50 protein-coding genes (2 of these 50 only partly in view) are annotated in these 56,149 nt (G+C 66.3%); 24 read left to right on the forward strand and 26 right to left on the reverse strand.

Annotated elements, in window-relative coordinates; genetic code table 11:
- The 4 genes from FBY21_RS02380 to FBY21_RS02395 all read right to left on the reverse strand — a co-directional run.
- Positions 1-28, reverse strand: partial view of a methyl-accepting chemotaxis protein gene (locus tag FBY21_RS02380; RefSeq protein WP_142008381.1) — the start only. The gene continues 1,598 nt to the left of window position 1, outside the view; 28 of the gene's 1,626 nt are visible here — the first part of the coding sequence; its start codon is at positions 26-28; its stop codon lies off the left edge, out of view.
- Positions 29-198: 170 nt separating this feature from the next.
- Positions 199-1,416, reverse strand: a complete 1,218-nt coding sequence (gene fabB, locus FBY21_RS02385; protein ID WP_142008383.1) for a beta-ketoacyl-ACP synthase I — start codon at positions 1,414-1,416, stop codon at positions 199-201.
- An 11-nt stretch (positions 1,417-1,427) separates the two neighbouring features.
- A complete protein-coding gene (gene fabA / locus FBY21_RS02390; RefSeq protein ID WP_044413996.1) occupies positions 1,428-1,943 on the reverse strand; it encodes a 3-hydroxyacyl-[acyl-carrier-protein] dehydratase FabA in 516 nt (171 codons plus the stop codon).
- Between the two features lie 208 nt (positions 1,944-2,151).
- Positions 2,152-4,074, reverse strand: coding sequence for an ATP-binding protein (locus FBY21_RS02395; RefSeq protein WP_142008385.1), 1,923 nt, complete (start codon positions 4,072-4,074; stop codon positions 2,152-2,154).
- A gap of 364 nt (positions 4,075-4,438) precedes the next feature.
- Here FBY21_RS02395 and FBY21_RS02400 point away from each other — a divergent pair, with 364 nt between their 5' ends.
- From FBY21_RS02400 to FBY21_RS02415, 4 genes are read left to right on the forward strand one after another with little or no spacing between them, the layout of a single operon-like run.
- The gene (locus FBY21_RS02400) at positions 4,439-5,461 is read left to right on the forward strand and encodes an NAD(P)H-dependent glycerol-3-phosphate dehydrogenase (protein ID WP_069560232.1); all 1,023 of its coding nucleotides are present in this window, start codon (positions 4,439-4,441) and stop codon (positions 5,459-5,461) included.
- A gap of 29 nt (positions 5,462-5,490) precedes the next feature.
- Positions 5,491-5,838: a DUF4389 domain-containing protein gene (locus FBY21_RS02405; RefSeq protein ID WP_044413989.1), complete on the forward strand. Its 348-nt coding sequence runs from the start codon at positions 5,491-5,493 to the stop codon at positions 5,836-5,838.
- Positions 5,835-6,299 carry a phosphohistidine phosphatase SixA gene (gene sixA / locus FBY21_RS02410; RefSeq protein ID WP_142008387.1) on the forward strand — a complete coding sequence of 155 codons (465 nt, stop codon included), beginning with the start codon at positions 5,835-5,837 and terminating at the stop codon, positions 6,297-6,299. Before FBY21_RS02405 ends, sixA begins: the two co-directional genes overlap by 4 nt.
- A 27-nt stretch (positions 6,300-6,326) precedes the next feature.
- A complete protein-coding gene (locus FBY21_RS02415; RefSeq protein WP_074972511.1) occupies positions 6,327-6,764 on the forward strand; it encodes a hypothetical protein in 438 nt (145 codons plus the stop codon).
- Between the two features lie 36 nt (positions 6,765-6,800).
- On the opposite strand, the gene FBY21_RS02420 is transcribed toward FBY21_RS02415, so the two are convergent.
- Positions 6,801-7,787 (reverse strand): TerC family protein, encoded by a 987-nt coding sequence (locus tag FBY21_RS02420; RefSeq protein WP_142008389.1) that lies wholly within the window; start codon positions 7,785-7,787, stop codon positions 6,801-6,803.
- Between the two features lie 264 nt (positions 7,788-8,051).
- Here FBY21_RS02420 and FBY21_RS02425 point away from each other — a divergent pair, with 264 nt between their 5' ends.
- A complete protein-coding gene (locus FBY21_RS02425) occupies positions 8,052-9,719 on the forward strand; it encodes an AMP-binding protein (RefSeq protein WP_142008391.1) in 1,668 nt (555 codons plus the stop codon).
- A gap of 44 nt (positions 9,720-9,763) precedes the next feature.
- Entirely contained in the window at positions 9,764-10,207 is a 444-nt protein-coding gene (locus FBY21_RS02430) for a hotdog fold thioesterase (RefSeq protein WP_074972519.1), read from the forward strand.
- Between the two features lie 40 nt (positions 10,208-10,247).
- Here FBY21_RS02430 and xthA read toward each other — a convergent pair whose 3' ends face one another.
- Positions 10,248-11,060, reverse strand: coding sequence for an exodeoxyribonuclease III (gene xthA / locus FBY21_RS02435; protein ID WP_044413974.1), 813 nt, complete (start codon positions 11,058-11,060; stop codon positions 10,248-10,250).
- Positions 11,061-11,216: 156 nt separating this feature from the next.
- Here xthA and FBY21_RS02440 point away from each other — a divergent pair, with 156 nt between their 5' ends.
- The 4 genes from FBY21_RS02440 to FBY21_RS02455 all read left to right on the forward strand — a co-directional run bounded on the left by FBY21_RS02440 (position 11,217) and on the right by FBY21_RS02455 (position 17,719).
- Positions 11,217-11,879: a GNAT family N-acetyltransferase gene (locus tag FBY21_RS02440; protein WP_074972525.1), complete on the forward strand. Its 663-nt coding sequence runs from the start codon at positions 11,217-11,219 to the stop codon at positions 11,877-11,879.
- Positions 11,880-11,983: 104 nt separating this feature from the next.
- The gene (locus FBY21_RS02445) at positions 11,984-13,714 is read left to right on the forward strand and encodes an autotransporter assembly complex protein TamA (RefSeq protein ID WP_142008393.1); all 1,731 of its coding nucleotides are present in this window, start codon (positions 11,984-11,986) and stop codon (positions 13,712-13,714) included.
- Positions 13,711-17,358: a translocation/assembly module TamB domain-containing protein gene (locus FBY21_RS02450; RefSeq protein ID WP_142008394.1), complete on the forward strand. Its 3,648-nt coding sequence runs from the start codon at positions 13,711-13,713 to the stop codon at positions 17,356-17,358. Before FBY21_RS02445 ends, FBY21_RS02450 begins: the two co-directional genes overlap by 4 nt.
- A 169-nt stretch (positions 17,359-17,527) precedes the next feature.
- Positions 17,528-17,719, forward strand: a complete 192-nt coding sequence (locus tag FBY21_RS02455) for a YjfB family protein (protein ID WP_222119512.1) — start codon at positions 17,528-17,530, stop codon at positions 17,717-17,719.
- Between the two features lie 21 nt (positions 17,720-17,740).
- Here the strand turns inward: FBY21_RS02455 and FBY21_RS02460 are convergent, their stop codons facing one another.
- The 4 genes from FBY21_RS02460 to FBY21_RS02475 form a co-directional block, all read right to left on the reverse strand.
- Positions 17,741-19,225 carry a sensor domain-containing diguanylate cyclase gene (locus tag FBY21_RS02460; protein WP_107330201.1) on the reverse strand — a complete coding sequence of 495 codons (1,485 nt, stop codon included), beginning with the start codon at positions 19,223-19,225 and terminating at the stop codon, positions 17,741-17,743.
- A 64-nt stretch (positions 19,226-19,289) separates the two neighbouring features.
- Positions 19,290-20,087, reverse strand: coding sequence for a DUF4824 family protein (locus tag FBY21_RS02465; RefSeq protein ID WP_142008398.1), 798 nt, complete (start codon positions 20,085-20,087; stop codon positions 19,290-19,292).
- On the reverse strand, positions 20,087-21,157 hold the full coding sequence (locus FBY21_RS02470) for a DUF2157 domain-containing protein (RefSeq protein ID WP_142008399.1): 1,071 nt from the start codon (positions 21,155-21,157) through the stop codon (positions 20,087-20,089). The genes FBY21_RS02465 and FBY21_RS02470 overlap by 1 nt, the downstream gene beginning before the upstream one ends.
- A gap of 258 nt (positions 21,158-21,415) precedes the next feature.
- Positions 21,416-21,829, reverse strand: a complete 414-nt coding sequence (locus tag FBY21_RS02475) for a hypothetical protein (protein ID WP_142008401.1) — start codon at positions 21,827-21,829, stop codon at positions 21,416-21,418.
- A 429-nt stretch (positions 21,830-22,258) separates the two neighbouring features.
- Here FBY21_RS02475 and FBY21_RS02480 point away from each other — a divergent pair, with 429 nt between their 5' ends.
- The 6 genes from FBY21_RS02480 to FBY21_RS02505 all read left to right on the forward strand — a co-directional run bounded on the left by FBY21_RS02480 (position 22,259) and on the right by FBY21_RS02505 (position 27,092).
- Positions 22,259-22,912 carry a YceH family protein gene (locus tag FBY21_RS02480; RefSeq protein ID WP_044403674.1) on the forward strand — a complete coding sequence of 218 codons (654 nt, stop codon included), beginning with the start codon at positions 22,259-22,261 and terminating at the stop codon, positions 22,910-22,912.
- A gap of 98 nt (positions 22,913-23,010) precedes the next feature.
- The gene (locus tag FBY21_RS02485; protein ID WP_142008403.1) at positions 23,011-24,141 is read left to right on the forward strand and encodes a M14-type cytosolic carboxypeptidase; all 1,131 of its coding nucleotides are present in this window, start codon (positions 23,011-23,013) and stop codon (positions 24,139-24,141) included.
- A gap of 143 nt (positions 24,142-24,284) precedes the next feature.
- On the forward strand, positions 24,285-25,328 hold the full coding sequence (locus FBY21_RS02490) for a hypothetical protein (protein WP_142008405.1): 1,044 nt from the start codon (positions 24,285-24,287) through the stop codon (positions 25,326-25,328).
- A 199-nt stretch (positions 25,329-25,527) separates the two neighbouring features.
- On the forward strand, positions 25,528-25,902 hold the full coding sequence (locus tag FBY21_RS02495) for a cupin domain-containing protein (RefSeq protein WP_074967896.1): 375 nt from the start codon (positions 25,528-25,530) through the stop codon (positions 25,900-25,902).
- A 151-nt stretch (positions 25,903-26,053) separates the two neighbouring features.
- Positions 26,054-26,449, forward strand: coding sequence for a GFA family protein (locus FBY21_RS02500; RefSeq protein ID WP_142008407.1), 396 nt, complete (start codon positions 26,054-26,056; stop codon positions 26,447-26,449).
- Positions 26,450-26,501: 52 nt separating this feature from the next.
- Positions 26,502-27,092: a hypothetical protein gene (locus FBY21_RS02505; RefSeq protein WP_142008409.1), complete on the forward strand. Its 591-nt coding sequence runs from the start codon at positions 26,502-26,504 to the stop codon at positions 27,090-27,092.
- A 392-nt stretch (positions 27,093-27,484) separates the two neighbouring features.
- Here the strand turns inward: FBY21_RS02505 and FBY21_RS02510 are convergent, their stop codons facing one another.
- The 5 genes from FBY21_RS02510 to FBY21_RS02530 all read right to left on the reverse strand — a co-directional run bounded on the left by FBY21_RS02510 (position 27,485) and on the right by FBY21_RS02530 (position 35,552).
- Entirely contained in the window at positions 27,485-27,985 is a 501-nt protein-coding gene (locus FBY21_RS02510) for a BRO family protein (protein ID WP_044407080.1), read from the reverse strand.
- Between the two features lie 331 nt (positions 27,986-28,316).
- Positions 28,317-29,861, reverse strand: coding sequence for a hypothetical protein (locus tag FBY21_RS02515; protein ID WP_142008411.1), 1,545 nt, complete (start codon positions 29,859-29,861; stop codon positions 28,317-28,319).
- Entirely contained in the window at positions 29,854-32,403 is a 2,550-nt protein-coding gene (locus FBY21_RS02520) for a cold shock domain-containing protein (RefSeq protein WP_142008413.1), read from the reverse strand. Before FBY21_RS02520 ends, FBY21_RS02515 begins: the two co-directional genes overlap by 8 nt.
- Before the next feature lie 44 nt (positions 32,404-32,447).
- Positions 32,448-33,596: a catalase family protein gene (locus FBY21_RS02525; RefSeq protein ID WP_142008415.1), complete on the reverse strand. Its 1,149-nt coding sequence runs from the start codon at positions 33,594-33,596 to the stop codon at positions 32,448-32,450.
- An 81-nt stretch (positions 33,597-33,677) separates the two neighbouring features.
- On the reverse strand, positions 33,678-35,552 hold the full coding sequence (locus tag FBY21_RS02530; RefSeq protein WP_142008417.1) for a di-heme-cytochrome C peroxidase: 1,875 nt from the start codon (positions 35,550-35,552) through the stop codon (positions 33,678-33,680).
- 256 nt (positions 35,553-35,808) lie between these two features.
- Here FBY21_RS02530 and FBY21_RS02535 point away from each other — a divergent pair, with 256 nt between their 5' ends.
- Positions 35,809-37,092 (forward strand): sigma-54-dependent transcriptional regulator, encoded by a 1,284-nt coding sequence (locus tag FBY21_RS02535; RefSeq protein WP_074967911.1) that lies wholly within the window; start codon positions 35,809-35,811, stop codon positions 37,090-37,092.
- Positions 37,093-37,098: 6 nt separating this feature from the next.
- Here the strand turns inward: FBY21_RS02535 and FBY21_RS02540 are convergent, their stop codons facing one another.
- On the reverse strand, positions 37,099-37,986 hold the full coding sequence (locus tag FBY21_RS02540) for a pseudouridine synthase (RefSeq protein ID WP_142008419.1): 888 nt from the start codon (positions 37,984-37,986) through the stop codon (positions 37,099-37,101).
- Between the two features lie 285 nt (positions 37,987-38,271).
- Between FBY21_RS02540 and FBY21_RS02545 the strand changes: the two genes are divergently transcribed.
- A complete protein-coding gene (locus FBY21_RS02545) occupies positions 38,272-38,616 on the forward strand; it encodes an I78 family peptidase inhibitor (RefSeq protein WP_044407066.1) in 345 nt (114 codons plus the stop codon).
- 28 nt (positions 38,617-38,644) lie between these two features.
- Here FBY21_RS02545 and FBY21_RS02550 read toward each other — a convergent pair whose 3' ends face one another.
- The gene (locus FBY21_RS02550) at positions 38,645-39,490 is read right to left on the reverse strand and encodes an EamA family transporter (RefSeq protein ID WP_142008421.1); all 846 of its coding nucleotides are present in this window, start codon (positions 39,488-39,490) and stop codon (positions 38,645-38,647) included.
- Positions 39,491-39,833: 343 nt separating this feature from the next.
- Entirely contained in the window at positions 39,834-40,820 is a 987-nt protein-coding gene (locus FBY21_RS02555; protein WP_044407060.1) for a cyclase family protein, read from the reverse strand.
- A gap of 100 nt (positions 40,821-40,920) precedes the next feature.
- Here FBY21_RS02555 and FBY21_RS02560 point away from each other — a divergent pair, with 100 nt between their 5' ends.
- Positions 40,921-41,811, forward strand: coding sequence for a LysR family transcriptional regulator (locus FBY21_RS02560; protein ID WP_142008423.1), 891 nt, complete (start codon positions 40,921-40,923; stop codon positions 41,809-41,811).
- 279 nt (positions 41,812-42,090) lie between these two features.
- On the opposite strand, the gene FBY21_RS02565 is transcribed toward FBY21_RS02560, so the two are convergent.
- Both FBY21_RS02565 and FBY21_RS02570 read right to left on the reverse strand, forming a co-directional pair.
- Positions 42,091-42,462, reverse strand: a complete 372-nt coding sequence (locus FBY21_RS02565; protein WP_074967919.1) for a YidH family protein — start codon at positions 42,460-42,462, stop codon at positions 42,091-42,093.
- Positions 42,463-42,532: 70 nt separating this feature from the next.
- Positions 42,533-43,960, reverse strand: a complete 1,428-nt coding sequence (locus tag FBY21_RS02570) for a mechanosensitive ion channel family protein (protein WP_142008425.1) — start codon at positions 43,958-43,960, stop codon at positions 42,533-42,535.
- Positions 43,961-44,096: 136 nt separating this feature from the next.
- On the opposite strand from FBY21_RS02570, the gene FBY21_RS02575 reads away from it, so the two are divergent.
- On the forward strand, positions 44,097-45,242 hold the full coding sequence (locus FBY21_RS02575) for a murein transglycosylase A (protein WP_253543622.1): 1,146 nt from the start codon (positions 44,097-44,099) through the stop codon (positions 45,240-45,242).
- Positions 45,243-45,296: 54 nt separating this feature from the next.
- Here FBY21_RS02575 and fahA read toward each other — a convergent pair whose 3' ends face one another.
- A complete protein-coding gene (gene fahA, locus FBY21_RS02580; protein ID WP_142008427.1) occupies positions 45,297-46,592 on the reverse strand; it encodes a fumarylacetoacetase in 1,296 nt (431 codons plus the stop codon).
- Positions 46,593-46,595: 3 nt separating this feature from the next.
- Positions 46,596-47,900: a homogentisate 1,2-dioxygenase gene (hmgA, locus tag FBY21_RS02585; protein WP_142008429.1), complete on the reverse strand. Its 1,305-nt coding sequence runs from the start codon at positions 47,898-47,900 to the stop codon at positions 46,596-46,598.
- A 102-nt stretch (positions 47,901-48,002) separates the two neighbouring features.
- On the opposite strand from hmgA, the gene FBY21_RS02590 reads away from it, so the two are divergent.
- Positions 48,003-48,791 carry an IclR family transcriptional regulator gene (locus FBY21_RS02590; protein WP_074967925.1) on the forward strand — a complete coding sequence of 263 codons (789 nt, stop codon included), beginning with the start codon at positions 48,003-48,005 and terminating at the stop codon, positions 48,789-48,791.
- 133 nt (positions 48,792-48,924) lie between these two features.
- Here the strand turns inward: FBY21_RS02590 and hppD are convergent, their stop codons facing one another.
- The 3 genes from hppD to FBY21_RS02605 form a co-directional block, all read right to left on the reverse strand.
- Positions 48,925-50,001 carry a 4-hydroxyphenylpyruvate dioxygenase gene (gene hppD, locus FBY21_RS02595; RefSeq protein ID WP_142008431.1) on the reverse strand — a complete coding sequence of 359 codons (1,077 nt, stop codon included), beginning with the start codon at positions 49,999-50,001 and terminating at the stop codon, positions 48,925-48,927.
- A gap of 164 nt (positions 50,002-50,165) precedes the next feature.
- The gene (gene maiA, locus FBY21_RS02600; RefSeq protein ID WP_074967929.1) at positions 50,166-50,801 is read right to left on the reverse strand and encodes a maleylacetoacetate isomerase; all 636 of its coding nucleotides are present in this window, start codon (positions 50,799-50,801) and stop codon (positions 50,166-50,168) included.
- Positions 50,802-50,940: 139 nt separating this feature from the next.
- Positions 50,941-52,299, reverse strand: coding sequence for an MBL fold metallo-hydrolase RNA specificity domain-containing protein (locus FBY21_RS02605; protein ID WP_142008433.1), 1,359 nt, complete (start codon positions 52,297-52,299; stop codon positions 50,941-50,943).
- Positions 52,300-52,460: 161 nt separating this feature from the next.
- Here FBY21_RS02605 and FBY21_RS02610 point away from each other — a divergent pair, with 161 nt between their 5' ends.
- The 3 genes from FBY21_RS02610 to lapD all read left to right on the forward strand — a co-directional run bounded on the left by FBY21_RS02610 (position 52,461) and on the right by lapD (position 56,015).
- Positions 52,461-53,291, forward strand: a complete 831-nt coding sequence (locus tag FBY21_RS02610; protein WP_142008435.1) for a TlpA disulfide reductase family protein — start codon at positions 52,461-52,463, stop codon at positions 53,289-53,291.
- A gap of 77 nt (positions 53,292-53,368) precedes the next feature.
- Entirely contained in the window at positions 53,369-54,067 is a 699-nt protein-coding gene (lapG, locus tag FBY21_RS02615) for a cysteine protease LapG (RefSeq protein WP_142016218.1), read from the forward strand.
- A 10-nt stretch (positions 54,068-54,077) separates the two neighbouring features.
- Entirely contained in the window at positions 54,078-56,015 is a 1,938-nt protein-coding gene (gene lapD / locus FBY21_RS02620; RefSeq protein WP_142008437.1) for a cyclic di-GMP receptor LapD, read from the forward strand.
- A 6-nt stretch (positions 56,016-56,021) separates the two neighbouring features.
- Here the strand turns inward: lapD and flgA are convergent, their stop codons facing one another.
- Positions 56,022-56,149, reverse strand: partial view of a flagellar basal body P-ring formation chaperone FlgA gene (flgA, locus tag FBY21_RS02625; protein ID WP_160158554.1) — the 3' end only. It continues 544 nt past the right edge of the window; only the last 128 of its 672 coding nucleotides appear in the window; its start codon lies off the right edge, out of view; its stop codon occupies positions 56,022-56,024.

The following is a 56,149-nucleotide window of genomic DNA, read 5'->3' on the forward strand; positions in this document are numbered from 1 at the left end:
TAGAAATGCTCAGGTTGCGCAGGGACATGGGAGGCTCCTCCGGGGATGCGCGTGGGCGTACGGGCATTAAGAGCGGAGGCGTTGCGCGGGACTTAAATGCGGCGGCAGGGTTTGGGAAAGGTCTGATGCGGTTTTACGTGGGGCACGAAAAAGGCCCGTATCCGGGGATACGGGCCTTCAGGTGTCGCTGGGGGCCGGTCAGGCCTTAAAGCGCTGCAGCACCAAGGTGGCGTTGGTGCCGCCGAAGCCGAAGCTGTTGGACATGACGGTGTCCAGCTTGGCGTCTTCGCGAACCTGGCGAAGGATCGGCATGTCGGCCACTTCCGGGTCCAGCTCGTCGATGTTGGCCGAGGCAGCGATGAAGTTGCCTTCCATCATCAGCAGGCAGTAGATCGCCTCGTGGACGCCAGCGGCACCCAGGCTGTGGCCGGACAGGCTCTTGGTGGAGCTGATCACCGGGGCCTTGTCGCCGAAGACTTCGCGTACGCCGCGGATCTCCGCCACGTCGCCCACCGGGGTGGAGGTGCCGTGGGTGTTGAGGTAGTCGATCGGGGCCTGGACGGTGGACAGGGCCTGCTGCATGCAGCGGACCGCGCCTTCGCCGCTCGGGGCGACCATGTCGTAGCCGTCGGAGGTGGCGCCGTAGCCGACGATCTCGGCGTAGATCTTGGCGCCGCGCTTGAGGGCGTGCTCCAGTTCCTCGACCACCACCATGCCGCCGCCACCGGCGATGACGAAGCCGTCACGCTTGGCGTCGTAGGCGCGGGAGGCCTTCTCGGGGGTTTCGTTGTACTGGGTGGAGAGGGCGCCCATGGCGTCGAACAGGCAGCTCTGGCTCCAGTGCTCTTCCTCGCCGCCGCCGGCGAAGACCACGTCCTGCTTGCCGAGCTGGATCTGCTCCATGGCCTGGCCGATGCAGTGCGCGCTGGTGGCGCAGGCGGAGGAGATGGAGAAGTTCACGCCCTTGATCTGGAAGGGGGTGGCCAGGCACGCGGAAACGGTGCTGCCCATGGTGCGGGTCACGCGGTATGGGCCGATGCGCTTGACGCCCTTCTCGCGGAGGGTGTCGATGGCTTCCATCTGGTTGACGGTGGAGGCGCCACCAGAACCGGCGATGAGGCCGGTGCGGGGATTGGAGATCTGCTCGGGCGTCAGGCCGGAGTCCTTGATCGCCTGTTCCATCGCCAGGTAGGCGTAGGCGGCGGCGTCACCCATGAAGCGGAAGATCTTGCGATCGATCAGCTCTTCCAGGTTCAGGTCGACGGAACCGGAAACGTGGCTGCGCAGGCCCATCTCGGCGTAGGCCGGGTTGTGGCGGATACCGGCACGGCCGGCACGCAGGTTGGCGGAAACGGTTTCCTTGTCATTGCCCAGGCAGGAAACGATGCCCAGGCCGGTGATCACGACGCGACGCATGCGGATAACCCTTAGAAGCTGTCAGTTGAAGTGAAGAGGCCGACGCGGAGGCCTTCCGCGCTGTAGATCTCGCGCCCGTCGACGCTGACGGTGCCATCGGCGATGCCGAGGATCAGCGAGCGGTTGATGGTGCGCTTGATCTGGATGTTGTAGGTGATCTTCTTGGCGGTCGGCAGGATCTGACCGAAGAATTTCACCTCGCCCGAGCCCAGTGCACGGCCGCGGCCGGGGTTGCCCTGCCAGCCGAGGTAGAAGCCCACCAGCTGCCACATGGCATCGAGGCCCAGGCAGCCCGGCATCACCGGGTCGCCCTCGAAGTGGCAGGCGAAGAACCACAGGTCGGGGTTGATATCGAGCTCGGCGACGATTTCGCCCTTGCCGTACTTCCCGCCGGTTTCGCTGATGTGAACGATCCGGTCGATCATCAGCATGTTGGGGGCGGGCAGTTGCGCATTACCAGGTCCGAACAGCTCACCGCGACTGCAGCGCAGCAGGTCTTCCCGGGAATAGGCGTTTTGTCTTGTCATGCGAGCTCCTAAATGATCCCCGTACTGCAGGGCTTGGCATTTCGTCCACTGCCGTGCGCATAGCGCCGAATCGGCAGACTAGTCATAGACTGTTGCGTTGCAGTGAAAGTCACAGAGTACACTCGTACACCTGCATTCCGATCGTCCCGGGTCGCGCAAGGTGGGGTTCGAGGGCACAGCCTGCCGCACTTTATCACCCGTTGCCCACTCACCGAAGGTCGGGGGGGCAATCGGTCGCGCCGCCCAGCCAGCGCTGCAGCACACGCTGCAGGTCTGCCCGTTTGAACGGCTTGGCGAGGTAATCGTTCATACCCGCTTCCAGGCACGCCTCGCGGTCGCCCTGCAGGGCGTTGGCGGTGAGGGCGATGATGGGGACCCGGGTGCCTCCATTCATGCCGCGAATCTGACGGGTGGCTTCATAGCCATCGAGCACCGGCAGCCGGCAGTCCATGAGGATGGCGGCGAACCCCGTGCGAGAAGCCGCCTGCACGGCCTGGGCACCGTCGCTGACCAGGCTGACGCGGTAGCCGAGGCTGCGCAGCATGGCTTCTATCACGGTCTGGTTGACCGGGTTGTCCTCCACCAGCAGCACGTCCTGGCCGTTGCCCGCCGCGGCTTGGTCCGGGTAGGGGCCGTCCGTGCGGTTCACCTGCTGGCGGAAGGGCAGGGGGATTTCCAGGGTGAACACCGAGCCCTGGCCCTGGTGGCTTTCGGCGCGCAGGGTGCCGCCCATGCGTTCGGCCAGGGTGCGGGCGATGGGCAGGCCGAGGCCGGTGCCGCCGTAGCGCCGGGAAATGGAGCTGTCGGCCTGCTGGAAGGCGTCGAACATGTGCTCCAGCCGTTCCGGGGGTATGCCGATGCCGCTGTCGTGCACGGCGCAGGTGAGCCAGAGCACCTGGTCGTCCAGCGCCTGCCACTGGGTGACCACGCGGATGCTGCCCTCTTCGGTGAACTTCAGGGCGTTGCCGACCAGGTTCACCAGGATCTGCCGGATGCGCGTCGGGTCGCCCTGGACTTCCACCTGTTCCAGGCCGGGCTGAGTCTCCACGATCAACGCCAGGCCGCGCTGCTGGGCGCTGTGCTGGAACACCTGCACCGAACCGTTGACCAGCTCCAGCAGGTTGAAGGCGATGCGCTCCAGTTCCAGCGCGCCCCGCTCGATGCGGGAGAAGTCGAGGATGTCGTTGATCACCTTCAGCAGGTGCTCGGTGGACTCGGTGGCCAGGGCGGCGTACTCGGCCTGCTCCTGGGTCATTTCGGTTGTTTCAAGAAGTTGCAGCATGCCCAGCACGCCGTTCATCGGTGTGCGCAGCTCGTGGCTCATCATCGCCAGGAAGTCGGACTTGGCGCGGTTGGCCTGCTCGGCTTCTTCCCGCGCGGCAATCAGCTGGTCGATAGCCTGGCGCTGTTCCCGGCTGGCGCGGTCGAGGCCGCTGGCGAGGTTGTTGATGTGCCGGGCCAGGTCACCCAGTTCGCCTTCCTCCATCACCGGCAGGCTGGCCTGGTAGTTGCCGGCCTGGATGGCCTCCACTGCCTGGCCCATGGCGCTGATGGGCTGTGACAGGCGGATGGCCAGGCGGCGCGCCACCAGGAAGGTGAGGATCAGGGCGAACAGTGCCAGCAGCGTGGCCTTGAGCAGGATCTCCTGCTGGCGACTGCTGAACGCATCGTTGGACATGCCGACCACCACGCGCCCGAGGTAGCCGGTGGCCAGCTTGCTGTCGCCGCGCCCGGCGTGGAACAGCGTCTCGTTGCCCAGTTGCACCTGCTGCAGGCGGATCGGCGCATGGAATATCTCCACCTGCGCACCGTTGCGTTCGAGGGTGCCCGGCTGCTCGACGTAGGCGAGGATGGCGTCGTCCTGGTCGCGCACTTCCAGGAAACGCACATGGGGGGTGTCCAGGGTGGCCTTGAGCAGGCCTTCCAGCACCGGACGGTTGCCGGCGATCACGCCGTATTCGGCTGCCGGCGCCAGTTGGTTGGCTATCAACTGGCCGGTGTGGTTGAGCTCCTGGCGCAGGTCCTGCAGCCGGGCGAAGGTGAAGAAACCGGTCAGCAGCAAGGTCAGCAGCAGGGCGGGGCCGAGGCTGATGAGTTGGGTGCGGGTGTGGATGTCCCAGCTGCGGGTCATGGGGTGGTGCCTCCTGGGCCCGTCAGCGTGGAATCAAGGTGCGTCAGCCCCCGGGCATTTCCGCTTTGGTCGCTCGCCCGGGCGCCCGCGTCACCTTGGCGGCATGCAAGCCGTCGGGTAGAAGAGGCGGGCGAGGGGCGTGGAGGCATGCGGGGGTCTCGGCGCAGGGCTTGCCAGGTTGGGTGATGGCCGTTCGGCGGGCGTTTGGCACCGCAAAACCACGAAGCGGTCACATGGATGCGGGATTTTCGTCGCTCCCCCGCGGCTTGACCAGTGGCAGATGCCCGGTTTGAGACTGGTTGGTCGCTCGGGCCTCCGTATAATGCGCGGATTCGCCACCCGGGTGGCTCTACATGGACTGGTTATGACTCGAGATCAATCGATCGCAGTGCTGGGTGGCGGCAGCTTCGGCACCGCCATTGCCAACCTCCTCGCCGAGAACGGCAACAGCGTGCTGCAGTGGATGCGCGATCCCCAGCAAGCCGAGGCGATTCGCCAGAACCGCGAGAACCCCCGCTACCTCAAGGGGGTGAAGATCCACCCCGGGGTCAGCCCCAGTTCCGACCTGCCGGCCGTGCTGGCGGCCTGCGACCTGGTGTTCGTGGCCATCCCCTCCAGCGCCCTGCGCAAGGCCCTGGAGCCGGTGGCCGAGCAGCTCGAAGGCAAGCTGCTGGTGAGCCTGACCAAGGGCATCGAGGCCCAGAGCTTCAAGCTGATGAGCCAGATCCTCGAAGACGTGGCGCCCAAGGCGCGCATCGGCGTGCTCTCCGGCCCGAACCTGGCCAAGGAAGTGGCCGATCACGCGCTGACCGCCACCGTGGTCGCCAGCGAAGACGCCGAGCTCTGCCAGCGCGTACAGCAGGCCCTGCACGGCAAGACCTTCCGCGTCTATGCCAGCGCCGACCGCTTCGGCGTGGAGCTGGGCGGCGCGCTGAAGAACGTCTACGCCATCATCGCCGGCATGGCCGCCGCCCTGGGCATGGGCGAGAACACCAAGAGCATGCTGATCACCCGGGCACTGGCCGAGATGACCCGCTTCGCCGTCAAGCTCGGCGCCAACCCCATGACCTTCCTCGGCCTGGCCGGCGTCGGTGACCTGATCGTCACCTGCTCCTCGCCCAAGAGCCGCAACTACCAGGTGGGCTTCGCCCTGGGCGAGGGGCTGTCCCTGGAGGATGCCGTGGCCCGCCTGGGCGAGGTGGCCGAGGGGGTCAACACCCTCAAGGTGCTGAAGGCCCGTGCCGAGGAACTGCAGGTCTACATGCCGCTGGTCTCCGGCCTGCACGCCATCCTCTTCGAAGGGCGCACCCTGGCCCAGGTGATCGAGGTGCTGATGCGTGGCGAGCCGAAGACCGACGTCGACTTCATCCCCACCAGCGGCTTCTGAACCAGCCGCCCCAGGACCAGGAGCTAACCATGAGCAATGAGCAAGAAGACCTGCAGCGCGAGTCCATCCTGCTGCGTGTGTTGTGGATGCTGATCTTCGTCATCGTCTGGCAGTTGGCCGAGATCGTGCTCGGCGTGGTGGTGCTGGCCCAATTGGGCTACCGCGCCTTCTACGGCGCGCCCAACGGCGGGCTGATGGCCTTCGGTGACAGCCTCAGCCAGTACCTGGCCCAGATCGGCCGCTTCGGCACCTTCAATACCGAGGAAAAGCCTTGGCCGTTCGCCGACTGGCCGACCCCGCGCGCGCCGGAAGGCGAGGCCGCCCACAGCGTGCCCCCGGCGCCCCACCCGGTGCGTGACGAAGAGCCGAAGCTGTGAAGCTCTGGCTGCTGCGCCACGGCGAGGCTGAGCCCCGGGCCGCCACCGATGCCGAGCGACCGCTGACCCGCAACGGCCGCCAGGAGGTGCTGCAGGCTGCAGCCCGCCTGGCGGGAGTGCCATTGGACGCGATCATCGTCAGCCCCTACCTGCGCGCCCGGCAGACGGCCGAACTGGTGGTCGAGGCCCTGGCATTCCAGGGGCCGGTGCTGGTGGAGGGCTGGCTGACCCCGGAAAGCGATCCGCGCGAGGCGCTCGATCGGCTGGCTCGGCGGGAGGAGAGCCAGTTGCTGCTGGTGACCCACAACCCGTTCGTAGGGGAACTGGCGGGCTTGCTCGTCCACGGCCATCGCCAGCAGCCATTGGCCATGAGCACCGCCAGCCTGGCCGAACTCGACGGCGCAATGCCCCTGGCCGGGGTGATGGACCTGCGTGCGCTTCACCATCCCCATCGCCTGTGACCCCGCCGGGGCTCAAGGAAGACTGCCGTGATCCGTGATTTCACCCGCCAGGCACTCGCCTGGCTTCTGGCCGTGGCCTGCATCCCCTTCGCGGGCGCTGCCGATCACCCCGACCCGTCCTACTTCGTCGGCCGTTACTGGGTGGTGGGCCGCCTGCCGGACAGCGGCACGCCCTACAGCGGCGACCTCAAGGTCTACCTGCATGAGGGCGAGATGGCGCTGTACTGGGAAGTGGGCGACGAGGTCTGGACGGGGCGGGCGACCTTCGTCGAGTCGGAGCTTGTCGATACCGCCACCCAACTGCGCATCACCGTCGAGCGAAATGGCCATCCGTACGAAGGGACGCTGCTCTGGCGTAACGACCTGGACAACTACCCAAGGGTCTCGGGCTACATCTACGACCCGAAGGTCGACACCGACAAACCGGGCTTGGAGGCCTGGTTCCCCAACCCCGAGTCCCCCTGAACGAAACGCCCGGCCAAGGGGCCGGGCGCAGTGGGGTCAGTGGCTGGGAGCCTTGTCACCCCTCGTCTTCCAGAGCGAGTAAAGTACGCCGCCGATCAGCAGGCCGAGGGTCACGCTCAAGGAGATGACCGGAGGAATCTTGCCGATGAAGCCCACCAGGAAGATCTTGCCGCCGATGAACACCAGCACCAGGGCCAGGGCGTACTTCAGGTAGGCGAAGCGGTGGATCAGCGCCGCCAGGGCGAAGTACAGGGCCCGCAGACCGAGGATGGCGAAGATGTTGGAGGTGTAGACGATGAACGGGTCCTGGGTGATGGCGAAGATCGCCGGGACGCTGTCCACCGCGAACACCAGATCCGCCAGCTCGATCAGCACCAGGGCCAGCAGCAGCGGCGTCCCCCAGAGCACGACACGGCCGCTGGCGTCCGGCTGGCGGACGAAGAAGCGCTGGCCGTGGAGTTCGTCGGTAATCCGCATGTGACGTCGCAGGAAGCGCACGAAGCGGTTCTCCGCCAGGTTCGGCTCATCGTCCACCTTGGCGAACAGCATCTTCACGCCGGTGATGACCAGGAACACGCCGAACACGTAGAGGATCCAGCTGAACTCATGGATCAGTGCGGCGCCCAGGGCGATCATCACGCCACGCAGCACGATCACGCCCATGATTCCCCAGAACAGCACCTTGTGCTGGTACTGCCGCGGGATGGCCAGGAAGCTGAAGATCATCGCCATCAGGAACACGTTGTCCATCGACAGCGACTTCTCGATCAGGAAGCCGGTGACGTAGTCCATGCTCGCGTCAGCGCCTTTCTGGTGCCAGACCCAGAGGCCGAACAGCAGGCCTGCGGTGATGTAGCCGGCAGAAAGCATCAGGCTTTCCTTCACACCGATCTCGCGCTCCTTGCGATGGAGCACGCCGAGGTCGAAGGCCAGCAGGGAGGCGACTACGGCGATGAAGACCAGCCAGAGCCAGGTTGAGGTGCCGAGGAAGTCGGCGAAGAGAAACGAATCTAGGGCAGTCACGAGCCCCTCCTTTCAGTCGAATTGAACCAACTATGACTCCGACATGGCGGCGCTAACCGTCAGAGGGGCCCGGCGTCATGGCGGCGAGGATACGGGCCGCCTCATACCCACTCAAGCTGGCCTTTTTGCAAATTGTGTACGCCGCCGACAGGCGTCACGGTCGATACATTTCTTAACTTGCGCCTGGGATGGCGTGCGTGGAATAGTCGACCAAGCAAGTGCTTGGTTGTCCCCGATTCACAAGAATAAGAAGGAGGAGGCCCTGTGGCTGATGCAGTCCGTTTGCCGCTCGACATGTTCTTCGAGCGTGAAGCACGTCATCCCAACAAGCGTTACCTGGTGCAGCCCATGGCGGGCGGCCAGGTGGAGGAGCTGACCTGGGGCGATGTCGGCGACCAGGCGCGACGCGCCGCCAGTTGGCTCAGGGGGCGCGACCTCCCCCCGGGCAGCCGCATCGCGATCATTTCCAAGAACTGTGCCCACTGGATCGTGGCCGACCTGGCGATCTGGATGGCCGGGCACGTTTCGGTGCCCCTGTACCCCAACCTCACCGGCGAGTCCGTCCGCCAGGTACTGGAACACTCCGAAAGCGCCCTGGCGTTCATTGGCAAGCTGGACGACTGGCCGGCCATGAGCGGCGGGATTCCCGAGGGTGTGGCCACCATCGCGCTGCCCATCCACCCCGAGGGCACCTTCGACTACGCCTGGTCGGACCTGCTGGATTCGACTCCCATCCGCGACAATCCCCGCACCCGTCCCGAGCAGCTCGCCACCATCATCTACACCTCCGGCACCACCGGTACGCCAAAGGGCGTCATGCAGGGCTTCGGCAACTTCGCCTTCGCCGCCGAGCATGGCGTGCAGCTGTTCAACACCGGCGAGAGCGATCGCCTGCTGTCCTACCTGCCGCTGTGCCACGTGGCCGAGCGGATGTTTGTCGAGATGGCTTCCCTCTATGCCGGGCAGACGGTGTTCTTCGCCGAAAGCCTCGACACCTTCCTCCGCGACCTGCGCCGCGCGCGGCCCACGGCGATCTTCGGTGTGCCGCGCATCTGGACCAAGTTCCAGATGGGCGTTTTCGAGAAGATGCCCGCCCAGAAGCTGGACCGCCTGCTGTGCCTGCCACTGATCGGCCGCTTCATCGGGCGCAAGGTTCTCGCCGGCCTGGGGCTCGATGCCGTGCGCGTCGCCCTGTGCGGCGCGGCCCCGGTGCCCGAGGCGCTGCTGCACTGGTACAAGCGCCTGGGCCTGGACGTGCTGGAGGTCTACGGCATGACCGAGAACTGCGGCTATTCCCATGTCTGCCGCCCCGGTGAGCAGAAGACCGGCTGGATCGGCCGCAACAGCCCCGGCGTCGAAGTGCGCATCAGCGAGGAAGGGGAGGTCCAGGTCCGCAGCGGCGCCACCATGCAGGGTTACTACAAGGACCCGGAACGCACCGCCGAGACCATCACCCCCGACGGCTTCCTGCGCACCGGCGACAAGGGCGAACAGGACGCCGACGGCAACCTGCGGCTCACCGGCCGCATCAAGGAGATCTTCAAGACCAGCAAGGGCAAGTACGTCGCCCCCGCACCCATCGAGAACCGCCTGGCCGTGCACACCCGCATCGAGCAGGTGTGCGTGGTGGGGGACGGCCTGCCGCAGCCGATGGCCCTCTGCGTGCTCTCCGAGGTGGGGCGCCAGGAGGCCGGCAACGGCACCCGTGAACAGCTGGAAGGCAGCCTCCGGGCCCTGCTCGACGAGGTCAACCAGGCGCTGGACAAGCACGAGCGCCTGCTCGGCCTGGTGCTGGTGAAGGATGTCTGGGCGGTGGACAACGGCTTCCTCACGCCGACCCTGAAGATCAAGCGCAACGTCGTCGAAGGCACCTACGGGCCGCGTTTCCCCGAGTGGATCGAGCGTCGCGAAACGGTGCTCTGGCACGACTGAAGTCCGCGCCGGTCACCCCGGCGCCCACCTAAAAAGGAGTCGACATGAGCCTGTGGCGCGAAACCCCCGATCTGGACCGCCTCAACGCCACCCTGCGCAACACCATCGGCGAGGTGCTGGACATCCGCTTCGAAGCTTTCGACGAGGGCTCGATCACCGCCAGCATGGTGGTGGACGGCCGTACCCACCAACCCTACGGGCTGCTCCACGGCGGCGCGTCCGTGGTGCTGGCCGAAACCCTCGGCTCCACCGCCGCCTACCTGTGCATCGACACCAGCCGCTTCTATTGCGTAGGGCTGGAAGTGAACGCCAACCACCTGCGCGGTCTGCGCAGCGGCAGGGTCACTGCGGTTGCCCGGCCGGTGCACCTGGGGCGCTCCACCCATGTGTGGGACATCCGCCTCAGCGGCGACGATGGCAAGCCCAGCTGCATCTCGCGGCTGACCATGGCCATCGTGCCCCTGGGGGAGGAGCCGCCGCGCAGCTGATGTGTAAAAGAAAGGGGCCGCTTCAGCGGCCCCTTTTCATTCATGCCAGGTCCAGCCAGATCGGCGCGTGGTCGGAGGGTTTCTCCATGCCGCGCAGGTCGTAGTCGATCCCGGCATCGCGCAGGCGCGCCTGCAGCGGCTGGCTGGCGAGGATCACGTCGATGCGCAGGCCGCGCTTGGGAGTGTCCTCGAAACCGCGACTGCGGTAGTCGAACCAGCTGAAGCGATCGTTCACCTCGGGGTGGAGGTGGCGGAAGCTGTCCACCAGGCCCCAGCCTTTCAGGGTGGCCAGCCACTCGCGCTCTTCCGGCAGGAAGCTGCACTTGCCGGTCTTCAGCCAGCGCTTGCGGTTCTCCTCGCCGATGCCGATGTCGCAATCTTCCGGCGAGATGTTGATGTCGCCCATCACCACCAGCGGTTGGGAGGGGGCGAAGCGGCTTTCCAGCAGCGCCTGCAGGTCGGCGTAGAAGCGTTGCTTGGCCGGGAACTTCACCGGGTGATCGCGGCTCTCGCCCTGGGGGAAGTAGCCGTTCATCACCGTCACCGGGTTGCCCTGTTCGTCAGCGAAGGTGCCGTAGATGAAGCGGCGCTGGGCGTCCTCGTCATCCCCCGGGAAGCCCTTGTGCAACTCCAGCGGCGCCTGGCGCGACAGCAGCGCCACGCCGTAGTGGCCCTTCTGCCCGTGGTAGTGGACGTGGTAGCCGAGCTGGCGGATCTCCGCTTCCGGGAACTGCTCGTCGGCCACCTTGGTCTCCTGCAGGCCGATCACGTCGGGCTGGTGCTTGGCGATCAGCGCCTCCAGCTGGTGGGGGCGGGCGCGCAGGCCGTTGATGTTGAACGAAACGATCTTCATGGGGGGCAGCCATCCGGAAAAAGTATCGAATCCTAGCCCAACGCCCGCCGGGCCTGCCAGCACATGGCGGCGGGGCAGGGGGGCTGCTAGCTTTTCAGCCAGCCGTGGCAACTGCCCATCGCGGCGACCATAACCAGAACAACGAGGACACCGTGCATGCCCGGATACGTCACCCAAGCGCCGGTCGAAGTGCGCCTGCTCGACCGCGGCTACAGCCGCGAGGCCCGTTCGCTGCTCTACCACGCCTACCGGCACGAGCCCACCTACGCCTATCTGCTGGATGCCAACCGACCCGGCTATGACCAGCGCGTGCGCGCCACGGTGCGGGAGCTGGTCAAGCAGCACTTCATCGAGGAGCTGCCGGCCATCGGCCTGCTGATCGAAGAGCGCCTGGTGGGCATCGCCCTCATCGCCCCGCCCCAGCGCCGGCTGGACATCACCGAAAGCTGGGGCTGGCGCCTGCGCATGTTGCTGACCACCGGCCTGGGCTGCACCCGGCGCTTCCTCGAATACCACGAGGCGGTGCTCGCCTGCCTGCCGCCCGGCCCTTACCACGTGCTGCCGTTGCTCGGTATCCACCCGGAGTTCCAGGGGCGCCAGCTGGGCGAGCGACTGCTCCAGGCGCTGCACGAATGGTGCGCCGAAGACGCCGGCTCGCAAGGTGTGGTGCTGGATACCGGCAACCCGCGCTACCTCGACTTCTACCAGCGCCAGGGCTACCAGTTGCTCGGTGAGGTCGCCGTCGGGCCGGTGCTGGAGCGGGTCTTCTTCCACCCCAACCCTGCCCAGGCGCTGGAAGGCGTTGGCGTGAGCGCCTGAGCCGCCATGGTTGTCAGCCCGACACATCGCGCCATGAAATCCTCGGCCGACGAGGCGTCGGTGACTGAAGAAAGGCAGCGGAACGCCGTGCTAGCATCCCGCGCATGAATGTTCGTCAAGGAATGCGCGGCCTAATGGCACTCGCGCTGTCGGCCCTGTGCCCGCTCGCGCTGGCCAAGGCCTCGCTGGAAGTGAAGGTGTCCCCGGCCAATGCCGAGCTGAAGGCCAATATCGAAGCCTTCATCGGCAGCCTGGGGGATCGAGATGAAACCGCCCTGCGTCGTTTCCGCCGTGCCGCCGAGGAGCAGGCGCGCCAGGCGGCGCAGGCGCTCGGCTACTACCAGGCGGAGATCGACAGCCAGGTACGCCCCGGCAAGGACCCGGTCCTGCAACTGGACGTGCAGCCGGGCGAGCCCGTCCGCCTGCGCCAGGTGACGGTGCGGGTGGAAGGCGAGGCCGCCGGCCTCAAGGCCTTCAAGGTGCCGAAAAGCAAGGCCCTGGCCCCGGGCGAGCCGCTCAACCACGGGATCTACGAAGACGCCAAGAAACTCATCCAGAGCCAGGCCCTGCGCTATGGCTTCTTCGATGGCCGCTTCCGCTCCCAGCGGCTGGACATCGACCCCCGTGCCGGTGTCGCCGATATCGAACTGATCTACGACAGCGGGCCGCGCTACGCACTTGGCCGGGTCGCCTTCGACGGCGACACCCCCTTCGATCCCGACCTGCTGGCGCGCTTGGTGCCGTTCCCACCCAACACACCCTACGACGCCGACCAGGTCGCCAAGCTCAGCCAGAACCTCCAGGCCAGCGGCTACTTCGAGGAAGTGCGGGTGGACGCCCAGCCCGAGCCCGGTGCTGGCCGGCTGATCCCGGTGAAGGTGCGTCTCGGTGCCGTCAAACCCCGCACCCTGGGCCTGGGCGTCGGCTTCTCTACCGACGTCGGTCCCCGTGCCCGGGCCAACTGGACCCGCCACTGGATCAACCCCCAAGGCCACCGCCTCGGGGCAGAAAGCGAAATCTCCACAGCACGGCAGAGCGTCGGCACCTGGTACGAAATCCCCCTCGACCCGCCGCTGACCGACAGCCTGCGCTTCACCAGCGGCTTCCAGCGCGAACAACTCACCGACGTCGAAAGCCGCCGTTTCACCCTGGGCAGCCAATGGCAGTCCAAGCTGCCGGACGACTGGCAGCGGGTCGTCTCCCTGCGCTGGGAGCAGGAGATCTACGACTTCGGCGACGGCAGCCCCAACGGGCGCAGCAGCTTCCTCATCCCCGGCATCGGCTACAGCGTCACCCGCAGCGACAACCGCCTCGACCCCAACCAGGGCTACCACCTGCAACTGGACGTGCGCGCCGCCAAGGAAGGCGTGCTGTCCGACGCCGACATGACCTACGCCAGCGCCATGGCCAAGGGGCTCTACACCCTGCCGGGCGGCCATCGCCTGCTGGGCCGGGTCCAGGCCGGCGGCATCGCCACCACCGATTACGGCGCCATCCCGCCCTCGCTGCGCTTCTTCGCCGGCGGTGACCAGAGCGTGCGGGGCTATGACTACCAGACGCTCTCCCCGGAGGACCGCCAGGGTAACAAGGTCGGCGGCCGCTACATGGTGGTGGGCAGCGCCGAATACCAGTACCCCATCGCCGAGCGCTGGCGCATCGCGGCTTTCGTCGACCGTGGCAACGCCGTCAACAACCTCAAGGACAAGCTCAAGACCGGCGCCGGTATCGGCGTGCGCTGGGTCTCCCCGGTCGGGCCCATCCGCCTCGACCTGGCCAAGGCCCTGGATGATCCCGGCGGCTTCCGCATTCACTTCTCCATGGGGCCGGAACTGTGAGGCGCGTGGTCAAGGGGGCGTTGCTCGCCCTGGGGCTCGGCCTGGGTGGCGTGGGAGCGATCGGAGCCTGGCTGCTGGGTAGCGAGAGCGGCGCACGCTGGGCACTGGGCCTGGTGCCGGGGTTGGCGGTGGAGGGTTTCAGCGGCCACCTGGGCGGCCAATGGCAGGCACAGCGTGTGGTGTGGCGCCAGGGCGAAAGCGTGGTCGAGGTCACGGCCCCGCGCCTGGACTGGCAGCCCGGCTGCTTGCTGGGCATGACGCTGTGCATCGACCAACTGGCCGCCGACGAGGTGGCCCTGTCGTTCCCGGGGGAGGGCGGCAGCACTGACGAAGGCCCCGTCCGCCTGCCCGCCCTCGCGCTGCCGGTCGGCATCCGCCTGGGCGAGGCTCGCCTGGGGCGCCTCAGCCTGGATGGCGAGGCGTTGCTGGCCAATCTCCAGCTTCGCGCCACCTGGCTGGCGGACGGGCTCACCCTGGAACGTGTCAGCCTTCGTCGTGACGACCTCGCGTTGGACCTGCAAGGGCACCTTGCCCCCAGTGGGGATTGGCCGCTGGAAGCCACCGGCACCCTCGGTTTGCCGGCCCCAGGCGGCCAGGCCTGGTCGCTGGCGTTGCACGCCAAGGGCGACCTGCAAGGGCAACTGACCGTCCAGGCCGACAGCACCGGTTACCTGCAGGGCCGCCTGGAAGGCGAACTGCAGCCCCTGGCCGACCACCTCCCAGCCTCCGCCACGCTGAAGGTGGACGCCTTCAAGGCCTCGGCGGACCTGCCCGACACCCTGCAATTACAGCGGCTCACCCTCCAGGCCCGGGGCGACCTGGCGCAGGGCTACGCGGTCCAGGGGAACGCCAGCCTGCCGGGCGAGGGCGGTGACGTACGCCTTGACCTGGCCGGCCGTGTGGACGCCAAGGGGGCGGACCTCAAGCAACTGGCCCTGATGGCTGCGCCGGAGCAGACGCTCTACCTGAACGGACGGATCGACTGGCAACAGGCCCTGGCCCTGGATGCCCGCATTGCCTGGCGTGACTTCCCCTGGCGCCGGCTGTATCCCGCGATCGACGAGCCGCCTGTCAGCCTGCAGCACCTCGACGGCCAGGTGCAGTACCTCGACGGCCACTACCACGGGCAATTCGATGCCGCCCTGAAGGGGCCGGCCGGTGACTTCACCCTCGCCAGCCCGCTCAAGGGGGACCTGGGCCAGGTGGAGCTGGCCGACCTGCGCCTGACCGCTGGCCAGGGCAAGGCCCAGGGGCGCGTCCAGGTGGGCTTCGCCAGCGCAGTGGATTGGGACGCCCAACTCGCCCTCAAGGACCTCGACCCCGCCTACTGGGTCGCCGAACTGCCCGGTCGCCTGGCCGGCAACCTCGCCAGCCAGGGGCGCATGGCGGATCGCCTCGCCCTCACGGCGGACCTCGACCTCAAGGGCCAGTTGCGCGGCCAGCCCGCCGTGCTCCTGGCCAAGGCCCGTGGCGAAGGGCAGCGCTGGACGCTGGAGCAGGTCCAGGCACGCCTGGGCGACAATCGCATCGACGGCCAGGGCCGCCTGGAGGAGCGCCTCGATGGCCGGCTGGACATCGCCCTCAATCGACTCGGTCAGCTCTGGCCCGGCCTGTTCGGCAGCCTCAAGGGGCGCCTCGACCTCGCCGGCAGCCTTGACGCGCCCCAGGGCCAACTGGCCCTCGATGGCCAGCGGATCGGCCTCGGTCCCCAGCGCCTGCGTCAATTGCGCCTCCAGGCCAGGCTGGATGCCCGGCAGAACGGCACCCTGCAACTCGATGCCGACGACCTAGAATCCGGCGAGCGCGCCCTGGGTGACCTGCGCCTGACCGGCTCGGGCACGCTCCAGCGGCAGCAGGCCGAGCTGAGCCTGAAGGGCCCCGACCTGGGGCTTGGCCTGGCCCTCGACGGGCAACTGAAGGACGGCGACTGGCGCGGCCGCCTCAGCCGTGGCGACGTGCGGCTAGGCACCCAGGACTGGCGCCTGGAACAGGCCGCCTCGCTGCAGCGCCTGGCCGACGGCCGCCTGGACCTGGGCGCCCATTGCTGGCGTTCCGGCGAAGCCAGCCTCTGCGCCGGCCAGCAGCGCCTCATGCCCGAACCCAACCTGGACTACCGCCTGCGGGACTTCCCCCTGGCCAGCCTGGCGCCCTGGCTGCCGGACGACTTCGCCTGGCAGGGGCAGCTGGACGGCGACCTGCGGCTGCAACTGCCATCCACCGGCCCCAGCGGCCGCATCCTGCTGGATGCCGGCAGCGGTGTGCTGCGGGTGCGGGAGGAGGGGGCCAAGGGCCAATGGCTGGATTTCCCCTACCAGAGCCTGCGCCTGGAGAGCAGCCTGCGCCCGCAGCGGGTGGACAGCCGCCTGCTGTTCGAAGGCGGCAAGCTCGGACGCCTGCGCCTGGACGCCCGCATCGACCCGCGCCCGACCCGCAAGCCGCTGCAGGGTGACTTCCAGCTGGAGGGCCTGGACCTCGCCGTGCTGCGACCCTTCGCCCGGGGCGTGGAGGAACTGGAAGGGCGCCTCGATGGCAGCGGCACCCTCGGCGGCACCCTGCTGGCACCCAACGTGATCGGGCAGGTGCGCCTGGGCGGAGGCCGCCTGGCCGGTGGCGAGCTGCCCACGCGGATCGAAGACCTCACGCTGGATGCACGCATCGCCGGCGAGCGGGTCGAGCTGTCCGGCACCTGGAGCGGTGGCGAAAAGGGGCAGGGCAGCCTGGGCGGCAGCGTCGCCTGGAGCCAGGGCCTGGATGTGGACCTGGCCCTGCGCGGCAACAGCCTGCCGGTGGTGGTGGAGCCTTATGCCAACCTCGACGTCGATCCCGACCTGCGGGTGCGCATGGCGGAGGGCCGGTTGGCACTGTCCGGCACCGTGCGCGTCCCCCGGGGCACCATCAAGATCCGTGAACTGCCGCCCCAGGCCGTGCGGGTCTCGTCGGATGCCCACCTTGTGGGCGAGCAGGACGAGGAAGCTCCGCTGCAACTGGCCATGGACGTCAACGTCGAAGTGGGCCAGGAACGGCTCAGCTTCAGCGGTTTCGGCCTGACCGCCGACCTCGCCGGGCACCTCAAGGTCGGCGACAACCTGGCCGCGCGCGGCGAACTGAACCTGAAGAACGGCCGCTACCGTGCCTACGGCCAGCGCCTCGACCTGCGCCGCGCGCGATTGCTGTTCGCCGGCCCGCTGGACCAGCCCTATCTGGACGTGGAAGCAGTGCGCAAGATCGGCGACGTCACCGCCGGCATCCGCCTCAATGGCCGTGCCGACGAGCCGACCACCCAGGTGTTCTCCACCCCGGCCATGAGCCAGGAACAGGCGCTGTCCTACCTGGTACTGGGGCGCCCCCTGGAGCGCGGCAGCGACGGCAACGCCCTGGGTCAGGCCGCCCTGGCGCTGGGCTTGTCCGGCAGTTCTTCGTTGACCAGCGACCTGGCGCAGAAGCTCGGCCTCAAGGACTTCCAGATCGGCGACGACGGCGCCACCGGCGTGCTCACCGACCGCCTCAGCATCCGCTATGGCCTCGGCGTACTGGAACCCACCAGCGTGGTGGCGCTGCGCTACGAACTGACCCGGCGCCTCTACCTGGAGGCCGCCAGCGGCCTGGCCAGCTCGCTGGACCTGTTCTACAAGCGGGACTTCTAGCAGGCAGCCGTGATCGAGGTTTCGGCCGGAAGCCCAGGCTTGAGTCCCCTGGCTTCCCGTGCCGCTGCAAGCGCAACGGCGGGCCTTCCAGGCGACTGACGGTGCTGTTCGGGGCGCCGGCATGGCCTCAGAATCCCGTCATCTTCCCCCGTTGACGTGCGAGGTCGCCGTGGACGTTTCCGCCAGCTCCATCTCCGACGCCAGTGCCGCCCAGCTCGCCATGAAGGTGCAGGTCTCGGTGCTGAAGAAGTCCGTCGACCTGCAGTCCCAGAGTGCCCTGGCATTGCTGGAGGCGCTGCCCGTACCGGTGAGCAACAGCAATCCGCCGAACCTGGGCAACGTCATCGACGTCACCGCCTGAACCTCGGCAGCTTCCCTCTCTTTACTCCTGGCCGGCGGTCTCGCTGCAGGTGCGGTCGCGCCCGGCCTGCTTGGCACGGTAGAGCGCCCGGTCGGCGCGGGCGATGAGGCTGTGCAGGGTGTCTCCGGGGCGCAGTTCGGACAGTCCGATGCTCACGGTCACCGCTGTCTCGCCACCGTCGAAGTGATGGTGCGCCTCGGCAACCCGCTCCCGCAGCTTCTCCGCCAGCTGCAATGCCGTGGCACTGCCGGTGTCCTTGAGCAGCAGGATGAACTCCTCACCGCCCCAGCGGCAGAGAATGTCCGCCTGGCGCACGCCCGCTCGCAGGTTCTCGGCAAAGCCCTGCAGCACCTGGTCACCGGCCAGGTGACCGTGGGTGTCGTTGAGTTCCTTGAAGTGGTCCAGGTCCAGCAGCAGCGCGGTCAGCGGACGCTGGTCACGCAGTGATTCCTGCAGCGCCTGGCCCGCCAGCAGGTCGAAGCCGCGACGGTTGGGCAACCCGGTGAGGCTGTCGGTGGTGGCCAGCGCGGCGATGCGGTCGCGGTAGCGGCGCACCATCAGGTACAGCAGCACCAGTACCACCAGGGTCACCGCCAGGCTGATGCCCAGGTTGAGATAGAGCACGTTGCGCACCGGCGACAGGGCGCCTTCTTCGGTCTTGTCGACGAACAGGTACCAGTCCAGCTCAGGGATGAAGCGGGCATTGAGGTAATGCTCGCCGTCGGGGGCGTGGTACTGGTGGTTGCCACCGCGCTGGTGCAGCACCGCCCGTACCACCGGGGCCAGGCCGGGCAGTTCCCCGAGGCCCTGGCCCACGCGGCTGCCTTCCGGCCCGCCCTGGGCGCTGGTGAGCACCACGCGGCCGGTGGTGTCGGTGAAGTAGATGGTCCGCTGGTAGCGCTGCTGGTACTCGTCGATCAGCTTCACCACTGCGTCCACCGTCAGGCCCACGCCAGTGGCACCGAGGAAGCGGCCGTCGTAGTCCAGCACCTTGTAGTTGATGAAGATGGTCAGCCGGTCCTGGTTGGCCATGTCCACGTCGACGTTGATCTCGTAGGGCGTCTCCATGTCCCGCACGCGGTAGTACCAGACGTCCCGGGGCTCGTCCGGCGAAACCTTCTTCAGTACGCCCCGTGACTGGTAGTAGGTGCCGGTGCGCTCGGAAATGAAGAAGCTGGTAAAGGCGCCGTAATGCTCCTGGACTTCGCGCAGGTAGCGGGTCATGCGTTCCGGGTCCTGCTCGCCCTGCATGGCCCAGTCCCGCAGGAAGGTGTCGCGGCTCATCATCGAGGAGATCAGGATGGGCCGCACCAGGTCTTTCTGGATCTCGGAATAGACGTTGTCCGAGGTCAGCGGCAGCTCCGTGTTGACGATGCCGTCACGGATCGACTCGAGGGAGGCGTAGTAGCTGACCAGCGATGTGACGGTGAAGCCACAGGTCAGCAGGAGAACGAGCAGGGCAACGAGGAAGCGCTGGTTACGCAAGCGGGGCAGGTGGGCTGACATCGGAGCGTCCTGGGGCAAGTGGCCACATGCTAGCCACTTGCCCCGCCCGCGTCATCCGCGGCGTTCAGCGCAGCAGGCTGACATCCTCGATCCAGGGTTCCAGGCGCTTGCCGTAGGCCACTTTCAGGCGCATCGGCTTGATCGGCTCGTCGTAGGCGCCCACCAGTCGCTCCTCCACCTGCTGGCGCCAGCGATAAGGCACCTGCAGCGCATCCACCTCCAGTCGGCTCACCCGGGCCTGCAGGCGCGGCGGTGTCTGGTTGTGGTCGTACCAGGCGTAGAGGCGTGCCTTCACCAGCGCATAGCGCTTGCGGTCCGGGTAGCGCTGGCGCAGGGCTTCCGCATCGCTGCCGGCGGCCACCACGAACAGGCGGCTGGCGCGGTCGCGCTCGTACTCGAACTGGCTGCGGTACGTGGCCTCCAGGGCGGTGTTCTCCTCGTTGCGCTTGCGTGCCAGGGCCTTCGTGGCGTCCTTCAGCCGGGCTTCGGCACGGTCGAGCTCTGCCTTCCAGGCGGGGCCATCCAGTTCGAGCACGGCGTAGGTGCTGCTCTCGTGGGTGTCGTAGTGGCCCTCTTTGCCTTCGAGGGGCAGGCCGATTTCCTCCAGCACGGCACGGTCGAGAAGAATCTCCTGCTCGTCCGCATCCCGAGGCGTGCGCCAGTCCAGGCGCAGGCCGAGCCCGCTGTTCTCGCCGGACCAGCCGAAGTCCGAGTAGTCCCGGCCCAGCTCGCGCTGGGACAGTTCCAGGCGGCTGTCCGGCTTGCCGGCGCGGTTGTACCAGACCCCGGCCAGTGCCAGGCCGTTGGCCACCAGGACCAGGCCGAGGGCAGCGGAAAGGGCGTAGCGATTCAGGCTGTTCATCAGCGGGCACCTCCCTTCAGCCAGCTGCGGCGCAGACGATTCAGCACCACCAGGATGAGCAGGGCGATCAGGCCCAGCAGCAGGAAGAACAGGTACTTCGGCAGCAGGTCCCACCACCAGTCGAAGAGCTTGGTGTAGAGGAAGATCACCAGGAAGGTCAGGCTGCCGTTGATCACCTCCGGCCAGTCACGCCGAGCGCCCAACCAGATGCCGAGGGCCGCGAGGGCGAAGCCGCCGAGCTGGTAGCCACCCTCGATCAGCTCGCTGTCCAGGGGCAGGTAGCTGGAGCGGCCCCAGTTGGCCAGGACCAGCAGGGTCAGGAAGAAGGTGATCAGCCCCACCAGGCGATAGGTCGCGGCGAATCCGCCGAAGCGCACCTGGGACAGCAACTGCGGGACGAGGAATACCGCCACTGCCGCCGGCAGGAAGTTCTCCGGGTGCTCCCCCATGGACAGCCAGTAACCGCCACCCCAGGTGCCCACCCGCGCCGAGATGAATGCCATCAGGCACAGCAGCCCGGCCACCAGCAGCAGGCGAGCATTGCAGGCGTAGGCCAGCAACAGCCCGTAGGCGCCCCAGGCGATGAAGGCCTTGTCCGAAGGGGTGATGTTGAAGATCTGCCCGAGCATCACCAGGTTCAGCACGAAGGCGACGAAGGCCAGCATGGCCGCCAGCTTGCTGAAGTAGCCGGTGCTGTCGCGGCGCCGAACCAGCGCGGTCAGGCCCAGGGTGCCCAGGGTCGCGCCGACCAGGATGGCCACCTGCACGGCTTCACTGAACAACCCCCAGAACTGATAGAAGAAGAACAGCAGGCTCGCGCCCAGGGCCAGCGCCCCCAGCAGCGAGGCGATGCGCATGCCCAGGGACAGGCGACGGGTCTGGGTGTCGTGGTCGATGTCGTAGAGACTGCGCAGGTCGGCCAGTACCTGGCGGTGGTGATCGCCGAGCTGGTCGAGCTGGCCGGGGTCGAGCAGCAGCGCCTGCTCCTCGTGCAGGCGCTCCACCTCCCGGTAGAAAGCCTGGATGTCGTCGGCGCGACGTTGTGCGTCCTCATGGGTGACGGCGGGCATGGCGGGTCCTTGTGCGTGCGGTGCCGCCGAGCACTCTAGGCCCGGCCGGGCAGCCGAGCAATCGGGCCGACGTGAAGTTGAGAAAACCCAGGCGAAATTGGGCGGCAAAAGCCCGATCTTGGCCAATGGGAAGTTCCAAGCTCCCCATAAACGCCGAAGGCGCCGGTCAGGGCGCCTTCAAGCGTGGGATGTTTCAGGCATCGATCTGGCCTCGCGACAGCATTGACTCAGGCGGGATGCGCTCCGGTCCGTGTGGCCTCAGGCGACACGGAAACCGGGGGTGCGGTCGGAACCGTCTTCAGCGACACGGAAACCGGGGGTACGGTCGGAGCCGTCTTCAGCGACGCGGATGCCGGGGGTGCGGTCGGAGCCGTCTTCAGCAACGCGGAAACCGGGGGTGCGGTCGGAGCCGTCTTCGGCGACACGGATGCCGGGGGTGCGGTCGGAGCCATCTTCGGCAACGCGGAAGCCGGGAGTGCGGTCGGAGCCGTCTTCGGCCACGCGGAAGCCCGGGGTGCGATCAGAGCCGTTCTCGGCGACCGGCGGGTTCACGGCGCGTTCGGCACCAGCGGTCAGGAGCGAGTCCTGCTGGGTTTGTTGGGGCAGGGCGAAGGCACTGGCGGTAGCGGTCAGGCTGACGGCGAACAGGCTGGCAAGGATGCGCATTTTCATGATGGGTTCCTCGTGGAAGTGGGGTTGAAAGTGAACACGAGGGCAATGTTAGAGAAATAAAATCGATAAAAAAGTGGAGATGGTCAATGGTGACCATCGATTTCATTGATAGTGCTTAATTTATTCAATAAAAACAGTAAGTTATGTGTAATTTTTGGCTCTATTAGAACGCCTTAAACCTTATGTAAAACACTCTTGCGTGAAATCATAACAATCGAATAATTCGATTAAATGGCCGGAAATATCCTGAAACACGCCATCGATAGCAGGCTCATGTTCGGATCATTGAACGTCTGGCGCCGCCCGCAAGCACGCGGCATCCAGCGGGTGGTGACGGGGAGGCTGGCCGGGCCAGAGCGCTGCGCGCATGCAGGCAGCCGCCGGGCGTCCTGCTAGGCTATGGGCCTTTTCCTACCAATGGATGGCCCCATGTCCAGCGAGATCGAAACGCCCTTCACCCACGAGCCCCTGAGCGCCGTCGAGGTCCGCCTGCTCGGCAGCCTGATCGAGAAGCAGGCCACCACCCCCGAGTCCTACCCGCTGACCCTCAACGCCCTGGTGCTGGCCAGCAACCAGAAGACCAGCCGCGAACCGGTGATGAACCTCACCGCCGGCCAGGTGGGGCAGGGCATGCGCACCCTCGAAGGGCGTGGCCTGGCCCGCCTGGTGATGGGCAGCCGCGCCGACCGCTGGGAGCAGCGCGCCGACAAGACCCTGGAGCTGGTCCAGCCGCAGCTCATCCTGCTTGGCCTGTTGCTGCTGCGCGGCCCGCAGACCCTCGGCGAACTGCTCACCCGCAGCGGCCGCATGCACGAATTCGACGACCTGGACCAGGTCCGCCACCACCTCGACCGCCTCGCCGCCCGTGGCCTGGCCACCGTACTGCCGCGCCAGAGCGGCCAGCGTGAGGAGCGCTTCATGCACCTGCTGGGCGAGGCGGCCGACCTGGAAGCGCTGCTCGCCACCCGGCAGGACGCCCCCGAGCGCAGCGAATCCCGCGCCGGCCTGGAGAGCCGCGTGGAGCAGCTGGAAGCCCGCATCGCTGAACTGGAAGAGCGCCTTGCACGGCTCGAAGGCCACTGATCCGTCCCCATCACGCAAGCCTTTGTCGCCTGGTGCATATGCCCGCACCGGGCGACCTGCCATTCTTGCGCGCACCCCTGACACAGCCCGAGGTAGCCATGAAGATCAGCGCCGATTTCGACAGCGGCAACATCGAAGTCAAGGACGCCAGCAACCCCCGCCACGTCCTTCTCGCCATGCGCCCCGACCTGCGCAGTCACCACTTCCAGTGGTTCCACTTCAAGGTCGACGGCATGACCCCCGGCAGCCGCCACGACTTCAGCCTGGTCAACGCCGGCCAGTCCGCCTACGCCCACGCCTGGACCGGCTACAACGCCGCCGCCTCCTATGACCAGGTCAACTGGTTCCGCGTGCCCAGCCGCTTCGACGAGAACGGCCTGCACTTCGGCCTGGAGCCCACCCAGTCGCACATCTGGTTCGCCTATTTCGAGCCCTACAGCCGCGCGCGCCACGACGCCCTCATCCGCCAGGCCGTCGAAGCGGCCGGCGCCGAGATCGTCGCCACCGGCAAGAGCCTCGAAGGGCGCGGCATCCCCCTGCTCAAGGTCAGCCGCAACCCCCAGGCCCAGCGCCGCGTCTGGATCATCGCCCAGCAGCACCCCGGCGAGCACATGGCCGAATGGTTCATGGAAGGCATCGTCGAGCGCCTCAAGCAGCACCAGGACCCGGAGCTGGAGCGCCTGCTCGACGCCGCCGACCTCTACCTCGTCCCCAACATGAATCCCGACGGCGCCTACCGTGGCCACCTGCGCACCAACGCCGCCGGCAAGGACCTCAACCGCGCCTGGCAATCGGCCAGCGAAGCGGAGACCCCCGAAGTCCACTTCGTCCAGCAGCAGATGCGCCGCATCGGCGTCGACCTGTTCCTCGACATCCACGGCGACGAGGAAATCCCCCATGTCTTCACCGCCGGCTGCGAGGGCAACCCCGGCTACACCCCGCGCCTCGCCGCCCTGGAAGAAGAGTTCCGCCGCCGCCTCGTCGACATGGGCGCCGAGTTCCAGACCCGCTACGGCTACCCCCGCGACGAGCCCGGCCAGGCCAACATCACCCTGGCCTGCAACGCCGTCGGCCTGGAGTTCGACTGCCTGTCCTTCACCATCGAAATGCCCTTCAAGGACCACGACGACAACCCCGACCCGGAAACCGGCTGGAACGGCAAGCGTTCCATGAAGCTCGGCCAGGACGTGCTCAGCGTCGCCGCCGCCATGGTCCACGGCCTGCGCTGACCCCAAGGCCCTCCCCGGCAACCGGGGAGGGCGTACCAGGCGGAGCCCCGCCGCGTTCAGCCCCGCGCTAGCTCATCTGCACTATTTCGCCCCGCCCCCGGTCGACGCAACATGCCCGGTCCGCCCCCATCAAGGAACGATGCATGAGACTGCCTCGCCTGCTCTCCGCCCTGCCGGCCGCCGTGCTGCTCGCCCTGTCCCTTTCCGGCTGCGTGCCCGAGCCCTACGTTGGCAGCCCCGGCACCATGGACGACCCGCGCTACGCGCAACTGCTGGACGAGATCGACGCCGCCCTCAAGGCCAACAAGGCCGTGGTGCTGGTGGCCGACGTGAACCCCCACAAGACCCTGAACGACGGGTTGGACATGACCCAGTGGACGCCCACGGTGATCTGGCAGAACGAGCAGGACCCGACGATCACCTTCGGCCGCAGGTTCCAGACCAACGAACTGCAGCGGGATCGCAACGCCACCTACCTGTTCAAGGCCTTCGAAGTGCACATCCTGCCGCCCGGCAAGTACCTGCTCACCGGCGGCGACGACTACCAGATCCGTGGCGTGCTCGACGAAATCGGTGCCCGCAGCGGCCCACCTGGCTCCGGCAGCGGCCCCAACGGCACCGCGTACCTGTCCACCGAGCTGTACCGCGAGTACTACCGCGAAGACGTGTGGAAGGACGCCACCTACGGCACCGAAACCAGGAGCCAGGCCGTCTGCACCACCGTGCACATGGCCTCGGGCGCCTGCGTCGCCTGGGGCGAACAGCAATACAGCGAGACCACCCAGCGCTCGGGGGCCGGCTACTACCAGCAGACCGACTCCCGCGACGTCCCCTCCATCAAGGTCCAGTCGCGCCTGCCGGCCGACAAGGCCCTCGCCAGCTTCACCGTCCAGGGCGGGCAACTGCTGCTGGCCCCACGCATGCACCTGCGCACCCCGGGCTACCGATACCAGGCGTCCAAATGCCGGGCCACCGCCCCGGAAAAGGTCGAATGCCCGCTGGAGAACCTCACCGTCTACACCTGGCCCGCGCCCATGGACTTCACCACCTCCCTCATCGCCCAGCGCATCCTCAGTGACAGGCACCAGGCGCTGCTGTCGCGGATCCAGCCCTTGCAGATCACCCCGCTGCGCCAGCAGGGCAAGCAGGACCCCATCTGGGGCGTACCGCTGTCGCTGACCCCGTAGGCACGGCGGGCGCAACGCGAGCGGCCCCTGTAGTCGCTCGCGGGCTCCAGGCGGGCGAGGGGCCTGGTTGCCCCATAGCCGCTCCGAAAGCGCACGGGTGACCGAGTAGCACGCCGCCGAGAAAGCCGCAGGATCGTACAAGCGCATCGCAGCGGCCCTCGCTACCCTCGCAGTTCACCCATCAGCCAGGAGCCGCGTCGTGCACCAGCCGACCCACCCGAGCATCAACCTGCAGCACAAGCTCTCCCTGTTCAGCGAACAGTGGACCCCGAAAGTCATCGCCGAAATGAACGACTACCAGTTCAAGGTCGTGCGCATCGAAGGCGACTTCATCTGGCATTCCCACGCCGACACCGACGAGGCCTTCCTGGTGATCGAAGGCCAGTTGCGCATCGACCTCCGCGACGGCGCCGTCCTGCTCGGCCCCGGCGAGCTGTACGTCGTGCCCAAGGGCGTCGAACACAAGCCCTATGCCGAACGCGAAGTGAAGATGCTGCTCATCGAACCCCGTGGCGTAATCAACACCGGCGAAGAAGGCGGCGAACGCACCGCCCAGAACGACGTCTGGATCTGACCGCCTGCCAGCCCGTCCCGGGCTGAAGCCCGGGCTACCCCCACCATCCAGCGCGCGCAAACGCCCCAATACCGGCCGAGGAGAGGCCTTACCGAAGCGAAGCGGCACGCCTACAATCCAAGCCCAATTCCACGCGGCAAGGAGGCCCGGCATGGGCGACCTCACCTTCACCGGCGGCTGCCTCTGCGGGGCCATCCGTTTCAGCGCGCGCCTTCCCGAGCACGATGTAAGCGTGCACACCTGCTCCTGCCTCACCTGTCAGCGTCATTCCGGCAGCCTCACCCTGTGCTGGATGGAACTGCCCAAGGCCGCCATCACCTGGACCGGCCCCGACGGCGAGCCCGCCCGCTACCGCTCCTCTGCCCAGTCTTCCCGCGCGTTCTGTCGGCACTGCGGCAGCACCCTCGGCGCCCTGGACGACGGCGATACCCTCGGCCTGCTGCTCGGCAGCCTCGACGACAACCACCACCCCGCGCTTGCACCGACCGCTCACGCCTTCGTCGACCGCCGGCCAGCCTGGTGGCACCTGTCGGCCAGCGACGCCTGAGTCTCCAGGGCAAGGCTCACCCCACCCACATACTGCGAAGGATTTCCACCCCATGCAGAGATACAACAAGGAATTTCGGGATGACGTGCTCGGCTTCCTGCTGCGCTACCCCCTGCAGATCGGTACCAAGGGTGAGTGGGGTACGGACATGTTTCTGTTGCGGCTTGATGAACACAAGGTGGCCGAATTTGATATCCGCGCTGGCAGTTCAGGTGTCGAACTGGTGCGTCATCTAAAGCAAGGCACTGAGCCCCAGTCGGGGGCTGAAGCACCTTTGAGGGGGTATTGGGTGGACTACGCCCCTGGTGCTGTTGCGGTCACCAGCATCGCTGAGCGAAGGGCCGACTTCGTCTTCACTTCGATGCTCACAGGGTGCTATATCGCGGTTGGCGCACAACAGGTCGCTCATGTCGCAGCTGATCTGAAGAATGGCAACGGCCTATTCGCAAAGCGCGCTGCATCGGTCGTCAAACTGGACAGTTCCATCGAGGTGGGTTTCGACTCCAGGCTGTCGCTGGATTGGGATGCGGAGAACAACCAATACAAGCAGGATTACCTCGAGTACACCTTCGTGGGTGCATTCGTGGGGGGGTCTGGAGGTGGTACGTCCAGTGCCATACGCGCTTCGGATTCGGAAATGTGAAGCTCTGCAATATCCACTCCGACAGGCCTGCTCCGGCCATGCAACTGGTCGACATGCACTTCGGCTGAAACACCTCGCTCACCCAGTGGCAGCGAACCCATTCGCGATGCGCTCTTAGCCCGGGCTTCAGCCCGGGAGCGAACCTGCACGCACCAACGCCCCACAACCCCCACCACACGGCATGGCACCCGTAGGATGCGGTGAGCTCAGCGAACCGCATCAACCCCAAGCCGCACCGACCGTCCCACCGCCATGCCCAGCTCACACCAAACGGTGGACCGATAAAGCGCGGTCCACCTACGCCCCGCCCACCCGCGTCACCCCGCAACCGCCCGCACCCATCCCACCACCCCAAATGAAAACGGGCCCCGAAGGGCCCGTCTGTCAGCGATTTACCAGGGCGCTTGTCGCCAACTGGCGTCGGTGCGCAATGCCGGCTCGTCGAGGCTGGCGAGGAAGACCGGCAGGTCCTGCCGGTTGATCCAGACATCCCCCTGCCAGCTCAGCACGTTGATCGGCTGGTTGGCCCAGCACATGTAGGCCCGGCGGGGCGCCGCCTCTGCATCCCGGTGGCGGTCGTGCAGCGTCGGCACCACCTGCTCGCTCAGCCACTGGCTGATGGCCCGGTGCTCCGGGTGGTGGAAGCGGTACAGCGCCTGGTAGGCCCCGGCATCGCTGATCACCTCCACCTCCTCACGGGCGCCGGACTGGTGCAGCAGGAACAGCGCCCGCCGGTGGTGCGGGTCCACCCGCTGGGGCAGGCGATAGGGGCGCAGCGCACCGATCAGCCGCGCGAAATCCTCGGCGACGAACCAGGGGCGGTTATCGACCATCACGGCACGGAGTTGGTAGGCGTAGCGCAGAAAAACAACGGGGGTATATGCGTCTTGCATGGTGAAGCTCCTGGCTAGGGTATTGAGAGCAGTCACCTTTCGCTGTCAAACGAAGGGTGACGGACCACGCGGGGTTGACAGACCGGAGCCAGGACCCGGCAGACCGCAAGGGTCTCCCCGCGCGATCCGCCATAGAGCGCTGCAACTGTAAAAGTTGCATACGTGCATGGGCCTGCAAAAAACGTTCGCCGTTTCTCGCATGCACCTGTTGGCGCAATCGCGCCTGGCTAACGGGCTGTCAAACCCGGTCGCGGGATTTACCGCGACCGGCGAAGGATAGGGAGGTGGGACGGGGAGGGCAAGGGTGCTGAATATGAAATGAGGCTGTTTTTTAAACTCCCATTCTCATAAGTTCTCTTTCCGCAATGGTAAGGAGGTCATCGCAAGAAATTTTACAACGAGCTAGCTCTTTGTCTGGTGTCGTTGTGAAATGGGCTTTGTCGTTTCTTACGGGTATTATTGCTGATATTTTATCTTCAAGTTCACGTTTGTCTCTAAACATATCTTTGAATAAGTGCCATGCTTTTTTCGATATAATCAAGTCTTTTAGGTGTCCAAAGTACATGCATGACATTATGTCCCTTTGTTCGCTATTTGAGTATTTGTAGCGCCCCTCGGATTTTGTGGCCATAGTTGTTATTGAGTGCCAAGCTTCTTGTCCAAGTATTTCTTTCATTAGGTCTTCGTGTTTTTCGCTGTATGCGCTCCGGTATTTTATTTTTATTAAATCTCTTAGTGCTAGTTCTGTTTTCTCGATCAGAGGCCAGACCTGCTGCTCAATTTCGCTCTCTGGTTGCTGAGGTGTGATGTTCTCAAAGTAGGACCAGAAAAAAATATTCACTCGCAGTAATGTTTGGTTGCTGTATATTGCAAGGCCCATATATTGAAGCTCTTCTGATACTCTATGTGCTAAGTATGCATCAAAGTTCAAGAGTTTTAGAGATTTTGCGATGCTTTGTATGTCTGCTGATGTGTTCTTTGCGAAGATCTTAGAAAATTCTTTAGTTTCCGGTGTTAGTGAGGATATCCAGTTTTCAAGCAGTCCGCGGTGGTGCCTGAATATTAGATCTTTTGCTTGGTTCTGTTCTTTTTCTGCCCATGGATGCTGTAGAAATTCTTCTAGAGATCTTGCAGTTAATCCTGCATGTCCTCCAGACAGTTGGTGGGTCTCAAAAGATAGCTCTTTAGCAGTGTGCTCAAGAAGGCTTGGGGCTAGCAAGTTAATTAGCTCTAGTATTTCGCTTTGGGTGAGGTTCGTAAGATTTAGCGTCGCAGCCCTGCTTCCGATAGGGGAGGTGTCATCTTGAGAAAAGACATAAAGATGCTGGGCTCCGGAGAAAACCATTGAAATATGGTAGTCGACGCCAGATTTCTCGCCGTATAAAAGTGAAAAGAGATTGTCTTGGAATCCGCGTGGAAATCTATCTCCCAGTACGCGCTTTGACTCATCTAAGAGGAAAATGAACCTCGGTTCTACCTCTCCGCATTGAGCTTTGAGCGCCAATATTCCGGATATAAAGCTATCTAAGTTTATATTGGGTGTGGCTCTTGGTGGTGTTAGGTTGGTTCCAAGAATTTGAAGCTGGCAACTCTCAGTAGCCTTCTCTAATAGCAGATTAAAGAAATCTGGTGGCTCTGCATCATATTTTAATGTGTTTAAATCAATGTAGATGGGTATTTCAATTGAGTCTAATTTGTTGGCGTGGGCTATTCGTTGTGAAAGAAGCTTTCGAGTCTGAAGTAGCAGTGTGGTTTTGCCTGCTTGTCTGCCGCCGAAAAGTAGCACTGCGTTGGTTCTGCGTGTCAAGTCGATCAGAGTCTGACAGGTTTCATTTCTTCCGACAAAGAAAGAAGAGCTTGGAGTGATTCTAGGCATGGTCCATCTCCCCGTTTTTTAACCACCGCAATAGGAATTCCATGGTTAGGGAGATTGTATTGTCTGTTACGGAGACTATTTGATAGCCAATAAGGTGTCTAATGCTTAAAGCTTTGTCGGTGTCGTTTTGTAGGTCTGAGAGCTTCATCTTGCCTCCTGATCTCGCCACCTCCAAACAAACACTAAGCTCTTCAGGGTAGTCTCTCGAAAAGCGCTCTATAATTTCCCTGAAGTCTCGTCCAGCACTGTCTAGATAAGGGCTGATGAGCTCCTCTATCATGCTTAAAGATACGTTTAGCGGTCTATCTGAGTATCTGCGGCAAATGTAACTGCAAAATTGTCTCGTGAAAAAAGGATGCCCGCCGGTAAGCGAATGTATCCGCTCAATGACAGGCTCAGGGAATTTTGTGCCCATTCCGCGCCCAAGTGTATTTATCATCTGAAATGACTCTTGGGGGCCAAGGAGTGGAAGGTAAATTTCTTTGAAGAAATTGAATACTGGATTGTCTCTGCCCGCAAACTGAGCCGCTTCAGCGATAGCAGCATTGGCACCTGTTACGATAGGAACGAAATCTCCGGACTCTTGTGCCACACCTCTAAGGTAGCTGAAGAAATTGAAAAAACCATCAAATCCCTCTTTGCCCGATGCATTTGGAATTATTCTTTCAATCTCATCGAGCATTATTACAACTTTGGGTCGAGGGCTAAGTCTTGAGTCTCTAATTGTGTTTAGTATTTTGTTTAGGTCTGAGTCAAAGGCTGTTGCAACGGGGAATTCGTTAGGGATGTCTAAGTAGTCTGTAAAGTGCCCTCCTAGTCGCCATTGAAGTCCTCTGAATTCAGAGCGTCCTGATCTTTTGTAAAGCTCACTGCTAAGCTTCCAGTAAAGCCATCTTGTGTCGTTTATATCAGCAGGTACGCGTAGTAAGTCCATGTAAATTACTATGTCACCGCCTTCGTTTGCTCTTCTTTCAATCTCTTTTAGTAGGGATGTCTTGCCTACTTTTCTCAAGCCGAATATTCCTGCGGCAGTACCATTTGATATTGCATCTCTGATTTCGTGTAATGGCTTCTCGCGGCCAAAAAAACGTCTACCTGATACTGGAAAATTCTGCGCAAACAAATCTCTTCTAAATAGCCATCTATCAAGTACGTCTCTTAGCGCTGTATTCCCATTTTTTGCGGTTTCGATTTGAGACTGAGTGATTGGGACGATTGCTGGTACGGTGCGCTTTCTATCTTCGAGTCGTTGGTATAATAAGCGCTCGACATGCTCTGATAATGAGGAGACCAAAAGTAAGACTACTTGCTCGTCAACTAGATTTCCTGTGCCCCAAGATGTGATCGCATTGTCTATGCTTTCTATATCGGCTCTGTTTATTTCGGATTTGAATATGCATCTGAGCAAGAGGTTTCCAGAGATTCCATATCCTTCAAGTAGTTCTGAAGATGTTGGTTCAATAATAAAATCAGAGCCCGCAGTTTTTTGTTCGAAAAGAGACGCTCTAATTATGCGAAAGCCTCCGCTGCTGATAAAGCTGTGCGCTAATTCTCCCCTGTGGTGCTGTAGTCTAATTTTTGCAATGCTCATTGCGAGTTTGTCGTCGCGGGGGAAGGTTGCTTGTGAACTGGCTTCAAATGCTTGCTGGGCTCTTTCGTAGTAACGAATTGCCTCAGATAAATCATCGCGGCTTGGGTTTTCTTTCTTTATATAAACTCTCGCTATTGCAAGTTGGAAGCGGCGGGCGCTATCCTGATTTGTATCGTTGCTTAGTTCTAGTCCACGGCGGAGTGTGTCAATTGCTTTGCTGGAATTTCCAATTGATGAATATAGTATTCCAAGGTCTTCAAGTAATTTTATGTTGGTCGGAAATATTCTTAGGCCAGCTTCGTATACTCTGAGGGCTTCTTTTCGACGGTTCCTGTTTTTCTCCATGGCTGCATAGCTTGTTACGAGCTGTACAGAGGGGGTTTCGCTCATTCCTAGCTCATAGAGCCTAACGGCTTCGTCAAATTGTTTGCTGTCTCTCGCAAGAATTGCCTGTGCTAAGTAGTTAGATTTTGTTGTTTCGTTTGTTGTTTTCGAGTTTGCTGAGCTGAATTGTGGTGTTACTTGAAAAGCTTGCAGGCCGCGTGAGGTAACCTGCTTCTGAAATGTGACTGTGAGCCCTATTTCTATTGGTGTTGTGGTGTCGATGAGTTGTGAGAAGTGGAAGAAAATTCTTCCGTCTACGCTGTCTTCAATAAAGCCAAATTTTCTGTCGTGTTTTAAGTTGGATATTTTTCCTTGAGAGAGTCCCGTATCCGATATTGGTTCTCTGGGCTCGTCATGTACATCTATGGCTAAATAGCCTCTTGGTACTAGGGAGAGATGGAATAAAACTCGATCCCCAGGGCTTAGTAGAAGGCTCTGATCTCTTATGGATTTTCGGTGGACGAGTATACTTTCTTCCCCTAGTTCGGGGTCGTCCGGATCTATATATCCGTATCCTGCTTTGTCATCGTATGAAATTACTGTACCGCTATTATAGTTTTCGGACATTCAAAACTCCTTTTTTGAAAATTTGGTAGCTGCTAGTAAAGAAATCAGTCGCGCTCTTTTACAACCCCATTCCTCTCATGCCTATACGCACTCACCGCCTCATACACCGCTTTGCGCAGGCGGTTGATGCCGCCGATGGGGCGGTGTTCGGGGAGGGCGTGCCAGGGGTTGAAGGAGAGGTTGTCGCAGAATTCGTTCTGCTCGCGGCTATCGAAGTCCTGGGCGGGGACCTTGATGGTGGCGACGGTCTGGAACGGGGAGATCTTCTCGCTCCATTCCACGCTGGTGTCCTCGATGGGCATGTAGTGCTGCGGGTTCTGCACCTGCACCTGGAGGGCGAAGCAGGCCGGTACGCGGTCGAGGGAGAGGCGCTGGTAGAGGGCGTTGCGCAGGAAGTTGGGCAGGGCGGTGTTCTGCTTGGGCAGGGTGTATTCGGGGCAGGCCTGAGGGGCGGGGATGACGCGGTACTTGATGTTGGCCTGGCCCAGCTTGTACGGGGAGACGGAGCTGTAGACGGTGTCGGTGGGGCTGTCCGGGGCCGGGGCGAGGGTCTGCAGGGCGATCAGCATGTGGCGGATCTCCCAGGTGCGCGGGTCGAGGCTGGGGAAGAAGGCGCCGACCTTCTGGCCGTTGGCCTGGGCTTCGAAGTTGCTGCGGTACTCGGCCACATCGCGGATGAAGAACACCGGGTGGTTGAACATGACGAAGTCCTGCTCGTTGGCGTGGGCCGGGCTGGGCATGAGCTTCTGGCCGGGCACGTCGAGCAGCTTGATGGCCATGCCGCGTGCGTCGCGGGTGCTGTCGAACTGCGGGTAGGCGTTGCCGTTGGAGAGGCGCATCCAGGCCTGCCAGGTCTTGCCCGGTTCGGCGAGCACGCCGGCGCGCAGGTCGGCGGCCAGGTCGGGCGCCACGGTGACCTCGGCCTTCACGCAGCCGTGGGCCTTGGCGTGGGCGTCCCGCAGGACGCGGGTGTTGTCGCGGTGCTGCTCCACCACGCGCATGGCGTCTTCGATGATGGCGCGGGCATCGGCCGCTTCGGTGGGCGGGATCTGTTCCTCGGTGGAAACGGGGCCGGAGAACTTCCAGCTGTAGTAAAGACTGCCGATGCCCCAGCCGATGAGGCCGACGGCGGCGGTGATGAAGAGGAGCCTGCCGAGCAGGCGTCCGAGCCAGAGCCATAAACGTTTGAGCATGAGCGCTTGGTCCTTGTTGTTGGCTTGCCCGCAGGCGGGTGGTTCTGGGTGGGCGCAGGCCCGCCGGTGGCGGGCCCTGGCTCAGCCCTGGCAGTTCGGCCCGGGCGTCCAGGGGCGCACGGGCTCGGGGGTGAGCTGCGATTCGAGGCGTTCGTTGCCCAGCACCTTGAGGTATTCGATCAGCGCCAGGCGCTCGTCCGGCGAGAGGGCGCGGCCGATCACGCCGTTGCCCCGGCAGCCGTCGCGGAATTCGTGGCCGCTGTTGTGGTTGCCGGTGATGCGGGTGTCGAAGAGGAAGCCGCCGGGGAAGGCTTCAGTGCGGAAGCCGGCGAACTGCGGGTCGTACTCGAAGTTGCCGACGTAGAAGGTGGTGGCGCGCTCGTACACCGGGGAGAGCAGCTGGAAGATCGTCGGCACCGAGCCGTTGTGCAGGAAGGGCGGGGTGGCCCAGATGCCGTCCAGCGGGCGGGCTTTGTAGGCGCGCAGTTCACGCACGCCGATGGGCAGGCCGTAGCCGTCCATCTGCTTGCGCTCCTCGCCGCTGATGCCGGCCTGTTCGTAGGCGCGGTTCTCGACGTAGGCGGTGAGGTAGGCCAGGCCCTTGGCGCTGGAGATCTTGGCGAAGTCGATGTCCTTGAGGTCGGCGCCGAACAGGCGGACGTCGAGCTGGGCGAGCTGCTCTTTGGTCCAGCCGAGCTTGGTCACGTCGAAGCGGTGGTCGGCGATGTTGTCGGCGGTGGTGGGGTCGGTGCCGATCTCCTGGGTGCTGATCATGCGCATCTTCCACTCCGGGTCACGGGCGGGGGCCAGGCGCTTGTCTTCCGGCTGCGGGTTGGGGGCGTGGCAGTAGGCGCAGTTCTCGGCGAACAGGGCGCGGCCCTTGCTGGCGCGGGGCAGGTCGATCTTGCCGAGCACTTCTTCCGGCCAGGTCGGCGGTTTGAGGCGCTTGAGGGTCTCTTCCAAGGTGTACAGGTCACGCACGCGGGTGCTGGAGCTGTAGCGCTGGTCGAGGGGTACGGGCTGGCCGTTCTCCTCGTGCAGGGTGAGGCTGGCGCCCACACCGAGGGATTCGCCGATGTTGCGCGCCATGGGCTGCATGGCGGAGCCGTTCCACTGCACCCAGTCGAACTTCCAGATGTCCCACACCTGTGGGTAGCTCACCGGGGCGTTGGCGATGCGGTAGTTGGACGGGTCGATGGCGTCGCCGAACACGCTGTTGGCGATGCGGCCGAAGGCGTCGGTGCGGCCGAAGCCTTCCTGGGTGGGGTAGAGGCCGCGGTGGGTGTCGTTCCAGGCGGTGCCCAGCAGGCGGTCGAGCACGTCCTTGAAGTCGCGGCGCAGTTCGTCCTTGCCCTTGGGGTACTCCTCGCCGAGCACGGTCTTGGCGAAGCGGTTGAACTTGAGCGGGTTGTAGTAGGTGAAGGCCATGCTCATGCCCAGCGCCTGGCCGAAGCCGCCGCCCTTGAGGGTGGGCACGGTGGAGGCGAGGGAGTGCAGGGCGGCACCGCCGTCGATGCGGATGGCCTGGCCCTTGTAGTGCAGCTCGCCGGTGTGGCAGGCGGAGCAGGTGATGTCCAGGTACTGCTGGCCAGTGTCGTTGTCTTCATGCCGGGCGAAGCCCACGGGCAGGTTGCCGGGGTTCAGTTCGGTGGGCTGCTGCTGCGGGTCGACGAGGAAGCCGAAGCGGGCGAGGTACTCGGGGCGGGCGAACTTCTCGCTGGAGAAGGGCAGCTCCAGCGCGGTGAACCAGTCGTAGCGCAGTCCCTTAACCGTGGTGCCCTGGGGGGTGTAGTAGTAGGTCTGGCGGGATTGCGCGTCCCATTGGTCGAGGTAGTTGACCTTCTCCGGCGCCTGGTAGGCGGGGAGGTTGGGGTTGGCGATGTAATAGAGGACGACGGCGAGCCCCGCGAGCAGGAGCAGAACCAACAGGATCAGTGCACGGCGGAGAATGCGCATTCGATACTTCCTTGTACGCTTGTTGGAATTTCGTACGTTATGCCAATCAATTCCTAGGTTGGCAAGGTGCTATTACGTTCGTTTGTAAGGCCTATTTCCTGCGGGTATTCACGGCTCTTTCCTTCATAGCTTTTCGCGATAGCAGTTATGGAGAAGGGTTCCATGACGCGTCAAAGTTCTTGCTAGCGTTACGGATAGACGCGCCAACACGTTGTTTTTATTGAATAATTCAAAAAATTGGCGCCAAGGACGGGATATGTTGGAAAACATCACCCAGACCCCGAAACGCCTTCTCCTGATCGACCCCTGCGACGAGTGCCAACGGCTGATGCCCAGGCTCCAGGCCAGCGGCTGGACGGTGGAAAGCCGGGAGCTGCGCCAAGGCTCCGAGCCGGGCTGCGACGTGGGCCTGGTGCGCCTGCGCCGCGAGCACCTGGATCACCCGGAACGCATCCGGGCGCTCATCAGCCGCAGCGGCACCGAGTGGATCGGCCTGCTCGGGCCGGACATGGCCCGCCAGGAACAGGCCGAGGACTTCGCCGGGGAGTGGTTCTTCGACACCCTGCCGATGCCGGTGGATGCCGGCCGCCTGCAGGGCCTGCTGGGGCGGGCATTCGGCATTGCGCGGCTGCGCGGGCAGGTGGGGCGCCCGCGCGGCGAGCCGGAGCTGGTGGGTCAGAGCCGGCCCCTGCGGGAGCTGCGCAAGCAACTGGCGCGACTCGCCGGGCAGGAGCGCCCGGTGCTGGTGCTGGGGGAAAGCGGCACCGGCAAGGAGCTGGTGGCGCGCACGCTGCACCGCACCTCGCGGCGGGCCGAGGCGCCGTTCGTGGCCTTCAGTTGCGGGGTGCGCGGCGAACCGGAGGAGGAGCGCGCGCTGCTGGGGGAGGGCGGCGCGGTGGAGGCGGCCAACGGCGGCTGCCTGTTCCTCGACTCGGTGGCGGAGCTGCCGCTGCTGACCCAGCAACGCCTGCTGCTGGCCCTGCGCAGCCATCGCCTGCGCCGGGCAGGCGGTTGGCTGAGCCTGGATGTGCGCCTGCTGGCGGCCACCGACCGGGACCTGGAGCTGCTGGCCGAACAGGGCCGCTTCCTGCCGGAGCTGTACCAGTGGCTGTCCAGCCACACGGTGCGGCTGACCCCGCTGCGCCGCCGCCAGGGGGACATCGCCCTGCTGGCCGAGCACTTCCTGGCGCAGTACGCCATGGCTACCCACGGCCGCCCCCGCCATTTCAGCGAGGAGGCGCTCACCGCGCTGGTGCGCCACCACTGGCCGGGCAATGTGCGTGAGCTGGCCGGGCGGGTGCGCCGGGGCTATGCATTGGCGGAGGGCGTGCAGGTGGAGGCGGCGGACCTGGGGCTGCACAGCGCGCCGGCCGATGGCGGGGTGATCGGCACGCTGGAGGACTACAAGCGCCGCGCGGAGTACCAGGCGCTGTGCGATGCCCTGGCGCGCTACGGCAACAACCTGAGCCTGGCGGCGCGGGTGCTGGGCATCTCCCGCCCGACCTTTTATCGGCTGCTGCACAAGCACCAGTTGCTGTAGGGCACTTCAGTCCAGCGGCAGCAGCTTCAACTCGCTCTCGAACTGCAGGTCGCGGCCGCTCAGCGGATCGCGGAAGGCCAGGGCGCGGGCCAGTAGTTGCAGGGGGCGGGCGTGGTCGTCGTGTTGGTCACGGGCGTCCAGCAGCTCGGGGTAGAACAGGTCATGGAGGATGCCGGCGCCCAGCCCGGCCATCTGCACCCGCAACTGGTGCTTGCGCCCGGTGACCGGGTAGAGCGCATAGCGCCAGTGCCGGCTGCCGCGTTCGATCACCTCCAGGCGGGTTTCGCTGTTGGGCGGTCCGTCCGTTTCGCACATGCGGAAGAACGGCTCGCCCGGCTCCAGGCGCGTGCGCCGCACCAGGGGGAAGTCCAGCTGCGGCAGGGGCGCGGCCACGGCCTCGTAGCGCTTGTGCACCTCGCGTTCGCGGAACAGCGCCTGGTAGGCGCCCCGCGTGCTCGGCTCGCAGGAGAACAGCACCAGCCCGGCTGTGTGCCGGTCGATGCGGTGGATGGGCACCAGGTGCGGGTTGCCCAGGCGCTTGGTGAGGCGCGCCTGGAGCGTCTGCTCGACGTATTCCCCGGCGGGCATCACCGGCAGGAAGTGCGGCTTGTCGGCCACCACCAGGTGATCGTCCTGGTAGAGCACGCGCTCCTCGAAGGGGATGTCGCGCTCCTGGGGCACCTCGCGGAAGTAGCGCACCAGCTCGCCGGCCTGGTACGGCGTATCGGCATTCAGCGCGTGGCCGTCGGCATCGGTCACCCGGCCCCGGGCCAGGCGGTCCAGCCAGGTGGCGCGGTCGATGGCGGGGAAGCGCGCGCACAGGCCGTCCAGCAGCGTCGACCAGGGGCCGGGCGGCAGGCGCAGGGTGCTGGGGCGTACGTTGGGGCTGGGCATGGCCGTCTCGGGGCGTCGGGGCGGGCGCGCATTAGGCCGCAGCCGCTGGCGCCGGTCAAACTCGGCGGACGGGCGCCGGGCGTGGGCTGCAGGGCGCGCCGGCCGTGGGCCGGGTGTGATGGGCTGCGGTATTTCGCCCAAGGGGCTCCCGGCAGGGCGCCGGGCTCAGGCTACAATGCCCGACCCGCCGGGGAACGGCGGCCGTCGCAGCAGGTCGGATGCTCGCGCTCGGCGCCCGTCCCGGCCACCCGGATTCGGCTTTGCCTTCAACAAGAGGAACGCAGTATGTCTCGCACTTCCATCACCCTCGGCCTGGCCCTGGCGGCGGCCCTGCTGGCCGGTTGCAGCTCCACCAGCGCCCCGACCGACAAACCTGCCGAGACCAAGGCCGCCCCGGCCACCACCCAGGCGGACCCGACCACCGACGGCCGCTGCTCCTCGGCCCCGGCCCGCGCTCTGATCGGCCAGGCCGCCACCCCGGAGCGCGTCGAAGAAGCCCGCCGTGCCGCCGGCGCCGCCGACGTTCGCGTGCTGAAGCCGGGCAGCGTGATGACCCTGGAGTACAACTCCCGTCGCCTGAACCTGGACACCGACGACGCCAACCTGATCAAGGGCGTCAGCTGCGGCTGACCCCGGGCGGCCCTGCGCTGCGGGGCCGCTACCCCAGCTTCATCACCACCACGCCCATCGCGATCACCCCGCACGCCAGCAGCCGCACCGGCGGCATCGGCTCCTTGAGGAACACCCGCCCGATCAGCAGGGCGAACACCACGCTGGTTTCCCGCAAGGCCGAGACCATCGCCACCGGCGCCAGGGTCATCGCCCAGATGACGATGCCGTAGGCCAGCAGCGACATCGCCCCGCCTGCCAGCCCGCTGCGCCAGTAAGGCCCCAGCTGCCGCAACACCCCCGGTCCGCGCTGCACCACGATGGCCACCGCCATCACCGCCCCGTTCACCGCGAACAGCCACACCGCATAGGACAGCGCATCGCCAGTGCTGCGCGCGCCCTGGGCATCGGCCAGGGTGTAGCCGGCGATGAAGGCGGCGGTCAGCAGCGAGCAGGTCAGCATGCCCCGGCTCAACCCCACGCCGGTGCGCCCACCGCGCCAGGCCATCAGCCAGATGCCCGCCACCAGGGTCAGCAGCCCGGCCAGCTCCGGCAGGCCGAGGCCATCGTTGAGGAACAGCAGCGAGAGCAGCGCCACCAGCAACGGCGAACTGCCCCGGGAGATGGGGTACACCTGGCCAAGGTCGCCGTATTGGTAGGCGCGGGCGAGGAAGTTGTTGTAGCCGATGTGCAGCAACGCCGAGAGCGCGATCCACGGCCACGCCGCCGCCTGGGGCACGGCGACGAAGGTCAGGGCGCAGAGCGAGATCAGCCCGGCGGCGAGCTGGATCAGCGTGGCGGTGAGCAGGCGATCGAGGCCAATCTTCAGCAGCGCGTTCCAGCCCGCATGCAGCGCAGCGGCGGCCATCACCACCAGGAATACCGAGGTGTCCAAGCGCGATCTTCCTTGTACCGACGAAGACGCAGCGCCCACCGGGGGCGCCGCCAGGGAGGCGCGATAGTGACACAGCCCCCCAGCCCCTGTGAAACCGCCCCCGGCCTGATGGGCACCCTCCGTAGGATGCGGTTAGCTCAGCAAACCGCATCGCGCCCATGCCCTGCGCTGGCAGCACTCGAAGTGCGGGGCGCTCCCCGTAGCTCGGGCTTCAGCCGGGAAATCGGCGTTAGACGGGGCCCCGATGGTGGATGGAAAAAGCGCCATCCACCCTGCCGGAGCGGGCCACGGCACCCGGCCTGATGGGCACGAACCGCATCACGTCCATGGCCCGGCACCCCGTCTACTTGATCGGCAGCGCCACCGGGCGGATCGGGGCGGCGTCGGCGCCGCGGAACTTCAGCGAGGCGCCGATGAAGGCGAATTCGTAGACCTTGTCCCGCGACAGGCCTTCCAGGTCCACCAGCTCCATGATCGGCGCGCCCTGCTGGGCCAGCAGGTAGGTGTGCACGGGGATGTAGTTGTCCGGCACCTCGGTGGGGAAGGTCTCGAAGCTGAGGTTGTCCGCCCCCACCACCATGGCGCCGCCGTCCTCGACGAGGAATTTCGCCGCGTCCAGGCTCAGGCCCGGCGGGTTGGTCATGTAGCGCTGGGCGTCCTCGTAGGCGCGCATGCGCCCGGTACGGATCAGCACCACGTCGCCCTTCTGCAGGCGCACGCCCTGCTTGCCCAATGCCTGCTGCAGGTCCTGGCGGGTGACGCGGTAGCTGTCCGGCAGCAGCTCCACGCCCTTGGCGGCGGGGATGTCGATCAGTACGCCACGGGCGACGATGGGCGGCAGCTTCTCCGCGCCGGTCACGTTCCAGCCGCGGTCGCCCAGGTGGTCGGCGGCGGCGTAGCCGTTCCAGATCTTGCCCTCCAGGCCGAAGTGGTTGAGCGCGTCGATGTGGGTGCCCATGTGGGCGTACATGGACACCGCCGAACCGGTGTAGCTGACGTGGCGGTTCATCGCCTCGCCGACGCCCATCGGGTCGGCCAGCAGGTTGCCGTGGGGCGTGTGGGTCATCCACATCTGGTAGGGCGGGTCGCCCGCCGCCTGCCAGCTGGGCATGCCGATGAAGTACTCCACGGCCAGGTCGTAGGCCTTGCCGCCGCTGAGGCGGCCGAGGATGGCGGCGCGGGACTCGGGGGTGATCAGGTTGAGGCGGCCGATCTCGTCCTTCGGCCCCCAGGGGCTCTTGCCGACTTCCTCGGCGGCGAGGGCGCCCTGGGCCAGGGACAGCAGCAGGGGCAGGGCGGCGAGGCGGGAAAGGGGGCGTGGCAGGTGCATGGCGGTATTCCTTGTGGGTGATGGATGCCGCGATGGTATTTGTCAGCCCTGAAGAGATAATCTCCGCCTCCGCTGAAATACATTCAACCCAAGGGAAAATATGGACCTGCTCGTTGCCATGCGGACCTTCCGCCGCGTCGTCGAACTCGATGGCTTCAGCAAGGCCGCCGTCGACCTGGGCCAGTCCACCGCTGCGGTGAGCAAGCAGGTCCGCCAGCTGGAGGCGCGCCTGGGCAGCCTGTTGCTGCTGCGCACCACCCGGCGCATGAGCCTCACCGACACCGGGCGCGCCTACTTCGCCGAGTGCTGCCGCCTGCTGGACGAGCTGGATGCCCTTGAGAACGCCACCGCCCTGGGCACCGGGGAGGTGAGCGGGCGCCTGCGGGTCAACGCGCCGCTGTCGTTCAGCCTCAAGGTGCTGTCGCCACTGCTGGTGGAGTTCATGGCGCTGTACCCGCAACTGAACGTGGAGCTGACCCTGGACGACCACCTGCTGGACCCGGTCTCCGAAGGCTTCGATGTGTCACTGCGCATCCGCTCCAGCCTGCCCGACTCCAGCCTCATCGCCCGGCGCCTGGGTGAGGTGGAGCAGGTGATCTGCGCGTCGCCCGGCTACCTCGCGACGCGGGGCACGCCCCGGCAGGTGGAGGACCTGTGCGGCCACGACTGCCTCGCCTACCGCCTGGCCGACAACCCCGGCGGCTGGCGCCTGGACGGCCCCAAGGGGCGCGGCGTGGAGCTGCGTACCCGGCTTTCGGCGGACAACAGCCTGATGCTCGGCGAGATGCTGGTGGCGGGCCTCGGCATCGGCGCGCTGCCGTCCTTCATCGCCAACCCGCTGCTTGCCAGCGGCCAGTTGCAGCGGGTGCTCCCGCAACAGCAACTGGCCCGGCGCACCATCTACGCCCTGTACGCCAGCAACCGCCACCTGCAGCAGAAGGTGCGGGTGTTCGTCGACTTCCTCGCCGAACGCCTGGCAGGCGAAACGTAGCCCGGGCTTCAGCCCGGGAAATCGGCGCTAGACGGGGCCTCGATGGTGGATGGATACCCTACCGGAGCGGGCCACGGCACCCGGCCTGATGGGCACGCCCCGTAGGATGCGGTGAGCTCGGCGAACCGCATCGCGCCGATGCCCTGCGCTGGCACCGCATGTCGCCTCGGAGTGTGGCGTGGCGCTCCTCGTAGCCCGGGCTTCAGCCCGGGAAATCGGCGTTAGACAGGACCTCGATGTACCGGTGCAGGCGCCACGGCGCGATGCGGTGGTCTGCCGTCAGGCGTGGCCGAGCAGGAGGAAGACGCCGAGGGCGAGCCCCAGCAGGGCGATGCCGAAGTTGATCAGCGGGCCGGAGTTGACGCTGTAGCCCTCGGGGATCTCGATGGGCCTGAGGGTGCGCAGCACCTTGCGGTACTGCAGCGAGGACCAGCAGGCGCACCAGGCGCCGAGCAGCAGCAGGGCCAGGCCGACCCAGTAGGACGCGCGGTTCTGCAGGCTTTGGGCGTGCTCGGGCTGCAGCAGGTGCAGCAGCAGGCCGGTGCGCTCGATGGCGAAACCGAAGGCCATCAACGCGAGGCTGGTGCGGTTCCAGGCGAGCAGGGTGCGCTCGGCGGCGAAGAAGACGCGGGGGTCGTTGAGGTCGGACATCGTCACTCCAGGGCAAGACGGGACCGGGCAAGCCTGCCATGTCCGGGCCGCTACGGCGACCCGGCCGGCTTCAGCGCCGGTGCAGCCAGCTGAGGAAACCGCCCTTGCGGATGGCGGTGGGTTTCTCGGTCAGCAGGGACTGGCTGGCCTGGGTGCGGAAGGCCTGCAGCTTGTCGAGCGCGGTGCGCACTTCGCTGCGTTGCGCCAGGCAATCGCGGATCTCCGCTGCGTCGATGCGGTACAGCCGGCAGGAGGTGAGGGCGGTGAAGCGGGCGCTGGAGGGCGCGTCGCCGTTGATGCCTTCCTCGCCCATCACTTCGCCCGGGCCCATGCGCCCGGCCTCCAGCCAGCCGTCGCCGTCGGGCAGGGCGGTGGACACCACGCCGCTGCCGATCACCAGGAGCTGCCCGGCCACGTCGCCGCGCTCCAGCAGCACCTGGCCGGCGGGGTGGTCGCTGACGGTCATCAGCCGGGCCAGGCGCTCCTTCTCCTCGTCGCCCAGGGCGCGGAAGACCTTCACCTCGTCCAGCAGCAGGCGCTCGCGCGAGCGCGGGTGTTCGGCCGCTTCGCCCACCCGCTGCAGGCCGGCGGCCTCCAGGTTGCGGTGGGCCAGGTCGAACAGCAGGTTGCGCACGTCCACCTTGCTGGCGCCGGCGCCGATGAAGCCGCTGATCTCGTACTGGTTGACCTCCACGCCGGCGCTTTTCATCGCCACCTTGGGTGCGGGGGTGGCCAGCAGGTCGCGGCAGCCGCGCAGGGTGCGCTCCAGGGCGTCCAGCACCCGGCGCGGGCGGATGCTGGCGGGCACCTCCAGGGTGATGGCCACGCCATGGATCTCCCGGGGGCGGCTGTTGTTGATGATCTTCGCCTTGGCCGCCAGGGAGTTGGGGATCACGGCGGTGCTGCCCTGGCTGGTGAGCAGGTGGGTGGCGCGCCAGTCGATCTCGATGACCTTGCCTTCGAGGCCGTCGATGGCGATGGAGTCGTCCAGTTGGTAGGGGCGGGTGGTGTTGAGGATGATCCCGGAGAACACATCCGCGAGGGTGCTTTGCAGCGCCAGGCCGACCACGATGGCCATGGCGCCGGAGGTGGCCAGCAGGCCCTTGACCGGCAGTTGCAGCACGTAGGCCGCCGCCGCCACCAGGGCGAGCAGGAAGATCAGCGCGCCGAGCACGTCCTGCAGCAGTCGCCCGGTGTGGCCGCTGCGGCCGATCAGCACCAGGCCCAGCACCACGGTGAGGGTGCGGGCGCCGTACAGCCACCAGAGGATTTCCAGCGCGGTGCCGGCCAGGCCTTCGGCGCTGTCGGCCCCCGGAGGCGGCAGCAGCGGGCTGAGGCCGGCGCTGATCAGCACCCAGCTGTAGAGCAGGAACAGCCCCAGCCGTGCGGCCACGCGCCAGGGACGCGGGCTGGCCGGCAGCAGGCGCCAGGCGAGGATGTCGAGCAGCAACAGGGCGAGGCCGGCGATCAGCGGATGGCTGGCGATGAGGGTGGGCATGGAGGTCTCGGGGCGATGGCGGCGGTGCGCCAAGATAGCAAGGGCGCCGGGGGTGACGGCAAGGGGCCAGCGTTTGACGTTGCCGGTGGGCTCCCCCAAGCTGCGCGCTTCTTTTTGCCAGCCAGGAACCCGACGTTTGATCCAGTCCCTTTCCCGCCTGCGCCGCCTGTGGCCCTTCGCCCTGGCTCCCTTCCTGTTGCTCGCCGGCTGCGACGACACCCCGAAACGCGAAGCCCCGGCGCTGCCGCGCTACCAGGGCGTGGCCTGGAGCGACCTGCCGCCGGTGAGCGATGCCGACCTGCTGGCCGGCTTCACTACCTGGCGCTCTGCGTGCGAACGCCTGGCCCGCGACCCGGTGTGGGGCCCGGTGTGTGCCGAGGCCGTGGGTGTCGCGGACGACCCGGCTGCGGTGCGCACCTTCCTGCAGGCGCGCCTGTCGCTCTACAGCCTGCGCTCCGGCGAGGGCGAGCGCGGGCTGATCACCGGCTACTACGAGCCCGTCTACCCGGGCAGCCTGGCCCGTTCCGAGCAGATGACGGTGCCGGTGCTGGGCGTGCCGGACGACCTGATCGTGGTGGCGCTGGAGTCCCAGTACCCCGAGCTGAAGGGCAAGCGCCTGCGCGGCCGCCTGGAGGGGCGTGTGCTCAAGCCCTACGACGATGCCGCCACCCTGCGCGAGAAGCCCGATGCCGGCCCGGTGCTGGCCTGGCTGGGTGACCCGATGGACCTGCAGTTCCTGCAGATCCAGGGTTCCGGGCGCATCCGTCTGGAGGACGGCAGCCAGATCCGCGTCGCCTACGCCGACCAGAACGGCCACCCGTACCGCCCGGTGGGGCGCTGGCTGGTGGAGCAGGGCTACCTGAAGAAGGAGGAGGTGAACATGGGCGCCATCCGCGACTGGGCCCGTGCCAACCCGACGCGGGTACCGGAGCTGCTGGCGAGCAACCCCAGCTACGTGTTCTTCGTCACCCGGCCGGACAGCCCCGAAGGCCCCCGTGGTTCGTTGAACGTGCCGCTGACCGCCGGCTACAGCGTGGCCATCGACCGCAAGGTGATTCCCCTCGGCAGCCTGATGTGGCTGGAGACCACCCGCCCGGACGGCACCCCGGTCATCCGCCCGGTGGCGGCCCAGGACACCGGCGGTGCTATCGTCGGGGAAGTGCGTGCCGACCTGTTCTGGGGCACGGGGGATGAGGCGGGCGAACTGGCCGGCCACATGAAGCAGGACGGCCGCCTGTGGCTGCTCTGGCCCAACGGCGTGCCGTTGCCCGAGGTGAAATAGACGCGGTAGGTAGAGCGAGCGCCCCATCCCGCGCCAGGCAGGATGGGGCTGGTCTCAGAGGATGCGGCCGCGGCACTCGCCGAAGCCGATGCGGGGCAGGCCCTCGCGTTCACACCAGGCCTTGAGGATCACTTCGTCGCCTTCCTGCAGGAAGGTGCGCTGCTCGCCGCCGGGCAGGGTCAGCGGCTGCTTGCCGCCGAAGGTGCTCTCCAGGAGGCTGCCGAAGGCATCCGGCTCGGGGCCGGACAGGGTGCCGGAGCCGAACAGGTCGCCCGCTTGCAGCTTGCAGCCGCCCACAGCGTGGTGGGCCACCAGCTGCGCCACGGTCCAGTACATGTGCTGGGTGTTGGAGAGGGCCAGGCGCACCGGGTCGATGCCCTGCTCGCGCATGGCGGCGCTCTGCAGCAGCACTTCCAGCTTGATGTCGAAGGCGCCGTTGGCCTGGTCGGCCGCGTCCAGCAGGTAGGGCAGCGGCTGCGGGTCGCCGGCCGGGCGGGCCGGTTGCGGGGTGCGGAAGGGCTCGAGCGCCTCGGCGGTCACCACCCAGGGCGAAACCGTGGTGGCGAAGTTCTTCGCCAGGAAGGGTCCCAGCGGCTGGTATTCCCAGGCCTGCAGGTCACGGGCGGACCAGTCGTTGAGCAGGCAGAAGCCGGCGATGTGCTCGGCCGCGCGGCCGATCTCGATGGCCTCGCCCATGGCGTTGCCCTGGCCGATCCAGATGCCCAGCTCCAGTTCGTAGTCCAGGCGCTTGCTGGGGCCGAAGCTCGGCACTTCGGCGCCCGGTGGCAGGGTCTGGCCGTTGGGGCGGTGCACCGGGGTACCGGAGACGCACACGGTGGAGGCGCGGCCGTGGTAGCCGATGGGCACGTACTTGTAGTTGGGCAGCAGCGGGTTGTCCGGGCGGAACAGCCGGCCGACGTTGTTGGCGTGGTGGATGCCGACGTAGAAGTCGGTGTAGTCGCCGATGCGTGCCGGCAGGTGCAGCTGGCAGTCGGCGGCCAGCGGCAGCAGCTCGGCGCCGAGGGCCTCCAGGCGGGCCTGGGCGGGGCTGCCTGCGGCGAGCAGCTCCTGCAGCTGGCGGCGCAGGGCGCGGCGGGCGTTGGCGCCGAGGGCGAAGAAGGCGTTGAGGTCTTCGCCGGCGGCGACGCGGGCGGCTTCGGCGGCCTCACCGTCGAACAGGCCGGCCGTGCTGGCGATCTTCAGGTCGAAGATGTGCGCGCCGATGGCGACGCCGCCACGGGGGGGGCCGCCGGCCGGGCTGAAGATGCCCAGCGGCAGGTTCTGCAGGGGGAAGTCGGGGTGGCCGTTGGCCGATTCGATCCAGCTGGTGCGGGTGTCGTGTGAAGTCATCGATCAGATCCTGCCCTTGTCGAAGGTCTTGGCCATGCCGTCCCAGCAGGCATCGTAGTCGCTCTGCAGGGCGGCGCATTCGAGGGCGTAGCGGCTGGGGCGCAGCACGCGGCCGGTCTCGAACATGAAGGCCATGGTGTGGTCGAGCTTGTGGGGCTTGAGCTCGGCGGCGATGGCGGCGGTGGTGCTGGCGTTGTCCGGGCCGTGGGCGCTCATGCAGGTGTGCAGCGAGGCACCGCCGGGGGCGAAGCCGTCGGCCTTGGCATCGTACGCGCCCTGGATGAGCCCCATGAACTCGTTCATCAGGTTGCGGTGGAACCACGGCGGGCGGAAGGTCTTCTCGGCCACCATCCAGCGCGGCGGGAAGATCACGAAGTCTACGTTGGCCATGCCGGGGGTGTCGCTGGGCGAGGTGAGCACGGTGAAGATCGACGGGTCCGGGTGGTCGTAGCTGACCGTGCCGATGGTGTTGAACAGGCGCAGGTCGTACTTGTAGGGCACGTTGTTGCCGTGCCAGGCGACCACGTCCAGCGGCGAGTGGCCGAGGGTGGTGGCCCAGAGTTCACCGAGGTACTTCTGCACCAGCACGGTGGGGGCTTCCAGGTCTTCGTAGCGGGCCATCGGGGCGAGGAAGTCACGGGGGTTGGCCAGGCCGTTGCTGCCGATGGGGCCGAGGTCCGGGATGCGCAGGGCCGCGCCGTGGTTCTCGCAGATGTAGCCCCGGGCGCTGGCGTCCAGCAGTTCGACGCGGAACTTCATGCCACGGGGGATGACGGCGATCTCCAGCGGCTCCACCTCCAGCACGCCCAGTTCGGTGACCAGGCGCAGGCGGCCCTGCTCGGGGACGATCAGCCATTCGCCGTCGGCGTTGAAGAACACCCGCTCCATGGAGGCGTTGGCGCAATAGAGGTGCACGCTGACACCGCTGGCCTGCTCGGCATCGGCGGTGGCGACCAGGGTCAGCAGGCCGTCGAGGAAGTCGGTGCGGGCCTGGGGAATGGGGTGGGGGTTCCAACGCAGGCGGTTGGGGTTGACCGGGCCCATCTCGCGGCCGGGAATCTGCTTCTCCAGGCGCTCGAAGCGCGGGTGCGCGGCAGAAGGACGGATGCGGTACAGCCAGGTGCGGCGGGCTTCGGCGCGCGGCACGGTGAAGGCGGTGCCGGAGAACTGCTCGGCATACAGGCCATAGGGCGCGCGCTGCGGGGAATTCTGGCCGACGGGCAGGGCGCCCGGCAGGGCCTCGCTGGCGAACTCGTTGTTGAAACCGCTCAGGTAGTGCAGGTCGGAGAAGGGCAGCGCGGGTGACATGGATGGCCTCTGGTTTTTGTAATTGAATTACGGATAACGTAATTTGAAAGGCGGAAGGGGTCAAGCTATAACAGCGGCCTCCTAAGCGAAGCGGGGCAGTGCATGGCCATCCAGAAGGACGACGCCGAGGCGTCCAAGCGACAGAAGGTGCAGGCGGCGGAAGTCGGCACCGAGATCCTCAAGGGGCTGGCCCAGCTGGCGCCGGCCACGTCGCTGTCACGGCTGGCAGAGCACCTGGGCATGCCGGCGGCCAAGGTCCATCGCTACCTGCAGGCGCTGATCGCCAGTGGTTTCGCTGCCCAGGACGCCACCACCAACCACTACGGCCTGGGGCCCGAGGCCCTGTTCGTCGGCCTGGCCGCCATCGGCGGGCTGGATGTGGTGCGTGCGGCCACACCGACGCTGTCGGCCCTGCGCGATGAACTCAACGAGACCTGCTTCCTGGCCGTGTGGGGCAACAAGGGCCCGACGGTGGTGCATGTGGAGCAGCCGCTGCGCGCGGTGACCCTGGTGACCCGCGTGGGCTCGGTGCTGCCGCTGCTGGGCTCCTCCACCGGGCTGGTGTTCGCCAGCTACCTGCCGGAGGCGGAGTTCGCGCCGCTGCGGGACGAGGAAGCGCACCTGCCCGGCGTACCCGATGCCAAGGCCCTGGCGGCCCAGGTCGCGGAGATCCGTGCCAGCGGCCTGCACCACGTGCACGGCTTGCTGATGCCAGGGGTCAACGCGCTGTCCGCGCCGGTGTTCGCGGTCGGCGAGCAGATCGCCGGGGTGATCACGGTGGTGGGCGCCGCCAGCGGCTTCCATGCCGAGACCAGCGGCCGCGCGGCAGCGTTGCTGAAGCAGGCGGCCGAAACCATCACCGCGCGGATGGCGGGCGTTCGTCCGGCGTGAGCGAGGGCGTCCCGGTAGGCCGCGTGCAGTTGTAAGAGCGAAGCGCTTTCGCGGTTGAAACCGCTCCCACAGGTGCTGGATGGCAGTCATGAAAAAGCCCGCTTGATGCGGGCTTTCTCGTTAGGGCGGTGACTCACTCGGTGGTGAGCACGCCCCGGCGGATCTGGTCGCGTTCGATGGATTCGAACAGGGCCTTGAAGTTGCCCTCGCCGAAGCCGCTGTCGCCCTTGCGCTGGATGAACTCGAAGAACACCGGGCCGAGCAGGGTCTCCGAGAAGATCTGCAGCAGCAGCCGGCGTTCGCCGCCTTCGGAGGTGCCGTCCAGCAGGATGCCGCGTGACTGCAGGGCCTCCACCGGCTCGCCGTGGTTGGGCAGGCGGCCTTCGAGCATCTCGTAGTAGGTGGTGGGCGGTGCGGTCATGAAGCGCATGCCCAGGGCCTTGAGGTTGTCCCAGGTGCTGATCAGGTCGTCGGTGAGGAAGGCCACGTGCTGGATGCCCTCGCCATTGAACTGCATCAGGAACTCTTCGATCTGCCCGGCGCCCTTGGAGGATTCCTCGTTGAGCGGGATGCGGATCATGCCGTCCGGCGCGGTCATGGCCTTGGAGGTCAGCCCGGTGTACTCGCCCTTGATGTCGAAGTAGCGGATCTCGCGGAAGTTGAACAGCTTCTCGTAGAAGTCCGCCCAGTAGGCCATGCGGCCGCGGTACACGTTGTGGGTGAGGTGGTCGATGATCTTCAGGCCCGCGCCCTTGGGGTTGCGGTCCACGCCTTCGATGAACTCGAAGTCGATGTCGTAGATCGACGAGCCTTCGCCGAAGCGGTCGATCAGGTACAGCGGCGCCCCGCCGATGCCCTTGATCGCCGGCAGGCGCAGTTCCATCGGCCCGGTGGGAATCTCGATGGGCTGGGCGCCCAGGGCGAGGGCGCGGGCATAGGCCTGGTGGGCGTTCTTCACGCGGAAGGCCATGCCGCACACGGAGGGCCCGTGTTCGGCGGCGAAGTAGGCGGCCTGGCTCTTGGGCTCGTTGTTGAGGATCAGGTTGATCTCGCCCTGGCGATACAGGTGCACGTCCTTGGAACGGTGGGTGGCCACCTTGGTGAAGCCCATGGCGGCGAACACCGGCTCAAGGACGTTGGGGGTGGGGGAGGCGAGTTCGATGAACTCGAAGCCCATCAGGCCCATGGGGTTTTCAAAGATGTCGGCCATGGCATGGCTCCTCGGATCAGGTTGCGGTCGCGCCGCGAAAGGTTGAAGGCGTCTGTCGGTCGATCAAACGCTTCGCGGCGGCGCGCAGGACACCCCGCGCACGCTGCGCGCGAGGTGGTCGCCGATGGTGACCTTGAAAGCGAGGCTCTGCATGGGTGCGCTCCTCAGGCCGGCTTGTCGGCCTGGGCGTCCGGGTGGGCGGCGCGGAAGGCGGGGTGCTCCAGCGCCAGGCGTTCGACCCTCAGGATACGCGGGTAGCCGGAGAGGTCCACGTTGAAGCGGCGGGCGGCGTACACCTGCGGCAGCAGGTAGACATCAGCCATGCCCGGTGCGTCGCCGAAGCAGTAGCCGGTGTCGCCGATCAGCGCCTCCACCGCCGCCAGGCCCTCGCCGATCCAGTGGGCGATCCAGTCGTTGACGGTGGTTTCATCGGCGCCCATCTGCCGCAGGCGGTTGAGCACAGCCACGTTGTGCAATGGGTGGATGTCGCAGCCGATCAGCGCCGTCACCTGGCGCTGGCGGGCGCGCTGCAGCGCATCGCCGGGCAGCAGGGCGGGCTCGGGGTAGTGTTCGTCGAGGTATTCGAGGATGGCCGGGGACTGGATCAGCACCGCGCCTTCGTCGGTACGCAGCGCGGGCACGCGGCCCTGGGGGTTGATGGCGCGGTAGGCCGGCTGGCGATGTTCGCCGCCGTCCTTGATCAGGTTGACCGGGAGCATGTGGACCTCCAGCCCCTTCAGTGCCAGGGCGATGCGTACCCGGTAGGAGGAGGTGGAGCGGTAATAGGTGTAGAGGTCCATGGCAGGCTCTCGCAAGGTCACGCGCCAGTCGGGGAGGCCGCCGACGCTGTTGTTTTCATAATCTATTTACACTCTGCGTAATTTTTCCCGTGACGGCAAGCCCGACGTTGCGCCGATTGCCAGGCTTGCCGCCCCGTCCTCATTCGAGGTTCACGCGCTGGCGATGTTCCGCCACCGAGGCCGACCAGCCCAGCTCCTGGGAGATGCGCCGGCGCAGGCAGTCGGCGGCGTCCGGTTCACCGTGAACCACATAGGTGTGCTTCGGCGGCTTGGGCAACTGGCGCAGCCAGTCGAGGATCTCGTCGGCATCGGCGTGGGCGGAGAGGTTTTCCAGTTGGACCACCTCGGCGCGGATGGGCACGTCCACGCCGTGGATGCGCACCTTGTCGGCGCCACCGGCGATCAGCGCGCCACGGGTGCCGCCGGCCTGGTAGCCGGACAGCAGGATGGTGTTGCGCGGGTCGGGCGCCAGGGACTTCAGGTGGTGCAGCACCCGCCCGCCGGTGGCCATGCCGCTGCCGGCGATGATCACCGAGGGCGCGCGCATGTCGTCCAGGCGTTTGGATTCGTCCACCGAACGCACGATGTGCGCCACCTTGCACATGCCCAGGCAGTCCTCGGCGTTGAGCCGGTGCAGGTCGCCGTAGCGCTGGTAGAGCGCGGTCACGTCGGTGGCCATGGGGCTGTTGAGGTAGATCGGCAGATCGGGGATGCGCCCGGCGCGCTTGAGCTTGTCGATCAGGTGCAGCAGCAGTTGCGCGCGGCCCACGGCGAAGGCCGGGACCACGGTGATGCCCCGGCGCAGGGCAGTGCGGGTGATGACCTCGGCCAACTGGTCCTCGGCCATCGTCGGGGTGTGGTGGCGGTTGCCGTAGGTGGACTCCACCAGCAGGTAGTCGGCGGCCTGCAGCGGCTGCGGGGGCAGCATCAGCGCATCGTCGGGGCGGCCGACATCGCCGGAGCAGCCCAGGGTGATGTCGCCGGCGCGCAGCTCCACGCTGGCCGCGCCGAGAATGTGGCCGGCCGGGCGCATGGTCACCCGCAGGTCGCCGAGAATGTCCACGCTGCGGTTGAAGGGCAGGGGGCGCAGCAGGCGCAGGGTGCGCTCGGCGTCTTCCTCGGTGTACAGCGGCAGCGCCGGGGCATGGCGGGAGAAGCCGTGGCGGTTGGCGAACTCGGCTTCCTCTTCCTGCAGCCGCCCGCTGTCCAGCAGGAGGATGCGCGCCAGCTCGCAGGTCGCCTCGGTGGCGTAGATCGGCCCCCGGTAGCCGGCCTTCACCAGCACCGGCAGGTAGCCGCTGTGGTCCAGGTGGGCGTGGGTCAGCACGATGGCGTCCAGGCGCTGCGGGCGCACCGGGAAGTGGTCCCAGTTGCGCTCGCGCAGCTGCTTGTAGCCCTGGAACAGCCCGCAGTCCACCAGCAGTCGCTTGCCGTTGTGGTCCAGCAGGTACTTGCTGCCGGTCACCGTCCCGGCTCCACCCAGAAAGAACAGGCGCATGGTTTGCCTCCTTGTCGTTGATGCGCTGATTCTGGGGAAGCATAGGTGCTGCGGCGCTGCGCTGGATCAAGTCCGGGCAATGCTTGAAGAGTTGCGCGGTTTGCTGCACGGTGCCGCCCCACCGTCGGGCCGTTCGACGCCCCTGGCACCCCGGAGACCCCATGCTGACCCTCACCCTCGGGCCTTTCACCCTGGCGCTTTCGCACCTGCTGGTCCTCGCCAGCCTGCTACTGGCCACCGTCGTTGGCGGGTGGCTGGGGCGGCGCAGCGGGCACAACCCCGAGGCGGTGCTGTTCAACCTGCTGCTGGTGGCGCTGGTGGGCGCGCGCCTGGCGTTCGTCGTCGCCTATGCCGAGCACTTCCGCGAGACCCCCTGGCAGGTGCTGGACATCCGCGACGGCGGCTTCATCGCCTGGCCCGGCGTGCTGGCCGCCCTGGCGCTGGCCGGCTGGCTGCTCTGGCGGCGCCCGCCGCTGCGCCGGCCCCTGGGCGTCGCGCTGCTCAGCGGGCTGCTGCTGTGGGGTACGGGGCAGGCGCTGATGCAGGCCCTGGAGCGCGGCACCCGCCTGCCGCCGGTGGCCCTGCAGGACCGCGACGGCCGGCCGGTGCGGCTGGAGGACTACCAGGGCCAGCCGCTGGTGGTGAACCTCTGGGCCACCTGGTGCCCGCCCTGTCGCCGCGAGATGCCGGTGCTCGCCAGCGCCGCGCAGCAGCATGCCGACGTGCTCTTCCTGTTCGTCAACCAGGGCGAGGACGCCGAAACGGTCCGCCACTACCTGGCCAAGGAGGGGCTCAGCCTCGGCCACGTGCTGCTGGACGGCGGCACCCGGCTGGGGCAGCGGGTCGGCTCCCGCGCGCTGCCCACCACGCTGTTCTTCGATGCCGAGGGGCGCCAGGTCGGCAGCCACCTGGGCGAGTTGTCCCACGCCAGCCTGGTCCAGGCCCTGGGCGTGCTGAAGCGCGACATCCCCCCCGCCGACGCCGCGCCGTAGCGGCACAACGCCATTGAGTTTTGCGCCCTGAATCCGCACCATGCGCGCCGGGTTTTCAGGCCTGGTGGTCGGTGGCGATGGTGCAAGGCAGTGGACGGACCGAGGGCAGGGCAAGGGGGTGGCGCACGCTGGCGCTGGCCGCGCCATGCCTGCTGGCGTTGCTGGCCGGTGCGCTCCACGCCGATTGGGATTTCGCCCTCATCAGCCGCCGTGCCGAAGCCCTCTATGGCCCCCTCGGTCCCGGCAAGGCCCGGGTCGATGAATGGCAGGCCCTGCTGGGCCGCCTGGCCGGCGCCGACGAGAAGAAGCAGCTGGAAGAGGTGAACCGCTTCTTCAACGCCAAGCTGCGCTTCACCGACGACCTCGCCACCTGGGGCCAGGTGGACTACTGGGCCACCCCGGTGGAGGCGCTGCGCAAGGGCGCCGGCGATTGCGAGGACTACGCCATCGCCAAGTACATCAGCCTGCGCCACCTCGGCGTACCCAGCGAGAAATTGCGCATCACCTACGTCAAGGCCCTGCGCCTGAACCAGGCGCACATGGTGCTGACCTACTACGCCCGGCCCGACGCCGTGCCCCTGGTGCTGGACAACCTGGTGGGCGGCATCCTGCCGGCCAGCCAGCGCAGCGACCTGCTGCCGGTGTACGCCTTCAACGCCGAGGGCCTGTGGCTCGCCGGCAAGGGCGGCAAGCAGGTGGGTGATTCCAAGCGGCTGTCACGCTGGCAGGACCTTTTGAAGAAGATGAAAGCCGAAGGCTTTCCCACGAGCGAATAGCGGAGTCCGGATGTCCCTGTTCAAACAACTGTTGATCGCCATCTGCCTGTTTCTGGTCGTCGCCTTCAGCGGCAGCTTCATGGTCAGCCTGGAAAGCTCCCGGGAGCAGTACGAGAACCAGCTGCGTTCCCACGCCCAGGACGCCGCCACGGCGCTGGGCCTGTCGCTGACGCCGCACATCGACGACCCGGCGATGGTGGAGCTGATGGTCAGCTCGATCTTCGACAGCGGCTATTTCGAGCGCATCCGCGTGGTCGACACCGCCACCGGCCAGGTGATGGTGGAGCGCACCGGCGTGCCGGACGCGGTGGCGGCCAACGTCCCGCAGTGGTTCGTCGCCCTGGTGGGGCTGCAGTCCGCCGGGGGCGACGCCATCGTCAGCCGTGGCTGGACCCAGGCCGCACGGGTCGAGGTGCAGAGCCACCCGATGTTCGCCATCGCCAAGCTCTGGCAGACCGCCCTGGGCACCCTCGGCTGGCTGCTGGTCTGCGGCCTGGCCAGCGCCGGCCTGGGTGCCGTGCTGCTGCGTCGCCAGCTCAAGCCGCTGGACTACATGGTCGAGCAGTCCCACGCCATCGCCCGCCGCGAGTTCCTCAGCCTGCCGCAACTGCCGCGCACCCCCGAGCTGCGCCGGGTGGTGCAGGCCATGAACCAGATGGTGGAGAAGCTCAAGGCGCTGTTCCAGGAACAGGCCGAACGCAGCGAGCGGCTGCGCGACGAGGCCTACCAGGACAGCCTCACCGGCCTCGGCAACCGTCGCTATTTCGAACTGCAGCTGCAGGACCGCCTGGGCAGCGACGAGCGCGCCTGCAACGGCTACCTGCTGCTGCTGCGGGTCAACGACCTCGCCGGCCTCAACCAGCGCCTCGGTGGCCCGCGCACCGACCAGTTGCTCAAGGCCGTGGCCGAGCAGCTCAAGCGCGCCGGTGCCGGCTTCCCCCTGGCCCGCAGCCGGGGTGGCGAGTTCGTCCTGCTGGGCGCGGGGCTGACCCGCGAGGAGGCCGAGCACCTGGCCGAGCGCCTCGACGCCGCGCTGGTCAGCCTGGCCGAGACCGGTGCCACCGACAGCCTGCCGGTGGCCCACATCGGCCTCGCGCCCTTCGCCCCGGGCGAGGCCCAGGACGAGCTGATGCGCCTGGCCGACGAGGCCCTGGCCCGCGCCGAGCGCGAAGGCGGCCAGGCCTGGGCCTGCGTCGAGCACAGCGACGCGGCGCAGGGCGGTGAAGACCGCCACACCTGGCACCGCCTGCTGGACGAGGCGCTGACCGCCCGGCGTTTCGAGCTGTATTTCCAGCCGGTGGTGGACAGCCGCGATCCCCAGCGCGTGCTGCACCACAAGGTGCTCTCGCGCCTGCCGGACGGGCAGGGCGGCAGCATCGCCGCCGGCCGCTTCCTGCCCTGGCTGGAGCGCTTCGGCTGGTCCGCCCGGCTCGACCTGGTGATGCTGCAGCGGGTGCTGGAGCAGATGACCGGGCACGACCGCCCGCTGGCCCTGAATCTCTCTGGCGCGCTGCTGCGCGACCGTGCCGCCCTGGAGCGCGCCTTCGAGCTGCTGCGCCAGCACCCGGAGCTGGGCCCGCGCCTGACCCTGGAGCTGGAAGAGGACCAACTGCCCGACCAGGCCGTGCTGGAAAGCCTCACCCGGCGCCTGCGCGAACTGGGCTTCGCCCTCAGCCTGCAGCACTTCGGCGGGCGCTTCAGCATGATCGGCAACCTGGCCCGCCTGGGCCTGGCCTACCTCAAGGTGGACGGCAGCCACATCCGCGCCATCGACCAGGAGAACGACAAGCGCCTGTTCATCGAGGCCATGCAGCGCGCGGCCAACAGCATCGACCTGCCGCTGATCGCCGAGCGCGTGGAAACCGAAGGGGAACTGGCTGTGCTGCGTGAAATGGGCATCCAGGGCGTGCAGGGCCGGCTCTTCGGCGAACCGGCGCCCTGGGCCTGACAGGGCTCAGGGCAGTTGCACCTGCCCCGGGCCCGTCACCTTCGCCTCCAGCGGCTTGCGGCTGGAGGTGTTGCGCAGCTTGATGCGCTCGCCCTGGCGGCCATCCTCCAGCGCCTCGGCCTCCACCGAGGCGT

The organism is Pseudomonas sp. SLBN-26, assembly GCF_006715895.1.
In the GTDB taxonomy this organism is placed as follows: Bacteria; Pseudomonadota; Gammaproteobacteria; order Pseudomonadales; family Pseudomonadaceae; genus Metapseudomonas; species Metapseudomonas otitidis.

Coding starts and splice junctions, on each gene's coding strand:
- fabB (WP_142008383.1), bottom strand. CDS start 1,416: ATGCGTCGCGTCGTGATCACCGGCCTGGGCATCGTTTCCTGCCTGGGC.
- fabA (WP_044413996.1), bottom strand. CDS start 1,943: ATGACAAGACAAAACGCCTATTCCCGGGAAGACCTGCTGCGCTGCAGT.
- FBY21_RS02395 (WP_142008385.1), bottom strand. CDS start 4,074: ATGACCCGCAGCTGGGACATCCACACCCGCACCCAACTCATCAGCCTC.
- FBY21_RS02400 (WP_069560232.1), top strand. CDS start 4,439: ATGACTCGAGATCAATCGATCGCAGTGCTGGGTGGCGGCAGCTTCGGC.
- FBY21_RS02405 (WP_044413989.1), top strand. CDS start 5,491: ATGAGCAATGAGCAAGAAGACCTGCAGCGCGAGTCCATCCTGCTGCGT.
- FBY21_RS02430 (WP_074972519.1), top strand. CDS start 9,764: ATGAGCCTGTGGCGCGAAACCCCCGATCTGGACCGCCTCAACGCCACC.
- xthA (WP_044413974.1), bottom strand. CDS start 11,060: ATGAAGATCGTTTCGTTCAACATCAACGGCCTGCGCGCCCGCCCCCAC.
- FBY21_RS02440 (WP_074972525.1), top strand. CDS start 11,217: ATGCCCGGATACGTCACCCAAGCGCCGGTCGAAGTGCGCCTGCTCGAC.
- FBY21_RS02445 (WP_142008393.1), top strand. CDS start 11,984: ATGAATGTTCGTCAAGGAATGCGCGGCCTAATGGCACTCGCGCTGTCG.
- FBY21_RS02460 (WP_107330201.1), bottom strand. CDS start 19,225: ATGTCAGCCCACCTGCCCCGCTTGCGTAACCAGCGCTTCCTCGTTGCC.
- FBY21_RS02465 (WP_142008398.1), bottom strand. CDS start 20,087: ATGAACAGCCTGAATCGCTACGCCCTTTCCGCTGCCCTCGGCCTGGTC.
- FBY21_RS02470 (WP_142008399.1), bottom strand. CDS start 21,157: ATGCCCGCCGTCACCCATGAGGACGCACAACGTCGCGCCGACGACATC.
- FBY21_RS02475 (WP_142008401.1), bottom strand. CDS start 21,829: ATGAAAATGCGCATCCTTGCCAGCCTGTTCGCCGTCAGCCTGACCGCT.
- FBY21_RS02480 (WP_044403674.1), top strand. CDS start 22,259: ATGTCCAGCGAGATCGAAACGCCCTTCACCCACGAGCCCCTGAGCGCC.
- FBY21_RS02485 (WP_142008403.1), top strand. CDS start 23,011: ATGAAGATCAGCGCCGATTTCGACAGCGGCAACATCGAAGTCAAGGAC.
- FBY21_RS02490 (WP_142008405.1), top strand. CDS start 24,285: ATGAGACTGCCTCGCCTGCTCTCCGCCCTGCCGGCCGCCGTGCTGCTC.
- FBY21_RS02500 (WP_142008407.1), top strand. CDS start 26,054: ATGGGCGACCTCACCTTCACCGGCGGCTGCCTCTGCGGGGCCATCCGT.
- FBY21_RS02505 (WP_142008409.1), top strand. CDS start 26,502: ATGCAGAGATACAACAAGGAATTTCGGGATGACGTGCTCGGCTTCCTG.
- FBY21_RS02510 (WP_044407080.1), bottom strand. CDS start 27,985: ATGCAAGACGCATATACCCCCGTTGTTTTTCTGCGCTACGCCTACCAA.
- FBY21_RS02515 (WP_142008411.1), bottom strand. CDS start 29,861: ATGCCTAGAATCACTCCAAGCTCTTCTTTCTTTGTCGGAAGAAATGAA.
- FBY21_RS02520 (WP_142008413.1), bottom strand. CDS start 32,403: ATGTCCGAAAACTATAATAGCGGTACAGTAATTTCATACGATGACAAA.
- FBY21_RS02525 (WP_142008415.1), bottom strand. CDS start 33,596: ATGCTCAAACGTTTATGGCTCTGGCTCGGACGCCTGCTCGGCAGGCTC.
- FBY21_RS02530 (WP_142008417.1), bottom strand. CDS start 35,552: ATGCGCATTCTCCGCCGTGCACTGATCCTGTTGGTTCTGCTCCTGCTC.
- FBY21_RS02535 (WP_074967911.1), top strand. CDS start 35,809: ATGTTGGAAAACATCACCCAGACCCCGAAACGCCTTCTCCTGATCGAC.
- FBY21_RS02540 (WP_142008419.1), bottom strand. CDS start 37,986: ATGCCCAGCCCCAACGTACGCCCCAGCACCCTGCGCCTGCCGCCCGGC.
- FBY21_RS02545 (WP_044407066.1), top strand. CDS start 38,272: ATGTCTCGCACTTCCATCACCCTCGGCCTGGCCCTGGCGGCGGCCCTG.
- FBY21_RS02555 (WP_044407060.1), bottom strand. CDS start 40,820: ATGCACCTGCCACGCCCCCTTTCCCGCCTCGCCGCCCTGCCCCTGCTG.
- FBY21_RS02560 (WP_142008423.1), top strand. CDS start 40,921: ATGGACCTGCTCGTTGCCATGCGGACCTTCCGCCGCGTCGTCGAACTC.
- FBY21_RS02565 (WP_074967919.1), bottom strand. CDS start 42,462: ATGTCCGACCTCAACGACCCCCGCGTCTTCTTCGCCGCCGAGCGCACC.
- FBY21_RS02570 (WP_142008425.1), bottom strand. CDS start 43,960: ATGCCCACCCTCATCGCCAGCCATCCGCTGATCGCCGGCCTCGCCCTG.
- fahA (WP_142008427.1), bottom strand. CDS start 46,592: ATGACTTCACACGACACCCGCACCAGCTGGATCGAATCGGCCAACGGC.
- hmgA (WP_142008429.1), bottom strand. CDS start 47,900: ATGTCACCCGCGCTGCCCTTCTCCGACCTGCACTACCTGAGCGGTTTC.
- FBY21_RS02590 (WP_074967925.1), top strand. CDS start 48,003: ATGGCCATCCAGAAGGACGACGCCGAGGCGTCCAAGCGACAGAAGGTG.
- hppD (WP_142008431.1), bottom strand. CDS start 50,001: ATGGCCGACATCTTTGAAAACCCCATGGGCCTGATGGGCTTCGAGTTC.
- maiA (WP_074967929.1), bottom strand. CDS start 50,801: ATGGACCTCTACACCTATTACCGCTCCACCTCCTCCTACCGGGTACGC.
- FBY21_RS02605 (WP_142008433.1), bottom strand. CDS start 52,299: ATGCGCCTGTTCTTTCTGGGTGGAGCCGGGACGGTGACCGGCAGCAAG.
- FBY21_RS02610 (WP_142008435.1), top strand. CDS start 52,461: ATGCTGACCCTCACCCTCGGGCCTTTCACCCTGGCGCTTTCGCACCTG.
- lapG (WP_142016218.1), top strand. CDS start 53,369: ATGGTGCAAGGCAGTGGACGGACCGAGGGCAGGGCAAGGGGGTGGCGC.
- lapD (WP_142008437.1), top strand. CDS start 54,078: ATGTCCCTGTTCAAACAACTGTTGATCGCCATCTGCCTGTTTCTGGTC.